The sequence below is a fragment of the Bacillus sp. ISL-46 genome (genome assembly GCF_018613205.1).
In genome coordinates, this window is record NZ_JAGGQR010000016.1 from 1 (window position 1) to 57,671 (window position 57,671).

Below are 57,671 nucleotides of genomic sequence, written 5' to 3' on the forward strand. Positions count from 1 at the left end.
TGAACTTGAAAAAGATGGCCAGCTGGACGTGGAAAGGTCCAGAATTTGCGTAATAATAGTCAAAGGATAGGTCTAAATTTTGCTCTTACGAGCAAAAATCCAATAAAAAGGCATCGAATGGGCTCATTCGAATGCCTTTTGTCTACAATCTGAAAGCTCCCGCGGTTGCGGGAGCTTTTAATTTATGGAACGCTTTGCATATTTTTTTGTATCTATGCCTCTTTGATTTAACCAATGATAGGTTTCGCCAGATATTATTAGGGGTGCATTTTTTAAATCTGAAACAGTCTTTGTACCTAAAGCAGTCATAATCATTTTTAATTCCTCATGAAGGGTTTCGATTTCTTTCTGTAACGTTTCTATCCCATCATTAACAAGAATTTTCAAGAAATAACCTGCCATGCCAACCGCATCTGCTCCAATCGCTATTCCTTTTGCAATATCATGCGCTGACATAAATCCCCCCGAGCCAATGATGGATAGATGATTAGAAACTGACGTTGCTTCAAGAATAGATACACCCGTCGGGATTCCCCATTGATTAAAAAAAGACAGAGATTTTTCCCTGCGCTTATTCTCAATTTCAGCAAAATTTGTTCCCCCAGAGCCGCCCACATCAACCACTTTAACGCCAATTGACGAAAGTGAATGAACAGTTTCCTTTGCCATACCGAAACCAACTTCTTTCACAATAACAGGGACTGTTAGCTCTTTAACAATGGATTCAATTCTTTTAAGTGCACCGGAAAAATTCCGATCTCCCTCTGGCATAGTTAATTCTTGAATTACATTTAAGTGTATTTGCAGGGCATTTGCTTCAACCATCTCGATAGCAGCTTTTGCGTCGTCTGGTGAGGCTTCACTCCCTAAATTTGCAATAATAACACCTTTGGGATTCTCTTTACGGACAATTTCATAGGTGTATTTTTGAGTTTTATCTTTTAATGCAGCCATTTGTGACCCAACGGCCATTGTTAAACCGGTATTTTTAGCTACTATTGCCAGCTCTTTATTGATACAATAAGTTTTTTCACCACCACCACCGGTCATGGCATTGATAAAAATTGGCGAACTTAAATAAAGTCCGCCAATTTCATGGTCTAATCCAACATCGAACACACCGATATTCGGTAATCCTTGGTGAATAAATTTTATATCATCGAAAGCTGAAGCATGATGTCTCCTATTATCAAGGGCATAACGAATGTGGTCCCATTTTCGTTCAGATCTAGACACTTAAATCACCATTATTTTCCTAGATTCTTTAATTTATCTCCAATAACTTCTCCAAGCTGAAAGCCTTTTGACTCTTCAGGAAGTTCATAGTCATGGTTTTCCTCATACTCTTTTTCAAGAAGTTCTTTAATGCTTAAGGATAAACGTTGATCTGACTCATTTGCCTCAAGAACTTTGACATCTACTTCCTGTCCTTCTTTCAATACTTCATGTGGTGTACCGATGTGTTTATGGGCAATTTGAGAGATATGAACCAACCCTTCAACACCTGGAAATACTTCGACAAATGCTCCATAAGAAACCAATCTTTTCACTTTTCCTTTTAAGACGGTTCCTTTTGGTGCTTTTTCGGAAATATTTGACCAAGGTCCAGGAAGTGTTTCTTTAATCGATAAAGAAATCCTTTCATTATCACGATCAACACTCAATACCTTAACCTGTACTTGTTGCCCTTCATGAACTACATCAGAAGGCTTATCGATGTGCTCATAAGATAATTGGGAAATATGAACAAGACCGTCAATGCCGCCAATATCTACGAATGCCCCAAAATCAGTGATTCTTTGAACTGTACCATCAATAATTTGGCCAACTTGAACTGCAGTTAGGCGATTTTGTTTTTGTTTACCTTTTTCTTGTTCTACAACAGCTCGATGAGAAAGAATTAATCGATTCTTTTCCTTATCAAGTTCTACAATTTTAAAGGTTAGGATACGGCCTTTATAATCGCTGAAATCTTCTACAAAATGAGCTTCAACGAGGGATGCTGGTACAAAACCACGAACTCCGAGATCAACAACAAGGCCACCTTTTACGACGTCTTTAACCTCAGCTTCAAAAACTTCTCCACTTTGGAATTGTTTTTCTAAACTCTCCCATGCTTTTTCTGCATCTACTTTCCTTTTGGAAAGGATAATCGCTTCTTCCTCTACTTTTAAAACTTCTAATTCTAATTCATCACCATCTGCGACTGCATCTGATGCTTTTTCAATATGCAGGCTTGAAAGTTCACTGATTGGGATGATTCCATCAATTTTGCTGCCTTGGATATCCACGAGCACCTGCTTTTCTTCTACTTTAGTAACTTGTCCTGTCACTTTATCCCCGATTTCAAAGTTTCTCACATCTACTTGATTTAATTCTTCCGACATATGTATTCCTCCTTAATCCATTTACTCCTAAAAATTCTATATATGAACTGGTGGATGCCACGCAGCATACAACATATATAAAACAAACCTAAAAGCAGTGAATTTTCAAAAAAAATCTCTTTCCATTAACTTCTTACAAATAGTCTTTTTTGTCAAGCAGAACCTATTGATGTTCTTTTTTAAGTTTTTCAATCTCTGACATAATTAATTCAGTAACTTGTTCTGCTGAAGCTTTCTCTTTTCTCATTTCTTCCAGGTCAATGGGTTGTCCATAGACGACCTTTAATTTTCGGAAACTTCTATACGGTCCAATAATAGCACAAGGTACAACCGCTGCTGTTGATCTTAGAGCAAAAAATCCTGCTCCGGAAAGTCCTTTTCCTAATTCCCCAGTCTTACTCCTTGTTCCCTCTGGAAAAAGACCGAAAACATGACCATCCTTTAAAAGCTTTAGACCTGTTCTAAGTGCTTCACGATCGTTAAATCCCCTTTTAACCGGAAATGCATTGCATTTCCTAACAATATTACCTAAAACAGGAACGGAAAAAATCTCTTCTTTTGCCATATAGTGAATAGGTCGTGGTGCCATGATTCCTACAACCATAGGATCGAAATTATGGATATGATTAGAACAAAGAAGAACCCCGCCCTCTTTCGGGAAATGTTCACGTCCGATGGCTTCAATCCTATACCATGGCTTAAAAACTCCATATACAACTGACCTTGCAAACGCATAAAACGTCACACTTATCCAATCCTTTCGTGCACCAACGTCATTATTTTTTCAACAACATCAGGAATTGTCAAAGAGGTTGTATCAATTTCAATTGCATCATCTGCTTTTTTCAGTGGTGCTATTTCTCTCTCTGTGTCGATTTTATCTCTACGAGCAATTTCTTCTTTCAACTTTTCTAAGTCGGATGAAAATCCTTTTTGGACATTTTCAATATGACGCCTCTCAGCTCTTTCCTCGACACTAGCAAGTAAGAATATCTTTACCTCTGCACCTGGCAATACATGTGTCCCGATGTCCCTACCATCCATTACAACTCCGCCTTCAGAGGCAAAAGCTTGTTGTCTTCTGACCATTTCTTCACGGACTTTCTGATGTTTAGCAACATATGAAGTCGAATTAGTTACTTCAGCAAAACGAATCTCATCTGTCACATCCCGATCGTCTAGATATACTAATTGCCCACTCTCAGAAGGCAGCAATTTAATATCCGTAGATAATAATGTCTCTAATAATGAATCTTCATCTTCTAAATTTAGCTGATTAACTATTGCCTTATATGTTAATGCCCGGTACATAGCACCAGTATCGATATAAATATAAGAAAGTTTTTCTGCTACAATTTTTGCAACTGTACTCTTACCGGCTGCAGCAGGGCCGTCTATTGCGATTGATATTTTTTTTTCCATAAATCCTCCTATTTGCCATCATGATTATCTCAGATGTTGTCTACTATTTATTTTACCACAAGATATGTCAATGCCTCTTTTATTTACGACTATAAAAATGAAATTTAATGACAATTATAATTATGTTCAATCAAAAGAAAGCAGGCAGGCCTGCTTTCTCATTTTCCCTGGAAGGTTTCAAGAATATCAGTATATGTATTTTCATTTACCCCTTCGTATTTAGTCAATTGTTTTACTTGAGGAAAGACATCCAACTGATGAAAAAATAATTGTGCAAAAAATAGAAAAATAAACTGTATGATGACAACTTTAATTAAAACTCTTTCTACCTTTTTCATAACATCCACTCCACAAATCAATATATATTTATTATTGGAGTTATTTGAAAAAAATATAAGGAAAAGCAATTGCTCTTCCTTATATCACGTCTTCATATACCGTCTCAGCATTCTTCATTTTTTCAACATCTTCTTCTACACCGCTTTTTGCATTAATAAAAATACGATAGGTATCATCATCGATTGTCCCAAGGAACTCATAACAAAGCACCTCTTCGTTAAGGTCATTTATTATAATTGCCTGTCGGTCTTCCATTACTTTAAAGTTAGGATTCACCTTTGCTCTGGCTTGTTCTAAAGAAATAGCAGGCTTTTCTATTTTCCTTGTCTGAAAAGATTTTAAATACTCTTCAGCGGATACACCAATAATATCACCATTGTCCAAAGCAACTTTAACTTTAATCGATTCAGGGTAAATTCTAATACCATTTATTTTTGAAACAAAATTGAAAACACCGATATTGTCATATTGTGTGCTTTCAAATATCTCTAAATCTTTAAAACCTGTTTCTTTTAGAAAAGTTGCTGCCTTATTATCAGCATCATTTAAACTGAGAACTTGTTTTTTTACATCTCGATGGTTAATAAACCAAATTGGATGTCCCGCTTTTTTGGTAATGTCCATACTGCCTTCATCACCGGTTTTCTTATTTCTTATGGAAACACTATAAAAACCATAATTGGAACCTTTTCCATTTTCAGTAACTTTCACTTCGGAATTCCTATCAATTTTCATATACTTTTTAGCGATTTTAATTGCTTCTTGCTTGGAAATCGTTTTTCCTTTTATTTTTTTAAAATTTTCATCCTTTTTTTGCATATTTACAAAAGTTGGGCCCAAGTCCGTTTCTACATAGCCTGTCACTGTCTTTTCTACAGATTTAAAGCCGTCAATTATTGTATTATCCGTAGATTCCTTGCCAGAAGCCAGGGCAAGTTCAACATCCATCCAGCGAAGGTTATTTTTGAGTACCATATGCTGTACTTTTCGAAGGTCATCCTGAATATCACCAGACTGCTTATAAAGTACCTTTAAAGTGTTGTATTCATCCTTTGACAATGGTTCCTTGTCTAAATCTCTAACAGCGGTTCGATAGCTGAAGTTTCCAATTTTGGCCAAGAATTCCTCCGTCTTGTTAAAAGGTAGTAATGTTAACGGCAGTTGCCCTACATCACTATGTGCTTCTGAAGTAATCCTCCATACCTCAATTAACGATGGAGACAATGATTGCCTTGAATTCATTGCAAGGGTTGTTCCAATCTTATCGTGTAATAAATCCACTTGATAGGAAAGATCATGGAATGCTCGTTGATAAGCATTTTCTGCATTTATTAATATTGCATTTTTTTCCTGATGTTCTTGGTAGCCCCAATAGGCTGTTCCCGCGACACCTACAGCGAGAACACCTATTAATATTCCTCTGATCAATTCTATTCACCTCTCTATTTGCAAAAAATATGTTTTCCGATTTGTTTTATTTGAGGTCGTCCCCATATCCAGCCGCTAGTAGCAGTATCTGGGTTAAAATAGTATAATGCCTCTCCAGTTGGGTCCCAACCATTGATTGCATCTACTACGGCTTTCTTAGCATTTTCATTTGGTGTTAGCCAAATTTGCCCATCAGCAACGGCCGTGAAAGCACCAGGCTCAAAAATTACTCCTGAAACTGTATTAGGAAATGTTGAACTATTTACCCTATTGAGAATAACAGCTGCAACAGCAACTTGACCTGTATAGGGTTCGCCCCTTGATTCTCCATAAACGGCATTAGCCATCAATTGGATATCATTTTGTGAATAACCATTTGGTATGTTAGCAGCTGTTGGCTTTTTGGGTGTCCCTTTTTTTGGTGAAGTGTTTTTTTGAGCTGTATTTTTTGGTGGAGCTGTATTTTTGGGTGTTTGTTTTGCTGGATTAGGGACACTTTGTTTACTTTCATCTCCCCCACCGTAATGTGTAAATTTGTTACCTGAGTTTATTTGCTTTTTTACAAACTGTTCATTGTATTTGCTTGCTTTGGCTAGTTTTAATTTTGTTGGCCACCCCGCCAATCCATCAATTGGCAGCCCAAATTCATATTGAAAATTTCTTAACGCCCAATACGTACTCCATCCGAATACCCCATCAATCTTCCCATGGTAAAATCCAAGATACTGGAGCCTGGATTGCAGTTCAATGACATCATCACCGACCGCACCTTTTTGGATAATCTGATTAGAGAAAGCTCTGACCTCCTTGCTTTCAATAAATGTAGATGTCCCAAACATAAGAAAGATTAATATGGAAAATTTTAGCAAAATTTTTTTCTTTATCATGGAATATTAACCCCCATTGTAAATCTTTTATCAGTAACCCTATTTTTTGTTTAAAAGGTGTTTTTATTCCATCTTAATGAGAATAAATAAAAAAACCCTTTACAAGTGAAGGGTTTTTTGGACAGCATATTGCTTTTTCATATGATTGGCACTTAATATTTTAGCTTTTTTCACTTTCCTTAGTCCAAACCACCAAAGAAAAATCATAAAAGGAAAAATAATAAAGAGCCAATTTTCTTGGGAAATTAAGATAAAATCGTATGCACCGTGCAGAAGAAATGGTAAGAGAAGGGAAAATATAACCCATTTAGCTTTATTCCCTTCCGTAAACTTAGCTTTTCCAATATAAAAGCCCATAATTACACCAAATAGAGCGTGACTTGAAACAGGTAATAATGCACGTGTTACCGCATGTTCGATTCCATTAGCTATTAAATAGAAGACATTTTCTATTGTAGCAAAACCAAGTGAAACAGCTACTCCATAGACAATTCCATCAAAGGGTTCATCAAACTCTACATGCTGATAGACAACATAAAAGAGAATAAACCATTTGAAAAACTCTTCAAATAGACCTGAGCTAAGAAACGCATTGAAAAGATCAGATTTAATTATATGTTCTGTTTCAAGTACATGCTGGATAAACATGATTGGAAACACAAGAAGGGCTCCGTACATAAATGTCCTTAGAACGAAGGATATTGGCTCTGAGTCATATTCATCTTTTAAATAAAAATAACTAAGTAAGGCCAGTCCGGGGGCAATTCCGGCGGATAATATTCCCAGCATGATGAACCTCTTTTCCAATCCATTTTCTTAATCGTATCATGTATTCTCTATAAAGAAAATGAAAGATTCATTCCATTTATTAAGCCGACTTCAACCGTTTGACATTTGGTTAGCTTAAAATTTAATTTCCTTCAAATTGCTAGCAAGGGCTACAGCCAATTTAATTCTTGCTTTTTTAGAGTCGTTGTCACTTCCTAGAATAACTCCCTTATTAAAAAGATCAAAGGCACTTCCTTCATAATCATAGGTTGTGTATACTGAACCCTCTTCTGCGCTTGTAGTGACAACCAGTTTAATTCCCGCTGCAATAGCTTTTTCAATTTCTGCCATCATTTTAGGGGCAACCTGACCACGTCCCACTCCTTCTAGGACAATTCCAGCAATCCCCGCCTCTCGAGCTGCTTTAATAAATTTCCCATCAGCTCCAATATAGCATTTAATAATTTCGACTTGAGGAATAGATGATTCTATTTCAAAATACTCTCTTTTGATTGGTTTTTGAAAAACATGAACCTGATCGTTATCAATAATGCCAAGATAGCCAAATCCAAATGCATTGAAACCCTGGATATTGGATGCATGTTCTTTTTTTACATATCTTGCAGCAAATATTCGTTCATTAAAAACGACAACGGTGCCAGCATCCCTTAAATCATAAGAACAAGCACAATAAATGGCATGACGCAAATTAATATACACATCGCTGCCTAAATCCTCTGGCGAGCGCTGGGAACCTGTAACGACAACAGTTCTTGGGTCTTTAATTGTTAAATCAAGAAAGTAGGATGTTTCTTCCATTGTATCCGTTCCATGTGTGACAACCACGCCTGAAACATCTTCATCCTTAAAATAGTCCTCAATTTTGTTTTTTAATAAAATTAAATCATCAAATGTAATATGAATACTAGCTTTTTGAAAAACAGATTCAATAACGACTTCAATGTCCTTTGGCAAATTACACATACTAGCGAGCTCTTCACCAGTTAACGCACCTGAGGCTAATTTTCCTGAATCTTTATTTGGCTTGCTTGCTATTGTTCCACCTGTTGTTAATAAGACAACTTTTTTCATCATTTTGTCACCCTTTTTGCATCTTTTTCTAGGATTGAGCAAGCAATTTCCCCACCGTGGAACCTGCCATTTTCAATGAATATTTCATTTGCGTTATTTCCTGCCGCAATTACGCCTGCTATATATATCCCCTCAATATTTGTCTCCATTGTATCTGCATTAAAGAAGGGTCGCCCTGATTCCCCATCTATATTTACACCCATGTTCCGTAAAAATTGATGATCTGGATGGTAGCCTGTCATTGCAAAAACAAAATCATTGCTTATCACTTTTTCGTTATGGTCTTTTATATATACAACTTGATTTTCCGTTATTTCTTTTAGGGTAGCGTTAAATTCCATCAAAATGGTTCCCGCCCGGACCAACGCTTCAAATTCAGGAAGAATCCATGGCTTTATACTTGGAGAGTATTTTTCCCCACGATATAAAACTGTTACTCTCGCTCCAGCCTTCACAAGTTCTATTGCAGCGTCAACACTAGAATTTTTCCCACCAATCACACAAACATCTTTATCATAAAATGGATGGGCTTCTTTAAAATAGTGAAATACCTTTGATAAATTTTCACCAGGTACCTCCATATAATTGGGATGATCATAATAACCGGTTGCGATGATTACATAGCGGGCACAATAAGTATTTTTATTGGTATAAACATGAAACAGCCCACCTTGTTTTGATACACTGGTAACTTTTTCAAACGCATTTATTCGTAACTGTTTCCGTTTGGCAACTTCTCGATAATAAACAAGCGCCTGATTTCTTTTAGGTTTATAATGTTCTGTAATAAAGGGTACTTCGCCAATTTCTAATTTTTCTGCTGTACTAAAAAATGTTTGATGTGTAGGATAGTGATAAATTGAATTCACCACATTTCCTTTTTCAATAATAAGTGGTTTTTTCCCTATATCCTGAACTGCGATCGCCGCTGCTAAACCACATGGGCCACCGCCAACAATAATGATATCTTCTATTTGCATAATAAGCACACCCCTTAAAACAATCATACAGGATAACAAAAAAACTCCTATCGTCTATGATAGGAGTTTTTTCACTATGTTTCAATGGTTAAGTTTTAAATCCAGCCTCTAAAACGGCTTGCCTCTGCCATTTTTCTAACTCCAACCATATATGCAGCAAGTCGCATATCGACACGGCGTGTTTGGGCAGTGTCATAAATATTGTTAAAGGATTTTATCATTACCTTTTCCAATTTTTCTTCTACTTCTTCCTCAGACCAATAGTAACCTTGGTTATTTTGAACCCATTCGAAATAAGAAACGGTTACACCACCGGCAGATGCTAATACATCCGGGACAAGGAGAATTCCTCGTTCTGTTAAAATCTCTGTCGCCTCTAGTGTAGTTGGACCATTTGCCGCCTCTACCACAATGCTTGCACGAATATTATGAGCGTTTTCTTCAGTAATTTGATTTTCTATTGCAGCAGGAACAAGAATATCGCATTCAAGTTCTAGCAATTCCTTATTTGTTATCGTGTTATTAAATAATTTTGTAACCGTTCCAAAGCTATCTCGTCTATCTAATAGATAATCAATATCCAAACCATTTGGATCATGCAAAGCTCCGTATGCATCAGAAATTCCAATTACTTTTGCACCTGCATCGTGCATGAATTTAGATAAAAAGCTTCCAGCATTACCAAAACCTTGAATAACAACCCTTGCACCCTCAATTTGAATACCTTTCTTTTTAGCAGCCTCTTGGATACAGATTGTTACTCCTTTTGCCGTTGCAGATTCACGTCCATGTGACCCTCCAAGAACAAGTGGTTTACCCGTAATAAAACCTGGTGAATTAAATTCATCAATTCGGCTATATTCATCCATCATCCAAGCCATGATTTGCGAATTGGTAAACACATCAGGAGCTGGAATGTCTTTAGTTGGTCCAACAATTTGACTGATTGCTCTTACGTATCCCCGGCTTAATCTTTCAAGCTCTCTAAAGGACATATCACGAGGGTCGCAGACAATACCGCCTTTACCACCGCCATACGGAAGATCGACAATTCCACATTTTAAGCTCATCCAAATCGAAAGGGCTTTCACTTCCGTTTCTGTCACACCTGGATGGAAACGAATTCCACCCTTTGTTGGCCCCACAGCATCATTATGCTGGGCACGGTAACCAGTAAATATTTTTATGGAACCGTCATCCATTCTAATTGGAATTTTAACTGTCATTAAACGTAATGGCTCTTTTAAGAGCTCGTATACCTCTTCAGGATAACCTAACTTTTCAAGGGCTTTATGTATAACGGTTTGTGTCGATTTCAACACATCATGCTTTTCCACTTGATTAGTCTTTTCATTATCTTTATCGGCTACCATTTGTAATCCTCCCTAAAAAAATGCTACGAATGTTGTCAGCTTTCAGACACAAGTATACACCTTTAATTGATTTATGCAAGAGGAAAAAACAACTACCTGAACCATTATGTAAACGTTGCCAATTGCATTTTTAAAGGATTTCTAAAAATTGCAATGGCTACAAATTATATCTTAAAAGCTTTTAATGATTGAAAGGGCGGTGGTTGCCCTTTCTAACTTAATTTCTTAAAAAGAAGCTAAATTACTTGAAATATTGAAGAATAGTTTCCACCGCATTATTTTCGATTATTCGTTTCCCATACTCAGCTAAAACGTACGGACTTAGAATAGAAGCATTACCAAATTCAGATAAAACACAAGCTGCCTTAATATTATTTTCAGTTTCTAAATTATTCATTACTAAATAATAGCGATTATGCATTGCATATAGGCTTCCACCAAAAATATTGACAGTGGATAGTCTTTTTGAAAGACCAATTATATCCTCAAAATCATCAAACTCATACAATAGGTCCTCAAAACCTTCCATCCTTACTTGCATTTCAATAAATCCATCATATAGAATTTCCTCATCTTCAATTGCTTCATCAACGGTAATGATCAATATCATCCCTTGAGCCTGGAGGGAGAACACCTCTACCGCCACAGAACCTTGGATATCAACGTCAAATTCCTCACTTGCTTCTTCCACCAAATCATGAAAAAGCTGATTCCATTTTATGGAGTCTTTCCAAATATCTTCTTTGGAGAGTCCCCTGTCAAATAAATCATCAGAGGTTAGAAAAATTTTTATTTTATTGGCCGTTAAGCGTTCTAAGCGCATGATTTTGCCCCCTGCCGTGACATAACTCTTGTTTTCAGTGTATGCCCTGGGGTCCTGTTGGTGAATTGTCTATATTTATCCTTCCATACCAGAATTCCACTTTAGTGTAATCAAGTGACATTCAGCAGGTGCCCCCAACCTTAAAGGGATGGTAGTGGTACCATAACCATTACTAATAAGAAGAATTGTATTATCTAATCTTTTTATTTTCCCTCTTTCATGTGGACTATATCCTAAAATATGAATTTGCCCCCCGTGGGTATGACCACATAACACTAAGCGAATTTCATGTTCAGAAAGAATCTTATTTGTAATATCAGGATAATGGCTTGCTAGAATTTTAAAACTTTTCTCTTCTGCATCTAGTAAGGCTAAATCCAGACGATCTCGGTCTTGCTTTAAATCATCTACACCAAGTAAACAAAATTTTTCACCTTCTGCTGATTCAAAAGTCACAGCGGTGTTATCTAATATTTTAATACCTAACTCCAGGAGGATGGCATCTAATTTATGATAATCTACTTCATAATCATTGTTTCCCCATACAAAGTAGACAGGACCAATTTGCTTTAGTTTCAACAAGTTTGCTTTAACTTTCTCAAAAGGAACCCCTTTTTCTGTTAAATCTCCGCCGATTACAACTATATTTGCCTTCCCCTTAACAGGGTTAATAATTTTATCAGATATCTTTCTCCTATGAATATCCGATATAAAAAAGATCGAAACACTGCCAAGAGATTTAGGAAAGTCAGAAAAAGATAATTCATGTTCTATTACTTTATTTAAAAATGCTTCACGTAACATATATATAAGAAGACATACACCACCGATGAACAGGACAACTAAACTAATAACCATATTTCCTTTTCCCCATTTCTTAACTTAAAGTTCAATGGAAATCATACCATAAAAAAGACTTAAACTAAAAAAGACAAGGGTTTGCTCCCATCCCATTTTAAAAAGAAGGAAAAAAATAAAAAAAAGGAAGAGATACTCCAAGAAAAGATTCATACCTAATTTTTCTCGTTTCTGCCCCATTTTTCTTGTCCTATGTAACAGCTCACGAATAACTTTTCCGGTAACGAGAAATCCAATAAAAAAAACCACTGAAGCTACAAAAAATTTTAATGGATTTATTACAAGCACTATAAAGAACTCAGAAAGGACAAATGGATGAGGAATCGTAATCCATTTAATGAGCAGATATCCACTTAGAAAAATAACCAAATCCGTCAATACTTTTTTATACATAAAAATCCCTCCCATACAATGTATGAGAAGGATTGAAAATATTACCTAATTCAGTTATTGGTCCTCTTCGATACTTAAAATTCTGAACCCATGTTCTTCCAGCCTCTTTGTAAATTTGTCAATATTGTTCTTCCTTTCAACCTTCATAACAATTCTTCGGACAAGTTTATCAGTTTCATCAAAAGTAACAAGTGAAATAATATGCTCATGGTACTGATGGGCAATTTCAGACAGACAAGCAATCCGACCTTCAGTATACTTCAACTTTACTTGGAAAAAACCTTTTATATTTTAAGATTATGACATAGAAAAAGGAGAATTTCATATTATTTAATGATGTTGATAAAGGGAGGGCTAAAATGAATACACACTTTAAAACCTATCATCCTTATGCGAGTCCGTTTGACCCTTGCAAGCCAATTCCTGAAAAAACTTACTCTACCCCGCCACATTTATATATGGGCTTTCAACCACCTAATCTTCCACAATTTTCACCGCAAGAAGCATTGAGAGCTGGCACGCTCTGGAAGGACTTCTATGATCCTTGGTACAATTCCTTGGAGAAAGCAAAAGGGGGCCTGCCAACATGAAACAGGTCCCTGCCGAATATTATCAAATAATGGAGCAGCTTCAAACGGTTGACTTTGTTTTAGTAGAACTCACATTATATTTAGATACCCATCCTGATGACCTAGAGGCAATCAATCAATTCAATCATTACGCAAAAGAACGAAAACGTATCAAAAAGGCATTTGAAAGCCAATTTGGTCCATTGCTTCAATTTGGAAATAGCTACTCCGGATATCCATGGAACTGGAAAGATACCCCATGGCCGTGGCAAGTTTAATTAAAGGGAGGGAAGAGCTTAATGTGGGTTTATGAGAAAAAATTACAATACCCTGTTCGAGTCAGTACTTGTAATCCAACCTTAGCAAAATATTTAATTGAGCAATATGGGGGTGCCGACGGCGAACTTGCTGCTGCACTCCGATACTTAAACCAACGATACACGATTCCAGATAAGGTAATTGGCCTTCTAACAGATATCGGTACAGAAGAGTTCGCCCACCTCGAAATGATTGCTACAATGGTCTACAAATTAACGAAAGACGCCACGCCTGAGCAAATGAAAGCAGCTGGATTGGGAGCACATTATGCTGACCATGATAGTGCATTATACTACCATAATGCCGCAGGAGTTCCATTTACAGCAACTTATATAACCGCTAAGGGTGACCCAATTGCAGATTTATATGAAGATATTGCAGCAGAAGAAAAGGCAAGGGCTACCTACCAGTGGTTGATTAACATAAGTGATGATCCTGATATCAATGATAGTCTGCGCTTCTTACGTGAACGGGAAATCATTCATTCGCAACGTTTCCGGGAAGCAGTGGAAATTTTAAAAGACCAACAGGGTAAAAAGACGATTTTCTAATCAAATAAGAAGCAGTTAGTCTGCTTCTTATTTTTTTTCATGATATAAGTTTATGTCATATTTTGTTTTCATCATTTCAAAAACAATGTGACGTGATTTCCATTCTTCTTCTTTTTTCCAATAATCCTTACTGCGGTCGACGATTTCACATCTTAATTCATGATATTCCTTTTCTGCTTTGTCTTTTTTTTCTTTCAGTAAATTCATTGTACCGTACATTCCGACACAAAAAACCAACAATGTTAAATTATTGGAGTCATTTACAAACGCAGAAAACATTGCAGCAAAGGAATAGGAATAAATACTGGCAACTGTGATATACAAATAGGTTAAGAAACTAGCTGCTAAAATAATTGTGGCCCAAATTGAAAGAATATGCCGCTTTTTAAAACGGTCAAATTTTTCTTTTCGTTTTCTTACATTTTCAAGAGCCTGCTTCGTTGCCTGATCAGTATTTTCAAGTAATTGGATTGGAGAATCCATTTTTATCACCCTCCATTTCTCTGTATATACATATGAACTTGTCCCTTCTATTATGTTTTTCTATAAAAAAAAACCGATCACTTTTGGATCGGTTAATTGTTTATTGGTATTTTCAAAACCTGCCCTGCATTTAGTTGGTTACTCGTTAGATGGTTTGCCTCCACAATAATTTCCATTCCCTTTGGGGACTGATAATACGTCATTGCTATCCTATAAAGGTTTTCATTTGGTTTAACCGTATGAGAAATGATTTTACTATCTTCTGGTTCTGTCGATACTACGCTAGTTTCTGATTCTTTTTCTTTTTCACTATTAATATCTGATACCTGAGAATCCGTTTTGTTTTCATTTGTACTCTCGGGTTGAACAGATGTATCCACAGCCGTTTCAGTTTGTTCTACTCCGGCGTTAGATTCTTGGCTAGTTTCTTCTGAATCATTAGCTTCAGAAATTGCTTCCTTCGATTCATCAGGATTTTCTAGGGTTTCCTCGTCATCTTTAGAATTTTCCAAATTAATCGTTTCATACCCTACTGATTCAACTGATAGTTTTTCAACACCATTTATTTTTTTAGCACCGTCACGGTAAGAGATTACACTAAATATGATTATAGGCAGGAGGATAAAGAACAAAACTAATAGACGAATAAGTGGATATTTTAGCTTCCATTTTGTTTTTTTCCTCTTTGGGCGATGTATCTGCTCCCGTGGCGGCAAAACTTCCATGTCTTCGACTTTTTCATTAATTTTTTCTATTCGCTGTTTTAATCTTTCCGCTTGGTCCCTGAATGGTTCTTCATTATTCATGGAGCTACTCCTCCCTGTTCATCTTCTCTGATTGGTCGTTTAAATTTTATATATACTCCTAATAAAAAATCAATGACAAAATGCATAACAATTGTGACTGCTAAATTGTCTGTCCACTGAAATATTAAACCAATAAAAAAGCTTAATATAACAATATTTACAAACAAAAACCAATTAAAAAGGTATCGATAGTGGATGATTGCAAAAATAATACTTGCTAAAATGAGGCCTACTTTTGTTTGAATGATCCCTCTAAACAATAATTCTTCACTAAAAGCTACTAAAAGGGCAATGATAAAGATGTGAAACAAATTTCTATTTTTAAATATTCTTTCATTCAAACCGCCATCATCATAAAAGGACGAAGGCAGCGATTTCATTAAAAGTATATCGACCATTACCACTGTAATACCGGCAGGGAGTCCGATTGAAATAATATGAAAGTCATTCAAAGAAATATTATTTAAATAGGAGAAATGGTCAAAAAATATAAAACCTAATATCAATGAGATCACACAGAGAATTCCCTGTGTCATGTACAGGTGAAAAAGCAAATCTTTATCCGTTAATTCATTAATTAATTCAAAATACTTTTTTTTCATTCCCTCAACTCACAATTGATTAGAATTTTAGCAAGATAGTCGTTCCAGTTTTTTTCATTTGTTTTTACTGAAGGAAAATGATTAGAATTAATATTTTGATAATCATTTATTTGAAGCCCGCAAATGTCGCAGCATGGATTTAGCTTGTTAGACAATATTTCATCAAAATAATGTAAAATATATTCACGTCTGCAAGAATTGGTTTCAATCCATTTTTTCATGCAATAAATATTATTTTTCTTAATGGATAATCTTTCCTTAACAAAATCATTAATAGTGCATTGTAATTTTTCAAGGCTAGCCATTTCTAGAAATGAATTATTTACAAAGTCCTCAACAATCCTCCATTGAATCTCGGTAAAACCGCCAAGCTCCATTAGTTTCGTATTTAGATTGATCTTTCCATCCTTCAGAAGATGGTCATGTTCTACCTTTTTAAACAACCAGTCTATTTGCTGTTCAGATGGCAATTCATTCTCTGCAAGCTGGATTGGAAGCTGTTCATCCCCTGGCGAATATAAAAGGATGGCAATACTCGGTTCGCCATCACGACCTGCCCTTCCGATTTCCTGTAGAAAAGATTCTATTTGCATTGGCATGTGATAGTGAATAATAAAACGGATATTTTCTTTATTAATACCCATGCCAAAAGCACTCGTAGCACATATTACATCTAATTGCCCATAGATAAACTGTTGTTGAATCAGTATTCTTGTATTTTGATCCAATCCGCCATGATAGGCCATTGACTGACAGATTCCTTTTTCTGTTAGTAATGTCGCCATCTGTTCGGCAGCTTTTTTACTTGAAAAATAAATAATTCCCGGTTTTTTCAATTTGGCAACAAACTCGAGGACACTGGCTTGTTTATCGCGGTAATCAAATAGTTCTTTTACATAAAAGCCGATATTGGGTCGGTCTATGGTCGATTCTATTTTTACTATTTCCTCTAAATCAAGTGAAGCAATAATGTCCTGTCGTACCTTTATTGTAGCTGTCGCTGTCAGTGCAAGCGTTAGTGGATTACCGAATTTCTTTCGAATCTCACCTAGTTTTGAATAATCCGGGCGAAAATCAAAGCCCCATTGGGAAATACAATGGGCTTCATCTACAACAAACAATGCAATCGTAAGCTCTTGAAGTTTACGAAGGATATAGGGAACTCTCAACATTTCAGGTGATATGAAGATAAATTTATATTGACTTAAATGATGAAGGGCCCTATTTCTTTCCTCTCCCGAAAGAAAAGAGTTTAAAGCAATGACTCTTTTTTCACCAAATCTTTTAAATTGTTCCACTTGATCCTGCATTAATGATAGAAGAGGAGAAATAATTAAAATGTGCCCATCTAAAATAATCCCAGGTAGTTGGTAACACAGGGATTTTCCAGTTCCAGTTGGGAGCATTGCCAGTGTATGCTGCCCAGCAAGAATGGAGGTGATTACCTCTTTTTGTCCAGTCTTAAACGTTTGATAACCAAAATGTTTTTTTAAAACCTTTTCTAATTCCATTATCTATCACCATATTTCGCTAAAACTAACCTTATTTGAAAATAAGTAGCAGTACCTACTTTTTCTCTTATCACTTTTAGCTGTTTGGTTACTTTTTGCCGCGAAACTTCCAAAATTTTATTTTGTAACTCACTATCGACGTATGTATCAATGGAAAAATCCTTTACATTTAAGGCTAATTCAACAAGATGATCTTCTATTGTACTTAATTTTAAGTGTCTAAGATTTGCAATCATATCAAGGCTATATCCTTGTAATAATAATGCCTGTGTTTTCCTTGAGGAAAGGGTTAATTCATCATCTTGCATTAGATCATGGATAAGATAAGGTAAGATTTTAAACTGATTACCGTCTTCCATTATTCTTTGAATCAAGTAATGAAGGGCATTAGTAAAACCAATCTGATAATCATGAAAATCTAACTTCAGCTTTTTTGCTACTTGATGAGGGGTTAATCCAATCTGCTGAAAACCAGTTAACCGAAACACTAAAAGTGATGGGTCCATGTCTTTCACTGTATTAAAACATTCATTTAACTCTGAATAGACAGTAGTCCCCATCTCCATCCTAGGTACGGTGATGTCCTTTAGAGTAGCTTTTAACCAGATATGGACGTCTTTGTTTTTTTGAATGGGTATATATCTTGATTCCCTAAAAGCAAGATTGGATACCACCTGAATTAGTAGGGACAATCTTTCCCAAAATAGAGAGGATATTTGATGAAAGGTCCAGCCATTTATATATTTGGGCAATGGTTTGTTTTCTAGAAGTGTCATTCCAGAGGTCGTTACATCGTATCGTTGTTCCCCTATATTTATTAACCAATTTTTTTCTACCATTGATTGATGTATTTCATCAAAGGAGTCCCTTGTTAATTGCTCATAAATCCCAAAAAATTTTTTTAATGAAAATAGGTGGGCGTCTTGGATAGTTTGTGATGATTTTTTTCCATTCAACAGGTGATAGACGGAGTAAATCGTCCGTTCCCTGTTTAATTGTTTGACACTATAAAGAATAATGGATTCAAGTTGCATCATACTAAGTCCCCCGCCGTTTTTCGTACATTATCGACAAAATATCCATTTTTCTTCTTTATTCTATCATGAAATAAAGTAGATTGTTGCCCAAAAATGTGGAAGAATTAGAAATTCAACTATATAATCTACAGGTATATGGGTATTTTTCTATTGAAAAGTTATCGATACAGTTTTACAATAGATATGAGTTATCCGTTTTCAATTTGATAATGGAAAATGTGTAAGAATAATTTTGTTTATATTACTGGGAGGTTTTTTTTCATGGCAAAGTACACAATTGTGGATAAGGAAACTTGCATTGCATGTGGGGCTTGCGGCGCAGCAGCACCAGATATTTATGATTATGATGATGAAGGCATTGCATTTGTAACTCTTGATGATAATGAAGGAATTGTTGAAATTCCAGATGTATTAATCGATGATATGATGGATGCTTTTGAAGGCTGTCCTACTGATTCCATTAAGGTAGCTGACGAAGCTTTTGATGGCAATCCAACTAAATTTGAATAATATTTAGGTAAAACAAATGTTAAGCTACTACCTCTCTCCTTTTTAAGGGAGAGGTTTTAATTTTTTACAAAAAAACAACAGGAGGAATGGGTCCATCCTGTTGTTTTTATTTATTAGACGCTTTTAATTGTTGTGTTCTTATTAATCCATGCCTGCATCCGAATGAACAGAAGCATAAAGATGGATGACATCATAACACCTTTTATTAAGTTAAAAGGTAAGATAGCAGGGACTACCAAATTACGCATATCAGGGAATCCCATAAGAGCAGTATAAGCCGGTAAAATGAAGAAGTAATTTAACAAACTCATCATTACCGCCATTATAGCTGTCCCGGCGATTAACGCTAATGTCATACCTTTTCTAGTTTTGAGTCTATTATATACGAAATATGTTGGCAGGATAAACACAATGCCAGCAGCAAAATTGGCTATATGGCCAACAGGAATTCCTGTAAAACTTCCTGTCTGAATATAATTAAGGACATTTTTAAAAAACTCAACTAATATTCCTGCAATTGGTCCAAAAATCAATGTGGCAATTAATGCTGGGATGTCGCTGAAATCGACAAACAAGAAATTTGGGAATAAAGGCAATGGAAATTGTATTAGCATTAACAGAAATGCAATACTGCTCAACATTCCAATTGACACATAAGCCCTTACATTCATTTTCCTCTGTTTCTTCATCTTCTTCATCTTCCTCTCTCCTTTTTTGATCCATCGCGTTTAGGAAGAGAGGTTCAGCAAACAGTCGAGACCTAAGTAAATAAAAACTCCCTCAAGAAAATCTACTTGAGGGAGTTTACAAAGGCACGCTTAATAAACGTTCATTAAACATTAATTTTTTGAACGTCTGCAGAACCTCCATCTTCTCCCATCCAGACTATACTGTCGGCTTTGGAATCACACCAAATCCTGCCATAAAGGCTCGCGGGCTTATGAGTTTCACTCAAATACCGCCGATCGGGAATTTCACCCTGCCCCGAAGATAGATCGATATATAATTACAAATATAATTATACTGCTTCCTGCATTTTTTGTTAAGTAAAAGGTTTACGTTTTAACGCATTTGTAACTTTTTTAAACAGTTTCCAAAAAAAAAACCGCAGACACTTGAGTCCACGGGTTGTTTATTATCTCAATTTACATTTAATACTTGCTTAGGTTTAATAAGATCCGAGGACAGATGGTTAAGTTGTTTAATACGTGTTACCGTCATATTTCTTTTCCTCGAAATGGAGTACAATGTGTCGCCTTGTTTGACGATATATTGTTTTTTTCCTTTCTCTGTTTTGTCTTCCTTTTGAAGTTTTACATGGGAGCTTGCTTCTAATACATCGTCATTGATTCCAGCTATTCCACCCTGTACATTCTCGCCTGTGTCCGCTTTTCCTAAGAACTTTTCTGGATCCAATGCATATTTCTTATCATATCTCCACTCATGCTGGTGGGTTTCAAAATGAAGATGGGTCCCAGTAGCTTGTCCTGTTCTCCCCATTTTCCCTATTACGGTTCCCTGCTTAATACTTTGACCTTCTAATACAGTTCGCTTGTTTAAATGGGCATAGACAGTAACAAAATGACTTGGATGTTTTATAAATACTACATTTCCGTATGTATTCGAATAATAGGATTTAACTACTTGACCATCATCGACGGCAAGAACAGGGGTGTTCAATTTTCCAGCAATATCAATTCCCTTATGTTTACCCATTCTCGTTCCATATGTATCAGAAATAATACCGTCTGCAGGCCATATCCACCCATCCTTTATCTCTTTCTCATCCTTCATACTTGCTTCGGAATGTATTCCACCTAAAAATAACAAACTGATACATAGCGCCATAATTAGGGCAATAAGAACCCTTTTTATGTAGTCTCGCATTTTCTTCATTCAACCTCCTTAGTTCTTTTCCTCCTCCACACCATATGTTAGTTGTTTCACCTTTAGAACATATACCTTGGTGGAGGAGCGATTAGACATACTTGTTATAATTTGGAGATTATAGTTATTTTATTCATGATAAAAAAAATCAACCACTAGGGGTTGATTGAGAATAATTATTGAAGCGTCTGTAGGTTTGGCGCACGCGGGACTTTGTTTTCCTTTGATAGGTCAAATGTTCCGATTTTTTTTATAGGCGAATTTTTTATAATGACTTTTTCTAAACCAAATTCTTTAGCTGTTAATAACAAGGACTCATAAGCGTTAATCGTAACTTGGTCTTCTCGTAGACTCGAATTTTCATCTATTGTAACTAGTAAAGTTTTTTCTTTAATGGATACATCCTTAATCGGCAGAGCAGGAAAAAGTGAACTTTTTAACCCTAATAAGGGCTGATCATTCTTCATTGCCTCCAAAGCCCTATTAATATCAGTATACGTCTCTATTGATGGAACTAAGTAGGGGATTTCACTATCTTTGGAAAAATAAAAGAAGAAGGCATGATTCTTCTTTTGGACGACTTCAATTTCCTCTTTCCTGCCAAGATTCCCTAGTTCAATTCCAGGCTCACCATTTGTTGAAAATCGGATTTTTTTTATATTACTGTTCGAAGAAATATCTTTTTGTAATACATTCATAAAATTTGTTTCTGTTGTTGATCCTTGGCCGTACTGATGGGTTGACGACACATCAACCAAAACAGCTTTATTTTTATTATCAAGCTTCAGCGTAGCATTAAGTGGATAAAATTCGCTTAAACCCCATTCTTCTTCCTTTAAACTCACCATGTTTTCATTAAATATAGTTAGCCATGATTTATCATTTGAATCATTTACTATAGTGGAAACTGGAACAAGTATTTGCGCTTGCGGATCTGGAATCCAATAAGTTAAGACCCTTCCATTGTCTACTTCATCATCATAGACTGCTGTTTTTAAAAGTTCATTATTCTCAGCTGCTGAAAAGGTCTTTGCTTTTAAATTGTCATCTTCTTTTTTCAAAGCACTGGAGGAATCCTCATCCGCTGTTTGCATTTCCTGCCCAGATGAAGCATTTTTTTGACTTGCTTTATCCTCTGAGTATTGGGTTCCGACCATTAATTTAGGAACTAAGATGAAGAAAATGAGCAATGCACATGCAGTAGCAAGGCCAGGCAGGAGCCATTGTTTTATTTTTGTCTTTTTTATAGAAAGATTCTGATAAATGTCACGAGGATTGCGATCATCTTGTATTTTGGGCATTTGCCTTAATAGTTCTTCGAGCTGCTTATCGCTCCACTCTGACTTTTTCACTTGCCGCTCCCTCCTTCTGATAAGACATTTCCATATGTTTCTTCAATACCTTTAACGAACGGTGCTGTGTCGTTTTCACCTTGCTTTCTGTCCATCCTAATGCTTGGGCTGTTTCAGCAATCGATAAATCTTGAATATATCGCAGAATAATAACTGCTCTTTGATCCATTGTGCAATATTCTAGACAGTTGTAAACCCACCTGATTTCTTCCTTTTGTACCGTGATTTCTTCTGGTATAGGATATCCATCTTTCAGCTGATCGGTGGACCAATCAAATTTTTCGAGTAAACGTTCTTTCCATCCCTTTTGTTTTCGGAAGAAGTCAATGGCTACATTTCTTGCAATCGAAAACAACCAGGTTTTCTCACTGCTTTTCCCTTCAAAACGGCGATAAGATTTAAAGACTCTTATATAGACTTCTTGGACAAGATCCTCGGCATGTTCTTTGTTCCTGACCATATAAAGTAGAAATTGAAAAACGTCATGATGATATTTTTGGTAAAGTTCATCGAAAACGGAGTCCATCAATTCCCCTCCCCGTTCATAATATTAGTCGATTTATATGTATAAAAGGTTTCACCTTATAAATATAGACTTTTTTGTGACAAAAAGGAAGGTATAAATTGGAATTCATTTCCTAAAAATTTGATACAAAAAACTCATCCTGTTAATGGATGAGCTCTTAGCTTTCTATTTTTATTGTTCCTCGTGAATCAAGAACAATCGGCAAAATACTTGTTCATTTTACTATTTTCGAGGCACTAAAAAGGAAAATGTCGTTCCTTGACCTAGTTTACTCTGAACAGAAATATGACCACGATGTGCATCCATAATATTTTTAGCTATGGCTAGTCCAAGTCCTGTTCCTGCTCTTCCTCTCGTTCGAGCTTTATCAGCCTTATAAAACCGTTCAAACACAAAAGGTAAATCTTCGTCAGGAATACCCGACCCAGAATCTTTAACTCTAATCATTACGCCCTTATCTTCTGAAGTCACACTTAATTTAACAGAACCGCCTTTAGGTGTATGTCTTATGGCATTATCAATTAAATTTGTGAGAACCTGTTCGATTCGATCAGGATCAAAGGAAATGGAGGTGATTTCATTATCTATCTCTGCAAATAATTGAATTTCATTTTCTTTAGCTAATCCCTGGAACTTGTGGATAATTCGATTGATAAATGAAGAGATATTAGTTTCCTCCATTGTTAATTGAAGATGTCCGGCTTCCATTCGGGCTAAATCTAGCAATTCATTAACAAGCCGGCCCATACGCAAGGATTCATCATAAATGACCTTTGCCATTTCCTTTTTCTCTTCTTGGGATTCAGCAATATCATCAACGATTGCCTCACTATAGCCCTGCAACATCGATATTGGCGTTCTAAGCTCATGAGAAACGTTTGCAATAAAGTCTTGTCTCATTTTATCTAACTGTCTTTCCTCAGTCATATCCCTCAGAACGGCTACTGCACCGCGAATAAAACGGTTACTATATAATGGACTAACTAGGATGACCCAATGTCTGCCTTGGAATGAAATTTCACCCATTTGTTCTGCTTCAGTATCGACTGCTCGCTGAAATAGATCCATTACCTCTGGTGGTATGGCCTCGGAATCCGTACTAATTCCACCCATTTCATAATACCAATATTGAAGAAAGCGGTCTGCTGGAGGATTGGTGATTAGAATCGCCCCATCCCGATTAAAGGTAATAACACCATCTGCCATACTGCTAAGGATACTCGATAATTGCTCTTTTTCTTGGCTAAGTGCACTCATATTGAATTTTAATTGTCTTCCCATTTGATTAAAAGCAGTTGCTAGTTCACCAATTTCGTCATGTGTAAGGATGGGTACTTTTGTATCAAATTTTCCTCTGGCTACTTCAAAGGCTGCTTCTCTCATCTTTCTTAAGGGAGCTGCAATTCTTGTAGACAAAAAGAAGGCAAAAATAGTTGTTAGGATAATGGCAACACCCGCAACAAGTAAAATAAATTTAGTCGTTTCATGGGTTGTTTCTTGCATTACTTCCAATGATTGATAAATAAAAACTGCACTTTTTTCATCCCCGGGCAAATGCAAAGGTACACCAATAATTGAATACTTAGCTTCCTTTTCATCTTCATTAAACGAAAGGGTGGAAATTTTTTCAACGGACTTATCTTTTTTAAATACTTGTGATAATTTCGGGTCATTTTTAATATCAGTTAAGGATAACCTATTGGAAAGATCCGTGTTTGGAGAGTAATAGATTTCACTGTCCTTTTTAACAATTACTACATTGTTGACATTATCAATAATCTCCCAGGATATCTCTAATCCAAGTGGAAATTTTTCATTAGGATGTTTTTCTAAAACGTTCGCAATTTTCTCAGCTGTATTGGTCAAATCCTTTTTCATCTCAAGAGTATTGTAGTTTTGGAAAAATTCGAGAAGCATGATTGTTAAGATGAATAGCACAAAAGATACTAATAAAAGGATCGTTAACCATAGCTTTCCTACAACACTTCTTAATAATGTCATTCATTAATAACCTCAAATTTATAGCCTACACCCCAAACTGTAACAATCATTCTTGCAGCTTGTTCAGAAACTTTGTTTAATTTTTCACGGAGACGCTTTACATGCGTATCAACTGTACGTAGATCCCCGAAAAATTCATAATGCCAAACTTCTTTAAGTAACTGTTCACGGTCAAAAACTTTATCTGGCGCCTTCGCTAAGAAATAGAGCAATTCATATTCTTTTGGCGTTAAACTTACTTCTTTACCGTCTGCTGCTACCCTGTGTGCATCATTATCAATGGTTAAGTGTGGGAATACAATGACGTCTTTCGTTGTCGTTTCCGTTTGCAGGTAACTTGTTTGTGAAGACCTTCTTAACAAGGCCTTGACACGCAAGACAACCTCTCTCGGACTAAATGGTTTGACTATATAGTCATCAGTGCCCACTTCAAAACCTTGGACGCGATTAATTTCTTCCCCTTTAGCAGTAAGCATGATTACCGGTGTTGCCTTCTTTTCTCTTAATTCACGACAAACTTCAATTCCGTCTTTCCCTGGCATCATCAGGTCAAGAAGAACAACATCATAGTCATTGGCAAACGCTTTTGCTAAAGCCTCGGTCCCATCTTCAGCTTCATCAATTGTATAATCTTCACGCTCTAAATACATTTTTAATAAGCGGCGAATTCTTTCCTCATCATCTACAACTAAAATTTTCACGTCTTTTTCCATTATTAATCCCCCCATGGAGTTAATTTTACAAAACGGTATTGTTTTATGCTATATTTTCATGCTAATTACTCCTATAAAAAGTGTCAATAATTTGACAACAATAGCTATACTTGAAAATTTAATAAAAAGCCTTCACTTTTTGTAAGTGAAGGCTATAAAATTTTACCCATGTCCCAATTGCGAATGATCAACCGGCATAGGAATGTAAGCCAGCAATAACGAGATTGACTGCAACAAGGTTAAACATAATTATTACAAAGCCGATTACTGCTAACCATGCAGATTTTTCGCCGTGCCACCCTTTTGAAAGACGAAGATGTAAAAATGCTGCATAGAATAGAAATGTTATTAATGCCCAAACTTCTTTTGGGTCCCATCCCCAAAATCGTGACCAAGCCATTTGTGCCCATATCATTGCAAAAATGAGTGCACCCAGAGTAAATACTGGGAAACCGATTAATACAGAGCGATAGCTAATTTCGTCAACAAAGTCTAATTTAATGTTTTTAACAAGCGGTTTTAGTGCTGCAGCAATTCGTTTTCGTAATATTAATCTAATTAAGCCATAAATAACGAGTCCCGCCATTAATGACCAAATTACTGTATTTAATTTTTTGGCATTAATAAATGCTGGTACCTCGAACAAAGGCTTAAATCCATCTTTTGTTAGTAAGTCTCCTTCATGCGGACCGGAAATGGCAGGCATCGTATATTCAACCACTGCCTCGTTATCGTGTTTATCAACCCAATTAAATTTCTCATGGTAACCCAACCCTGAAAATATCGAAGATACGGCAACGAAACCAAGTACGGCGACTAATGAAAACATGACCATTTCAAGCCAAAAGGTTCGTTTGTTGGATTTTGTTTGATCAATTGCCTTTACGAGATAAATAAGCCCTGCCGCAAAGCTAATCGATAGAATAGCTTCCCCCATCGCCGCAGTAGTTACGTGAATATGCAGCCAATAACTTTGTAATGCGGGTATTAATGGCGTAATATCCCTTGGAAACATACTTGCATAAGCGATAACCAATAGGGCGACAGGCATTGTAAATAATCCTAGTAAGGTTGTACGATAAATAAAATAAATGACAATAAATGCACCTACAAGCGCCATTCCGAAGAATGTCGTGAACTCAAACATGTTACTAACTGGGGCGTGCCCCGCAGCAATCCATCTAGTGATAAAGTAACCCAGTTGTGAAACAAAACCAACAATTGTTAACAGTACAGCAATCTTCCCCCATTTGTTGGTTGCTTCCTTTTCATTCGATGGCTTCTTTGATTTAATAGACCCTCCGAAAAACAGGGTTGCAATTAAATATAGTATAAAAGAAATAAATAATAAATTACTACTTATTGTTGCCAACTAGACACTCTCCTTATCCTTAGGTTTATCAGTATCTTCCCTTTGAACTTGATCGTCTGGCATTTCAAGTTTCGTATCTGTCAAAACTGTTTCAATTTCTTTTTTTAGTCCATACCAATTTTTGTTTGTATGAGCTGCAACCCAAATTTGTCCATTTTTATTTTGAATCCAAATTCGACGGTGGTTCCAATAGGCTCCTTGTATGACGCCAATCATAAATATGATTCCACCTAATATAATCGCCCATAATGTTGAATCCTTCCGAACAATAAATCCTGAAACATTCTTTGTTTCGATTCCTTTAAATGCCATTTTATATTGATTAGCCCCAAATGGCTCGATGGTTTGCTTGATGGCAACGAAACTTGTTTCCCCTTTTGGCTTTTCAGGGGATACCATCCGGAAGACAAAGGCAGGGTTGTTTGGAACTCGTGATTTTGTTGTTGGCTCCCCATTTTCCGCAAATTCGAAATCTGGAAAGTAGTTTAGAATTTCAACAGAATACCCATTACCAAGATCATACTTCATCTTCGGATCTGTAAGATCAATTTTAAGATCGTTAATGGCTTTTTTTGTATTTTTATTTGTTAATGAAAATGACATCGTATTGAGTTCATTTCGGAATGAAGCTTGGAAGACAGAATAACCTTCAAAGGTGAGAGGGAGATTTACTCTTACCTTATATTCTGTTACTTTCTTGAGCTTTGGTTTCTCGCCAGGTAGATTATTTCCAACACGCTTATAAAGAACAACATTCGATTGATAATTTTTCACAACATCTCCAGCCATATTAATAGCCTTTTCAAATGTTTTGTCTTTATTTTTATCATAGTGTTCTAAAATGAATTTGTTATTTTGGAGATAGAACTGTCCTTCTGTCTCAGGAACAAGAGCTGTTTCTCCCTCCCTGACCCAAAGGTTCTCATTTACATACATTCCAGGAATAAAGCGCAGCATCCCGCCGAGTAAGAAAATTATTAATCCAACATGGTTTACATACGGACCCCAGCGAGAAAAACGCCCTTTTTCAGCTAAGATATCTCCATTTTCTTCGCGGACATGGTAACGTCTTGCCTTTAAATGCTTCTTAATTATCGTAAGATCATTTTCATCTGCACTTTCGTTCACACCAAAAATGCGCTGACGTTTTAAAAAACCTTCGTGTCTTGTAACCCTTTGGGCCTTAAGGGCCTTATATAATGGCACCACCCGATCGAGACTACAAATGACCAAGGATATACCGATCATCGCAATTAATAATAAATACCACCAGGAACCATATAAATTATTAAAACCTAATTGGTAATATAATTTACCAACCCAACCATATTCTTGCTCGTAATAAACATCTGCAGGCAAGTCTATATACATTTCCTGCGGCAAAATCGTACCAAGTGATGAAGCAATTAAGGTAATAATAATCAGCCAAACGCCAACCTTTACTGATGAAAAAAAGTTCCATATTTTATCAATAAATGTTTTATTATATGTTTGTGAACGTCTTGCACTTCCTTCATAGCGCATATCGAGAAGTTCTGCAGGGTTAATTTTCTCATCCAGCACTTTTCCGCATGCCTCACATAAAACAGTTCCATGTGGATTTACATGCCCGCATTCACATTTAACATCTTTCATTGAAAAAACTCCCAACAACCTAAGGTTTTATTTTCTCCATAAATTCCCTAATTTTCTCTTCTGTTAACTCACCCGTATAATATTTAACGACCTTGCCATTCTTATCAATCAAAAATGTAGCTGGCAGCGGATCAATTCCATAAGTATTCATTACTTCCTTATCTGTATCAATCATAATCGGAAAATCCAGCTTAAGACGGTCAGCAAATTGATTAACTGCAAGTTTAGATTCTTGAATATCTACTGTTAAAACTTGTACCCCTTTGTCCTTATACTGATGATACTGATTATTAATATACGGCATTTCCTTTTTACAAGGCGGGCACCATGTTCCCCAGAAATTTAAGAAAACCCCTTGGCCGCGATAATCTGAAAGCCGATGTTTATTTCCTTGCATATCAACTAATGCAAAATCAGGAGCTAAGCTATCAACCGCCACTTTTTGTTTATTATCTTGTGTAAAATTAGCATATAGCGTATAAACAACGGCAGCCCCTAGTAAAAGTAGTATGATAGTTCTTACAACTAATCGCCGCTTTTTCAATTAATTCCCCTCCAGTAAATCACATGACACAGTTTGTCTAATTATAGCATTTTGCAACACAAAAACCGTGTAAATGAAGAATAGCATTTGTGACGGTTTTATGAATTTTTTTTGGTTGAGCCTAACCCCAGTGCCCTTAGCTGCTTTACTTCATGTGGGGTTAGCTCTCTTGCATCGCCCGTTTTTAAACCATTTAGTGTTAAGAAGGCATATCGTTCACGCTTTAATTTCAATACATCATGACCAATTGCTTCAAACATCCTTCTAACTTGACGATTTCTACCTTCATGGATGGTTATTTCAACAATGGCCGATTGTTTTTTATTATCTGCTGAAAGCAATTTCACTCTAGCTGGAGCTGTTTTTCCATCTTCTAGACGGATTCCTTTTTCAAGCTTCCTTAGGTTTTCCTTTGAGGGAATGCCTTTTATTTTTGCAACATAAACTTTGTCTATTTCACTTTTCGGATGCATGAGTAAATTAGCAAATTCTCCATCATTCGTTAACACTAATAATCCTGATGTATCATAATCAAGGCGGCCAACGGGATAAATCCTTTCTTTTAAATGCGGAAAGAAATCCGTCACTACCTTTCTACCCTTCTCGTCGTTCACACTTGAAATAACTCCTCTTGGTTTATATAAAAGGAAATAAACAGGTTCTTCTTTCTCAATCTGTATTTCATTTACCTCTACCTTATCAGATGAAGATACCTTGAGACCAAGCTCTGTAACAACCTTTCCGTTAACCTTTACACGCCCTTCTTTAATTAAATCCTCAGATTTCCTTCTTGAAGCAATGCCCGCTCGAGCAATTACTTTTTGCAATCTTTCCATTCATTCCACCTCGAATTTATCTGTATAAAAAATAAGATGGCTCCATAGAGCCATTGGTTTCCTTTTCAGAAATAGTAATTTCCTTATTACTAGGGTAACGAACACAGAAACCTATCCTAATGAATTATGACATAATTTCTTCACTTTTCAAAGTCACGGGTATTATTACAGAAAAATATTAAAATAGCATGTTCAAATTGAACATGCTCATTCATTTTATATTATTTTGTTCCAAAAAACATCGAAACTACTACAATTGCAGCGATAATTCCGACTACGTCGGCAAGTAGACCTACTTTTAGGGCATCCCCCATTTTTTTTATACCAACTGCGCCGAAATAGACGGTTAAAACATAAAAGGTTGTGTCTGTACTCCCTTGCAAAACAGAAGCCAGGCGGCCAATAAATGAGTCTGGCCCATAAACGCCAATTAAATCACTTGTCATTCCCAGTGCAGCATTTCCAGAAATAGGCCTGATAATCAATAATGGCACTATTTCCGCGGGTACTCCAATTGATTTCATCATCGGTCGAATCCAATTCATTAAAGCGTCTAATGCACCGGACGCTCGAAAAATTGAAATGGCCACAAGCATACCAACAAGGAAGGGGATAATTGAAAAGGCAATCTTAATGCCTTCTTTTCCACCTTCAACAAAACTTTCATAGGTTGGGACGCGTTTGAAGGTACCATATAATAGAATAAACCCAATTAGTAAGGGGATAAATGTTAACGAAATAACCGATATCATCTCCATGTTTTTTCATCCTTTTCTGCTTCTGCGATAATAGAAATAACGGTCAATTAAGATTGCACCTAACGCAGAGATAATGGTTGCTATAATCGTTGGAACGACTATCTCAGTAGGAGATGCAGAATGATAATTCATTCTAATCGCAATGACAGTTGTTGGAATAATGGTAATACTTGCAGTATTAATTGCTAAAAAGGTAACCATGGATCTGCTCGCTGAATCCTTTCCCCCATTTAACTTTTTTAGTTCTTCCATCGCTTTAATACCAAGAGGAGTGGCTGCATTTCCCAAACCGAACATATTAGAAATCATATTTGATAAAATATAGCCCATTGCTGGATGGCTTACAGGTACTTCAGGAAATAATCGTTTGACAAGCGGTCGAAAAAGTTTAGATAGACGTTCTAAAAGCCCGGACTCCTCCGCAATCCGCATCATTCCAAGCCAAAAGACGAGAACGCTGATAAGTCCAATACAAAGGGTCACCGCTTCTTTCGCCCCATCAAATATTGCTTTATTCACTTCAGCCATTGTCCCATTGAATAGCGCGAAAATAAACCCAACAACAGTCATAAACACCCAGATATAATTAACCATTGGACTTTACACCAATAAAGATAAGAAAAATTTCCTTTACAAAATCCAACAACCCTTTTTTCTGCTCGGGCACATTCTGATAGTAAATCGGAGTTTCTTGAACAACTCTTCCATCTAAGTAAACTGCTGCCTTTCCAACAATTTTTTCATTCTTCTTGTCATTATCAAATTTTTTGACAGGCTTATTCAACTTATATTTAATAGAAAATAAGTCCATTTCCTCGCTCGTTACAGGATAAACAATTGCTTTCTTTACGTATAAATGATTCTTATAATACTTATTTTTTACATCCTCAATTTTACCCTCAGGTAATACTTCAGCCATATCAAACCCTTTAAATCCACTCTCATACATGGAAATATGATCATTCCAATCGTCTGGTCCGTTCAAGGTTACTGCAATTAGGCTCATATCTCCTTTTGTTGCAGATGTTACCAATGTCCTTTTGGCTCGTTTGGTATAACCTGTTTTCCCACCGGTTGTATATTTATACTTTGTTAGCAAGCGGTTTTTATTTTTCCAGATACGGTCCCAATCTTCTGTGGGGTTTGGTGCTCTATATACCTTTGTACCAGAGATTTTCTTAAAGGTTTTATCCTGCATGGCATAGCGCATTAACACGGCCATGTCATAGGCTGTTGAGTAATGGTCTTCACGGTCATCAAGTCCATGTGGATTGGCAAAATGGGTATTTAACATCCCGATTTCCTTTGCCTTTAGATTCATTAAATAGGAAAATCCCTCTACACTTCCCCCAACATACTCGGCGATTGCTACAGCCGTGTCATTTCCGGACCTTAGCATCAACCCATATACTAGGTCCTTAAGCTTAATTTTTTCGCCTGGCTTTAAATAGACTGACGATCCTTCTGCACGAGTCGCTTGTTCGCTAACTTTTACATATTGATTCATTTTCCCCGATTCGATTGCTAGTTTCGCAGTCATTATCTTCGTTATACTTGCGATTCTCCTTTTTGTGTAGGCATCTTTCTCATAAAGGATACGACCTGATTTCTGCTCTATCAAAACCGCACTTGCTGCACTTACGGAAACTGAAGCATCCACCTTTTGAGGAATGTTAGCAATGAATATTGAGACTATGAGGGAAAACATAACTAGCTTCCAAATCATTCTCATTAGATTAACCTCGTCCCCTTGTAAAGTTATCTAGCTTCAGTGCCAAGGAAGGCACTGAAGCATTTCATTTTTCTTGTACAAGTTTATGCAGGACGAGGCTTGTTATGACAATTTGCTGAAGAAAAACAAAAGCAGACGACAATTTGCCGTCTGCTTATTGATTTTTTGATACCCTAAAATGCTGGCCATTTGATGTCCGCTGCTTTTTCAAACCGCATTTCTACATCATGCCAATTGACTAAGTTCCACCAATTGTCGACATAATCCGGCCTTTTGTTTTTATACTGAAGATAATAAGCATGCTCCCAAACATCTAATACTAAGAGTGGAATGGTATCCCACTGGGTCAATAGCATATGTCGTTCAGATTGCAGTATCTCTAAATGCCTTGCTCGTGGGGACCAAACTAATATGGCCCAGCCTACTCCTTCTACTTGCTTAGCCGCTTCAGAAAATTGCTTTTTAAACGCCGCAAAACTTCCAAAGTATTTCTCAATTTCACCTTTTAACAGTCCTTTTGGATGATCCCCGCCATTGGGGCTCATGTTTTTCCAAAAAATCGTATGAAGATAATGTCCAGACCCATGAAAGGCAAGCTCTCGTGACCAATGTTTAATTAATGAAAAATCGTTAGTTTCCCTTGCTTTTTTAAGATTAATTTCTGCTTTATTTAATCCATCAACATATGCTCGGTGATGCTTATCGTGATGAAGCTTCATGATTTCCTCTGAAATATATGGTTCCAGTGCATTATAGGGGTAGGGAAGGTCAGGGAGTGTATGGCCCCCAGCGGGTACAACTTTTTCTGCCACCCAAATGACTCCGCCTTCTTGTTTTCTTTTAAAATAATTTTCCATTTGCTCATGGATATGCTCAGCCTTCGCTTGAAGGGTTAGTAGCTCTTCATTTGATAATTGTCTGCCTGTGTTTTCAATTAATTCAGTGAAATTATCAAGATGTTCCCATAAATCAGAATTTCCTCCCTCCTTTTCTGATTGAAGAAACTGTTTCATTTGCTCATTCCACTCAAACAGTTCGTTTACATAACGACTAAAACGATCCATTCTATCCCTTCTTCCTGACAATAGGATGCTTTATAAGTAGCCTACCTAGATGGTATGAGGGTGAGAGCAAAAAAAGAACATGATAAAAGGCCGCCCTAATAATAGGACCGCCCTTTCAATGATAATCTTATTTTGATTGGATCATTTTTGTTCGATAATCTGTTTCATAATACTCAAGTTCTTCCCTAATCCTTTGAAACTCACCTTCTAAACTTTTGACCAACTGTACAATACTGTCAGAAATGTTTCGATAAAACTTGATAGAGTTTCTTCCCGTGTAAGCTGACCTGCTGTCTTCGTACCAGGCATCATTCTTCGGTGAGAAAAACTCTTCTATACATTGATGATAAATTTTATAAAGAGTTTTTTCTGCCGCTGCTTTTTGAAAAGGACTGCCTTGCAAAATTACGGAGCACACATCTAAACCTTCTTCACTATAAACAATTAATTTCCGCAAATTTGCAAAGATCAATTTATTATAATTACGATCTTCTTCATTTTCCAAGTCTAATTGCGAAATCGTTGCTTCATTTAAAAAATCCTCTAATGTTAAAATTGTCTTCCCTAAAAAATTCTTTACATCATTTAATTGTGTTTTTACCAATGTATTGCCCATTGTTAACCCCCTAAATTTTTTACTTCGTAAACATTACTTATTTTGGCTGCATAATGAACTCTAGCGGAGAACGAAGCTCATATTCTTTCTTTTGGTTAAGAGAAAGAAAAATTTCAGGTAATTTATTATAATTGATATCTTGAAAATAAGAAGCAAATTCCTGCTTTGAATTAATATAAAGTCGTTTTCGGCTGCGCAGGCCTGGATTTTTCAAGAGACATACAAGCGCTACGATGTCTTTAAACAAAACCTCATTGTTTTCCTGAACCATAATCGGGTCTTGCTTGTACGGAGTGAATTCATGGAAGAATTCATCGAAATACCTAACATATAAAACGTGCAGCGTTTTTTCCTCACCATCTTCAGAAAAAGTAACGATGCTTCTGTTAAAAAAGTCCTCAGAAGTATTTGATTGTTCCTTTTCTAATTCAAAGCCATTACACTTTTTAATTAACAAATTAATCCCACTCCTTGGCCAATGACAATATCACTTGTAAATCTTTTTAACATGTCGTGAAAGAATTGAATAATTAACCTACATTTATTTTATCATAAATTTAAGTAAGTATTGGAAAATTAAGAATTAATCGTCTCCTGAAATTTTTCAAAAAATAGATCTGCCTCTTCCTGAATAAATTCATCTTCCGCCTTTTCGGGAAGCTGGGGTAGTTCTTCAATACTTTTCAGACCAAAATAGTCCAGAAATTCTTTCGTTGTTCCATATAGGTAGGCTCTTCCTGTACCTTCTGCACGGCCAACTTCTTTTATTAACGCTTTTGCCATTAGTGTATGCAACGGTCTTTCTGTTTTCACACCGCGAATTTCCTCAATTTCAGCTCGAGTGATTGGCTGTTTATAGGCAATGATGGCCAATGTTTCTAGCGCTGCCTGTGACAATGTGGAAGTATGGGGGGAATCAACAAGTTTCTTTATATAAGTTGCATTTTCTTTCTTTGTTGCAAGTTGATAGGTACCAGCAAGCTGGACCATCATAATTCCCCTTTTGTTGTCCCGCTCATATTCTTTTTTCAGATCCTCAATGATTTCACTTGCCTTAAGTTCATTCACTTCTAGAACCTCTGCTAGCTGTTTCAGTGAAAGCCCTTCATCCCCTGCAGCAAACAAAAGGCTTTCTAGGATACTGTTCCAGTTAATGATTTCCAATCATTTCTGCCCCTTCCTTTACGGCTTTAACATAAATATCTCCAAAGTTCTCTTGTTGCTGGGCGTCAATCTCTTTTCGTTTAATAAGTTCCAAGACGGCCAAAAAGGTTACGACGATATGGTCCTTAGCCGGATAGGGAAATAATTCATTAAAGTTTTTTTGTCCTTTAAGCTGCTTAAGTTCCACCATAATTTCTGTCATTCTGGTTTCAATAGATATTTCCTGACGAGTAATCTTCGTTGCCATTGGGCGCTGAAGTTTCTTTCGTCGCATTAATTTTTGTAAAGCAGCCAGCATATCATACAGAGAAACATTTAACTCTTCTTTTTCCGGCTGTTTCTCTTTCGCAAACTCAGAAAGATCACTTGGCGGCTTTGTATACATGAGCCCTCGTTCCACTTCCATGAATTTTAAGTCATGGGCTGCTTCTTTATATTTTCGATACTCTATTAGACGCTCAACAAGTTCGTCTCTTGGATCTTCTTCGAATAACAAGTCAGGATCCTCTACATCGAGAACTTCTTCATGCTTTGGTAAAAGCATTTTACTCTTAATTACGAGCAACGTCGCAGCCATAACTAAAAACTCGCTTGCAACATCGAGCTTGAGCTCATTCATTGTCTTTATATACATTAAGTATTGCTCGGTTATTTCGGCAACCGGAATATCATATATATCAATTTCTAAACCATTAATTAAATGGAGCAGCAAATCTAATGGTCCTTCAAATGCATCAATTTTCACCTGGTATGGCATTATAACTCACCAAAATTCTTTAAAATAAGTTCGTTGATCATTCACTTCGACTATTAATAGTATAGAGGATTAAATAAGGTTATCCAATAGAAAAATCAACTTGGCGAGGGAATATTATCAAAACATGATGATTGCCCATAACAATGGACAAATATCCTACATATGATGACAAGGAAAAGAACAAAACATTTTTTAGGAGGTAATGAATATGTCTGACCACGGATTCGGATCCGGATTTGCGTTAATTGTAGTTCTATTTATCTTGTTAATTATCGTTGGTGCTTCCTGGGTCTATTAATTAAAAATTAGGAAGTGTACAGAATTAAACATATTACTGTGCACTCCGGCTGGCTACCAATATTAGTTAGAACTACTTGCCCGTCAATATTGACGGGCTTTTTTTATTGAAAAGTAAAATTCTAATATTTTAGAGGAACCATTTAACTGTGATAAACTATACTAAACATTTTGTAAGGGGGAGAATTGCTTGTACCCGAGCGAGTATATACATTTTTTAGCCCATTTTCATGGCGATCGTGATTATTTCGAGTGCCATGAACTACTTGAAGATTACTGGAAAAAGACCGATCCGAGAAACAAGGATTCCGTCTGGGTCGGTTTTATTTTATTGTCAGTATCTGCTTATCATCATCGTCGAAGTAATTTTAGCGGTGCTGAACGAACATTAAGAAAAGCAATAATGATACTTAAATTACAATCGGATTCGTTGACAAAACTCGGATTAAATAAAGTGGATTTTTACCACTTGTTAAATAGACAGATTTCTGCATTGCAAAAAGGAGACTCATATAGAAGCATTTCCTTACCCATTTGTGACCCCGACTTATTAGAATATGCGAAAAAAGCATGTGAACAAAGGGGGTTTATTTGGGGAAATGAAAGTGATCTTACAAATAGCTCCCTTGTCCACCGTCATAAATTACGTGACAGATCCAGTATAATAGAAGAAAGAAATCGGTCATTAAAGACGCGGAAAAGCAGCGAATAAATTTATTATTCGCTGCTTTTTTGAATGTAATCTAGCAAAAATCACATTTTTCGATAAAAGCTGCTGTATTTTCATTTGCAGTAATTTCTTTTTCTGCATACATTTCTTTCAGTGCTTTAACCATTTTTTTACCGATTCCCTGAAAACGATGCGAAGGATTCACGGAGATATGAAGGATTTCTATAGAATTGGTATCATCGTGGTTCAAGACACCCAAAAGCCCTATTATATCTTCTTCTTTCCAAAGAAAAAGCTGCAAATGCTCTTCTGTTTCATATTCCTTCATGGTTTGTTGGAGCTTTTTTAAGTCTTTTTCGCTGGGCATAAAGGATAATAAACCCATTGCAATTTTTTCGAATGTTTTTTTATAACGAATTAACATTTAGATCCCTCATTATATTAAATAAACCGATAAAATATTTGGTTTAACAATAGTATATTTTTACCAAGAAAATCAATATTAAACATTATTCATTATATGTAGTCGCAGATATTATGTTTCATTAATCACCATGATACATAATAAATGGTCAATCATCAATAAAATTATTCTTAGTGTCTGGGTCCAATAAAAATCCAATAAATAATTCCCCATAGAACGGACAAGCCAATAAGAATACTAAATAAAACCCAGTTAGTTCTCTTCATGAAAAAGCTTCCTCCAAAATAAGTTTTGAAGATGTTGTGCATGACTTCCATTCTACACTAAATTACAAAAATAATCTATTCTCCTTACATCTGCTTACAAATTTTGCTTTTTTTTATTAAGATTAACTATCTATGAAACTTCCGCGTGGATATTTACGTTATTATTATTGGATTCGGTTATATTAATTAATAAAAGAGTCTCAACAATTCTTTACTACCTTTTAGAGTTACGAGGAGGAAACTATGAAGAAAATTCTTATTTACTTATTGTTAAGTTTGCTACTTATCAATCCAGTTCGCACTTTTGCTGATATAGCTGAAGGGGACATGATTGTTACATTAGGTGAAAATTTAACAAATGAGCAAAAGAATACACTTTTAACGGAAATGGGTGCTCCAAATGATGTACAAATAGTAACTGTATCGAATCAGGAGGAACATCAATATTTAGGGAAATACGTATCAAAATCATTCATCGGCACAAAGGCCATATCATCATCAGCTATAACCATTCAACCTAAGGGGTCTGGGATTACCGTTGAAACAAAAAATATTAACTGGGTTACGGACGAGATGTATGTCAATGCCCTTATCACTGCGGGTGTTAAGGATGCAAAAATTTATATAACATCCCCGGTTACGGTTTCTGGAACAGCCGCGCTTACTGGTATCATAAAAGCCTATGAAATATCAGCTGATAAAACGATTCCTGAAGAAGTAAAACAAGCGGCAAACCAGGAAATGGTCGAAACCGCTAAACTAGGAGAATCCATTGGTGATAAGAACGCTGCTGCATTAATTGCGAAAGTGAAAGAAGAAATTGCTAAGAATAAACCAAAAAATGATGAAGAATTACAAAATATTATTAAACAAGCTGCAAATGAATTAAATGTTAAACTTACCGATGAAGAAATGAAACGATTAATGGACTTTTTTAATAAGCTCAAAGATTTAAACATTGATTGGAACCAAGTTAGCGACCAACTTAATAAAGCTAAAGATCGTATTTCTAAATTTCTTCAATCAGAAGAAGGACAAGGTTTCTTAGAAAAAATTAAACAATTTTTCAACTGGTTCTTTGATGCTATAAAATCCATATTTTCCTAATTAAACCAGAAAAAGCTGCCACTTCAAACGAAGTGACAGCTTTATATTTTTTATTTCAGCGGCAAATCATGGCGTAGTAAGTCTTCGTAGGTCTCTCTTTTTACTACAAGTGTTGCTGTTCCATTTTCTACAAAAACGACAGCCGGACGCGGGATTCGATTATAGTTATTTGACATTGAATAGCCGTAGGCACCCGTGCAAAAAACTGCGAGTATATCCTCTTCTCCAGTTTCTGGAAGCGGCAAATCCCAAATCAACATATCTCCAGATTCACAGCATTTCCCAGCGATTGAAACAGTTTTATTCGCTTTCGTTAATGGCTTATTTGCAAGAACAGCTTCATATTTCGCCTGATAGAGTGCAGGTCGAATATTGTCACTCATTCCGCCATCAACTGCTAAATACTTTCTAACACCAGGTACTTCTTTAGACGAACCCACTTTATAAAGGGTAATTCCAGCATCGCCAACAAGTGAACGACCTGGCTCTATCCAAATTTCCGGCATTTTTAAAGAGTAGCTCTCCGTTAACTTTTTTACTTCCCGTATAATTTCACTCACATATTGGAATGGTTGTAATGGTTCATCTTCTTTTGTATAGCGGATCCCGAAGCCCCCGCCCAAATTTAAAACCTTTGCTTCAAAGGAAAGTTCCTTTTTCCATGCTTCCATTTTTTCGACAATCTTTTTTGCAGCTAATAGAAAGCCGGTTGTTTCAAAAATTTGTGATCCAATATGGCAATGGAGTCCAAGTACCTCAAAGTTTTCAATTTCAAGCGCCATTTTTAATGCGTCTTCCGCTTGTCCATTTTGAAGATCAAATCCAAACTTCGAATCTTCCTGCCCAGTTAAAATGTAATCATGCGTATGGGCTTCGATTCCCGGAGTTACCCTTAGCAGGATATTTACATGGGCATTTTTTTCGATCGAAATTGCTTTCAATAGAGCAAGTTCCGAAAAATTATCCACAACAATACAGCCGATTTCCTGATCCAGTGCCATTTCTAACTCTTCTCTGCTTTTATTATTTCCATGAAAATGAATTCTCTCGACTGGGAATCCTGCAACCAAAGCAGTATACAATTCACCACCAGACACTACATCAAGTGATAAACCTTCTTCCTCGGCGAGCTGAATCATGGCAATGGTTGAAAAAGCTTTACTAGCATAGGCCACTTGCGCCTTAATATTTTGTTCTTCAAATGCCCGCTTAAAGGACCGTGCCCTCTCGCGCATTAATGCGACGTCATATACATAAAGGGGAGTTCCAAATTCTTTAGTCAACTCAACAGAATCAACTCCGCCAATTTCTAAATTTCCATTTTTATTTACCCCTGTTGTCCCGTAAAAATACATTCCCTTCCCTCTCTCTCAATCACTCACTATAGTTTATGCGGACAATCATAAAAGATAATAATAAATAGACAGAATCTGCAAAAGATACTGCCTATTTTCACACTTTATCCCTTTATTTAATTAAAATTACTTTAGCATAACTGCTAGAAAAGTGCAATTATTTCTCGTTCGCTTTAGGCGGCTGCCTGTATCGGTTTCTAGGATGTACAATACTAGGTCTGAGAATGGAGCCTGGTATTGCTCTGCGGACAATTATCTGCAAAAATCCTTTCGGTTCAAAAGGTAGGAATGGCCATAAATAAGGTGTATTAAGGGCACGTATATTAACAAGGCAAAGAAAGAATACCGTCGCCCCAATGATAAATCCAGGCAAATGGAAGAGTGACACAAGAATCAACAGTGTTAATCGACCGATTTTGTTTGCTACGCTCAACTCATAACTAGGTGTTGTAAAAGAGCCAATCCCCGAAACGGCGACGTACAAGATTACCTCTGGAACAAATAGACCTACACTAATAGCAATTTGCCCAATCAATATTGATGCGATTAAGCCCATTGCTGTAGAAAGCGGTGTTGGTGTATGAATAGCCGCTAATCGTAAAAATTCAATCCCAAAATCCGCCAAAAATATTTGAACGATAATTGGAATATTGGTCTGTTCATTCGGTCCTATAAATGAGAGTTTTTCAGGTAATAATGAAGGTTCTAATACGAATAACAACCAAAACGGGAGTAGAAAAATAGATGTCCAAACACCTAAAAAACGCATCCAGCGCATAAAGGTTCCCATTGCCGGTGATTCCCGGAACTCCTCAGCATGCTGTAAATGATGAAAAAATGTAGTAGGGGCGATAATAACACTTGGTGAGGTGTCGACATAAATAACAACATGCCCTTCAAGAATATGTGTAGCTGCAATATCAGCACGCTCCGTATATCTTACCAGTGGAAATGGATTCCAACCCTGTTTCAAGATAAATTCTTCGATTGTTTTATCAGCCATTGGAATTCCGTCTGTTTCAATTGCTTTTATTTCTTTACGAATAATATTTATCATATCTGGATCTGCAACATCTTCTAAGTAACCTAATGCCACATCTGACTTTGACCGTTCGCCTACCTTTAGCATTTCGAAGCGCAGTCGTTCATCTCGAATTCTTCGTCTTGTTAAAGCTGTATTCAAAATAATGTTTTCAACAAATCCATCACGTGATCCTCTAACTACCTTTTCTGTATCGGGCTCTTGAGGTTGCCTGCCTGGATAGCTTCTAACATCAATGGCAAAAGCAGTATTTTCCCCTTCCATTACAACAACAATCAATCCAGATAAAACCTTGTCGACAATGATATCCAGCTGGTTAATCTGTTCAACAGATTGATTAACTAGTCTATTTTCAACAATCTTAAAGAGGTCTGTCGATAATTTTTCATGATAATTGATTTCTACTAATTCTTTAATCAATTGAATAATGTAAATGGTATCACATAACCCATTAACATAGTAAATATGGACGTCTTTTTTGAGGACTTTTAATTTCCTTACTCCAAAATCAAAGCTTACCCCAAGGCCCACCCGCTGTTTCATATAATTTTCTATTTCATTTACCGATTCCGGGATTGGCCATTTTTGTTCGTTACTTCTTGACATGAAAGCCACTCCTTTCAAGTATAAGCTCCACTGCTTTTTTCGTTATCGGGGAACCCTGCTTGTAGGAGTCACGTCTTGCCATTTTTCCAACATCCCCAACGCCTATGATGATAGGTACCTTCAATTCATCGAGGCAGTAAACAGTGTCACCATTTATTCTCCCGATTTCAAGCTCTGGTATACCAAATTTATCTACCCCATATGGTGTTAAATTCCCATCACGATCGATGCTTACGTCCACCCTGGCCCATTCTTCATGTCTTGATTTTGCTGCGACAGCAATGATGCCCAGAACTTCAATTTCTTTATGTTGAGCAACAAATTTCAATGCATTTTCACCTGCGCCTTCTCCAACTATGCCACTATCATCAAACATCACTAATACAGGATCGTGAGGAGTCTTTTTTATTAACTCGACTAATTCAAGTCCAGTTAATGTTGACGGATTTCCTTGGGAACTGGAAATACACCTGCCGCCAATTTCTCTAGCAACATGCTCTACAGCCCTTTTTGCATATTCGTCACCATCAGTTATTAAAATAACACGCCTCCGAATGCTCATTCTGTGATGTCCTTTCATCAGAAAAGCGTAAGCGCCTGATAAGCACTAGTGCTAGACTGTTTTCAAAAGTTTTAATGATGAACAAAATAAACCCATTGGAAGATAGATCCAAAAATCTTCCCTAATACGATGGCCATAATTAATATGGCAATTTCTCCATCTAATCGGATTCTTTTGGCGAGAATGGGGAAGACATTTAATACCTCTGTAAGAGCGGCAGCCAACATTCCATAAAAAGTCCCACCGGTCATTCCTAGAAAAATTAATGGGAAGGAAGGGATGTTTAAAATAGGGTCCCTTAGGCTCGCTCCTACCCCCGTGAGTGCTCCTAAGACTACTGCCCATTCATAGTGTTGAATCATTTTCATTGTTTTACTAAGTTGTGTTAGTCTCGGGATAACTCCGAGCACCGTAAGAAAAGCTACAAAACCAGAACCTACTGCCAGTCCGCTTGCTACACCTAAAAAGATAATCGCTAAAATACTAATCATCATTGATTTTTTTTATACTTTCTTTATTTTCATGGATAATTACGTAATTATCTAAATCCATTTGGTAATTAAACATTTCTACTTCTAGAGGACTGGGTTCTTCATTAATACGTTTCTTAAAAACATGATTAAAAAATAGTATCATTCCTAAGCCTAAACCAATAGAATAGGGGATTTGAAACAGTAATGGTTTTGTTTCTTTTTTTCCAGTAATGATGGTATATATTTTTTCTTGGACACTCTTCATACTTACATCATCATGAAAATTCATGATCGCCATGGCTGAACCAAAAAATAAGAGAAACCATATTAAAAGAAAATAGGGAATGGAAACTCCCTTTTTCTTATACGTGACTTCAATGATGGTTTGCGCAGGACCAATGGTTTGAACTTCCATTTCTCCAAATTCTCTTTTTAATATGTGGATTACTTTCATGACATCTATGATGACTATATTCTGGTCCGCATCTGTTAATTGATGGATCATCATAGTTTGTAAATGTGAAAGAACTTCATCCGGGGCAATGACTTGGGCAATATCCTTTAACAATACTTTTTCTTCAGGCGGTGTTTGGACACGATTCCGCATGCGGATGTATATTGTTTCTTCCAAAACATTCACTTCCCACACAATGATTTCCTCGTATAAATAGTATGGGTAATAAGCATTTTTTTCATGAAATCCAAAAACTTCCAAAGTAATTCGACAAATGAAAAACCGTATGAATCAGAGATCCATACGGCCTTTCATTTGCTGCAATATTTTTTTTTCAAGTCGCGATACTTGTACCTGAGAAATCCCGAGCCGAAGGGCGACTTCAGATTGTGTTTGGTCTTTATAATATCGTAAATAAACAATAAGTCTTTCCCGTTCATCCAGTTCACGGATAGCTTCCTTTAAGGCAATTTTATCAAACCATTTCCCATCATTACCGTCATCAATTTGGTCAAGTAATGTAATCGGGTCCCCGTCATTTTCATAAACGGTTTCATGAATGGAAGAAGGCGTCCTGCTTGCTTCTTGAGCAAGGATTACATCCTCCGGTGTCAACTCAAGATGGGCTGATATCTCGTTAACGGTCGGAATTCTTCCAAGCGTTTTCGATAAATCGTCCTTCGCTTTTCTGATTTTGTTTCCCATTTCTTTCAGTGAGCGGCTAACCTTAACGGTTCCATCGTCACGGATAAATCGCTGGATTTCACCGATAATCATTGGAACTGCATATGTCGAAAACTTTACATCATATGAAAGGTCAAATTTATCAACTGATTTTAATAATCCGATACAACCAATCTGGAATAGGTCATCAGGGTCATAGCCCCGATTAAGAAACCGTTGGACAACAGACCAGACCAGACGCATATTCTTTTCAACGATTAAATCCCTTGATACTTGGTCTCCGTCTTGGCTCTTTTTGATGAGCTCTTTTACTTCATGGTCCTTTAAATATGTTTGACCTTTATTGTTCTTAACCTCCACATCCATTGGCAAGTCTCCTTAATTGCAAAGCATTTTGCGGTTTTGTAAATGCTTTCGTAATCTAACCTCGGTTCCTCGACCTGGCTGTGAATGAACCTCTACCTCATCCATGAAATTCTCCATGATAGTAAAACCCATACCGGAACGTTCTAAGTCCGGCTTTGTTGTAAATAATGGCTGACGAGCTTCTTCCACATCTACAATTCCCATTCCAACATCTTTTATTGTCAGATCAATTAAACTATCTTCAATGATTACTTGAATATAGACAATTCCATTTGGATCATTTTCATAACCATGTATAATTGCATTGGTCACGGCTTCTGACACGACTGTTTTGATTTCTGTCAACTCATCCATATTAGGATCTAGTTGTGCTATAAAAGCTGCAACAGTTACACGGGCAAAGGACTCATTTTGACTTAATGCACTGAATTGAAGATTCATTTCATTCTTCACTCAGGCCACCCCCAATCTTTGCAATGCAAATTCCTCTGTCGGTTCCATTTTTATGATTTTGAATAAACCAGACATATCGAATAATCTTTGTATTGCAGGGGAAATTGCACAAACCACCATTTCACCGTGCACCTGTTTAATTTGTTTGTATCTGCCTAATATAACGCCTAAGCCTGAACTGTCCATAAATGCAAGATGTTCCAGATTTAAGACAATATGACGAATATCATTTTTTTCAATAACTGCTATAGCTTTTTCGCGAAGTTCATCCGCGGTGTGGTGATCTAATTCACCGCTTAAACGAATACATAGAACGTCATGTTTTGTTTCCATATTAATATTAAGACTCACTATCCACGTCCTCCTTAATCTGGTATAGTGAGTCAATTCTCTTTACGGGTGTAAATATCCTTCTCCAAATACAAAACAAGTTGTTTTTCGCTAAAAGAAGTGACATATCTAGTTATTTCGACACCGAAAACCGGAAGTGTCTTTATTTACCCGCCTTTGTAAACATACCGAAGGAACGTTTATATAAGGTCCACCATCCAGCTTCCTTTACATTTTTATTTGCTAATAAAGGACTTTCTAGAAACACTTCTCCGTCCTTAATCAACTTTATGGTCCCTACTTTATCACCTTTATGAATTGGGGCATTAAGATTTTTATTGATAATCACCTTACGTTTTACATCCGCTGTTTTTTCGCCCTTTTTAGTCAGCAAGGAAATTGGCTCACTTGTTACAGCCTCCACAGACTTTTCCTGTCCTTTGCTTATTCTCACTTGGGCAATGGTCTGGTTACGTTTAAACATTGGATGTGTTTGATATTGGTTGAAGGCATAGTTAAGCATTTTAGTTACTTGGGCATTTCTTTCCTTGGATGTGGGTGCACCAAACACCACTGCAATTACGCGCATGCCGTTCTTTTGAGCTGTTGCTGTTAAGCAGTACTTCGCTTCTGCAGTAAAGCCGGTTTTGAGTCCGTCCACACCAGGATAAAAGCGCACCAATTTATTGGTATTAACAAGCCAGAATTTTTTGTCTGTATTTTCACGAAGATATGCTTCATACATACCGGTGAATTTCGTAATGTCTTCATATTTTAATAGTTCCTTCGCCATAATAGCCATATCACTTGCAGTGCTGAAATGACCACTGACCGGGAGTCCCGTCGTATTTTTAAAGTAAGTATGTTTTAAGCCAAGTTCTTTGGCCTTATCATTCATCATGTCAACAAATGCTTCTTCTGACCCTGCAATTCTCTCAGCCATAGCAACAGAAGCATCATTTCCAGAACCAATTGCAATTCCTCTTAACATTTCCTTGGTGGTCATTTCTTCGCCAGCTTCAAGAAAAATTTGTGAACCACCCATCGAGGCAGCATACTCACTTGCTCTGACTTTTTCATTCCAAGTAAGTTTTCCTTGATCGATTGACTCCATAATTAAAAGCATCGTCATAATTTTGGTCATACTTGCAGGTGGAAGCTCTTCATTACTGTTTTTCTCATAAAGCACTTTTCCGGTATCACGTTCAATTAAAATAGCGGATTTTACATTGTTGACGATATCAGCATTCTTCTTTTCTTCAGCATTCTTTTTTTCTTCAGCTGCAAAAGCAGATGTACTCATTAAACTTGTAAGTAAAAAAAATGTCACTATCGCAGAGACAAATCGTTTCATTCGCATAACCCTCCATTCTTTATAGCATCCATTTTTTCCAAAATTAATAACTTTATACAATTATTCCCTGTCAAAAAAATAAAAATAGGGTGTCAGGCACCATGTGAATTTTTCACATGGTACCTGACACCCTTTAACCTGTTTTATTCTGTTATTTCTTCATGGACAAGGATTGGTGCGTTTATTTTTGTTGCTGAAATTTTAATATTATGATAAAGCTTTGTTTTTACTTCTTCTACATTTTCGATGTTGCTGTAAATCGTTACTAATGATTCGCCTTTTTTGACTTGGTCACCGATTTTCTTTCTTAAGACAAGGCCCACTGCTAAATCAATAACAGATTCCTTCGTTGCTCGACCAGCTCCAAGAATCATCGCCGCTGTACCAACTTCATCTGCAACAATTTCGGATACATAGCCATCTTCTTTGGCTTCAAGTTCAAAGGTATACTTTGCTTGAGGCATTTTTGAAGGGTCATCAACAATTGATGCATCCCCACCTTGTGAGCTTAAAAATACTTTTAATTTTTCAAGTGCTGATCCGTCCTTTATGACACCTTCAAGCAGGGTGCGTGCTTCTGCTAATGAGCCAGCCTTTTCTGCTAAGTAAACCATGTGGCTGCCTAGGGTTAAACAAAGCTCTGTTAAGTCTTCAGGACCTTCACCCTTTAAAGTATCAATTGCTTCTTTTACTTCAAGGGCGTTACCAATCGCAAAACCAAGTGGTTGACTCATGTCAGAAATAACAGCCATTGTTCTTCTGCCAACATTGTTCCCGATTCGCACCATTGCTTTTGCCAATTCCCGAGAATCATCAAGTGTCTTCATAAATGCACCCGCGCCGGTTTTGACATCAAGAACTATGGCATCTGCACCCGCTGCTATCTTTTTACTCATGATAGAACTTGCGATTAGTGGAATACTATCAACAGTTGCTGTAACATCACGTAAAGAATAAAGTTTCTTATCGGCAGGAGTTAAATTTCCACTTTGACCAATGACAGCAATCTTATTTTTATTAACAAGGTCGATAAATTCTTCATTTTCAATTTCAACATGGAAGCCTTTTACTGCTTCTAATTTATCAATTGTTCCTCCGGTATGGCCTAAGCCGCGCCCCGACATTTTTGCCACAGGTACCCCAAGTGCAGCAACCAGAGGTCCAAGAACTAGGGTAGTTGTGTCGCCTACACCGCCAGTAGAATGTTTATCAACTTTAATTCCCTCAATTTGTGATAAATCAATTTGATCTCCTGATTCAACCATGGCCATGGTCAAATCGGCTCTTTCCTGTTCCGTCATCCCTTTGAAAAAGATAGCCATCGTTAAGGCGCTAATTTGGTAATCTGGAATCGAACCATCGGTATATCCTTTAATAATAAAATTTATTTCTTCTGTTGATAGTTCCTGTCCATCTCTTTTCTTCTCTATTAAGTCAACCATTCTCATTATAATCACCACTTTACGAAATTTTCCTATAACAGAATTTATATCACACCGCTAACCGGGCGCTTCCGCTTTGTTATTAAGCGATCGTTTTTACAATTTCTTTTATATATTGAAGAAAGTCAGCTTTCACTCTTTCTGTTGTTTCAATAACTTCATCATGGGTAAGTGGTTGATCAAGAATTCCTGCTGCCATGTTCGAAATACAAGAAATTCCAAGAACCTTCATACCACTGTGACGGGCAACGATTACTTCTGGTACAGTCGACATTCCGACTGCATCTCCGCCCAAAGTGCGCACCATTCGTATTTCAGCAGGCGTTTCATAAACAGGACCAGGGTTTCCGAAATAGACGCCCTCTTTCACCTTGATATTTAAGCGGTCGGCAATTTCCCTTGCTACAGCACGTAATTCTTTCGTATATGCCTCAGACATATCAGGGAAGCGGACACCAAACTTGGAATCATTCGGTCCAATTAATGGATTTGTTCCCATATTATTAATGTGATCGGATATTATCATTAAATCCCCTGCAGAGAAGGTTTCATTCACTCCGCCCGCTGCATTGGTTACGATTAACATTTCAACTCCAAGTTCTTTCATGACGCGAACGGGAAAGGTTACTTTTTCCATAAGATATCCTTCATAGAAATGGAATCTTCCTTGCATGGCAACAACCTCTACTCCACTTAATAAACCAAACACTAATTGTCCAGCGTGACCTTCAACTGTAGAAATTGGGAAGTCAGGTATCTGATTATATGGAATTTTTACAGGGTTCTCTATTTCATCCGCTAGGACACCGAGGCCAGATCCTAAAATAAGACCAATTCTGGGCGTCCTCTCATATTTTTGTTTTAAAAATCCTGCAGCATTTTGAATTTTTTCAGCATTCATTTCTATACCCCTTTTGAATTTAATTCGTTTAAAAAACTTTTTCCGAAGTTAGGTAGTTTCACATTGAAGTTTTCAGCAACAGTTGCGCCGAGGTCCGCAAAGGTCTCTCTGATTGGGAGCTCTTTCCCTTCGTTCATACGCTTTGAATAAACAAGTAAAGGTACGTATTCACGAGTATGGTCAGTTCCTGGTGCAACAGGGTCATTTCCATGGTCTGCAGTAATCATTAATAGGTCGTCTTCTTTCATTTTTGCAAACACTTCTGGCAGGCGTGCATCATACTCTTCCAGTGCTTTTCCATAGCCTTCTGGGTCACGACGGTGTCCGTATAATGCATCAAAGTCAACTAAATTTAAGAAACTAATACCTGTAAAATCCATATCCAATGTTTCTACTAGCTTATCCATTCCATCCATATTAGAAACTGTTCTAAGTGATTGAGTTACGCCTTCTCCATCATATATATCGGAAATTTTTCCGATCGCAATAACATCAAGACCAGCATCTTTTAATTCACTCATTACTGTACGGTCAAAAGGTTTTAATGCATAGTCATGACGGTTAGAAGTACGTTTAAAATTTCCAGGTTCCCCCAAGAAAGGTCTAGCAATGACACGGCCAACCATATACTTCTCATCAAGAGTCAATTCACGAGCGATTTTGCAGATCTTATATTGCTCTTCAATTGGGATAATTTCTTCATGTGCAGCAATCTGAAGGACAGAATCTGCAGAAGTATAGACGATCAATGCTCCTGTTTTCATATGCTCTTCGCCCAACTCCACGAGGATTTCAGTTCCGCTAGCGGGCTTATTGCCAATAATTTTTCTGCCTGTGCGTTTTTCTAACTCTAAAAGAAGCTCATCCGGAAAACCCTCTGGGAATACACGAAAAGGGGTTTGAATATTAAGGCCCATAATTTCCCAGTGACCTGTCATGGTATCTTTTCCGTTAGAGGCCTCCATCATTTTTGTATAATATGCTAATGGTTTTTCTGCTTTTTCAATTCCTTTAATTTCACGGATATTGCTTAAACCCAACTTGCCCATATTTGGCATGTTAAGACCATTCATTCTTTCCGCTATATGACCAAAAGTATCTGCACCCTTGTCACCAAACTTTTCCGCATCTGGGGCTTCGCCAATACCAACCGAGTCCATTACGATAATAAAAATACGTTTATATGTATTTGCAGCCATTCAATTCTTCCTCCTTTTTCCGTAGAAAACGTTTGCAAATATTAACATTACACAAGAATAGGTTTCCCTCTTTAGTTTAGTATTATAAAACTAATCTAAATCTATTCGTCAGAAGTCTGACATCTATATTGTACTAAATGTTTTAAAAATTACAAGGAAAAAGCCACCGAATTTCAGGCAGCTTTTTGACAATTATATGATTTTTATAGAACTCTCATTCTATTAAGCTCGAGGATGAAATTTACTATAGACGTCTTTTAACTTTGTTTTTGAAACATGTGTATATATTTGTGTGGTTGAGATATCTGCATGACCTAACATTTCTTGGACTGCTCGTAAATCAGCACCATTTTCTAACAAATGAGTTGCAAAAGAATGGCGAAGGGTATGTGGTGTTAGTTCTTTATCTATTCCGGCTTCTCTAGCAAGCTTTTTCAATATTTTCCAAAACCCTTGGCGTGTTAGCTGCTTCCCTTGATGGTTTAAAAACAAAGCATGATTTTGTTGCTTTGCGGATGTAAACCGAGGTCTCCCATATTCCAGGTAATGTTTTATGGCATCAGCTGCAGCACGTCCAATGGGAATAATTCGTTCTTTATTCCCGTTACAACGAACAAACCCCATCGTTAACTGAATATTATCAATCTCAAGACCTATTAGTTCACTAACACGGATACCTGTAGCATATAGCAGTTCAAGCATAGCCTTGTCCCTTATTCCAAAATGATCTTGTGTATTAGGTGCGTCCAGCAGGATTTCTACTTCTTGTAAACTCAATACATTGGGCAGTGATCTTTCAAGTCTGGGTGTTTCTATTTGAACAGATGGGTCTTGATCTGTTGCCTTGGCCCTTAATAAAAATTGATGAAATGCACGGACAGAGGCGATGTGCCGTGCCAATGTTTTCGAGGATTTCCCCTGTTCTTTTAGAAATCTTAAAAAGTGGACAATATGTACACGTTGTACATCATTTAAAGAATGGACGGATTCGACATTTATCAAATAATGAAGATAGTTTTTTAAATCTCGCTCATACGCCATAATTGTGTTTTTGGCTGAACCTTTTTCAACGGTTAAATAATCCATAAAATCCTTTAATTGCTCGTCCATCGCATTTACTCCCCATTTAAATAAAACAACATCAGCCGATCTAACAAGGAAGAATCCTCCTCATACACTGCGTTCGAAACTTTTAGCGCAGCTCCTTCCGGTTCATCATAGCGATGATAATTTTGATATTCTTCATTCACCAACATAATACCATAATAGAAAAGAATCGTGCATCCTGTGAATATGATAAAGACCTTTAAGGTTTTTAATGCTGCTTTTAAAAATAAGATCATCCCGCTTCCCCCAATTTCCAATCATCTAGTAAAATGTATGCCAAAATAGATAAATTTTATACCTAGTCATTGGTAATATAGGGGAAGTTCTTTTTACTAAAAAGAAAAAAGCCCTTTTCAAGGAGCTTTCATTGGTTAATCCGCTTTTTCTTCCTCTTTATCTTTATCTTTATCTTTATCCTGGCATCGGTAACAGATCCCATGAAAAGTGAGGCGATGATCTTTTATTTTAAAATTCCATTTGCGTTCCACAACTGCTTCTACATCTTCAAGTAAATCCTCTTGAATTTCATCAACGGCACCACATTCAATACAAACAAGATGATGATGAAAATGGGCTGCACCTTCCTGGCGAAGGTCATAGCGAGAAACCCCATCCCCAAAATTTATTTTATCAACAATTTTTAATTCCGTTAATAATTCCAACGTCCGATAAACAGTTGCTAAACCAATTTCAGGCGATTTTTCTTTCACGAGGAGGTATACATCTTCCGCACTTAAATGATCCTCTTCATTTTCCAATAAAACTCGAACGGTTGCCTCACGCTGAGGTGTTAGTTTATAGCTTGCTGAATGCAACTGTTTCTTAATTCTTTCAATTCTAGTTTCCATCCTGTAGTCCCTCCCTCGCCACTGTTAATTCTCATTATAACAGATGACAATTGAGAATCAAAATAAAATTATTATAAACTACAATAAACAATTTTCTATATTAAGTATTATATAATAATTACTTTAAAATGGTTGAACTAATGATGGTTTTCATTAACCAAGGCGATAGATAGGCCTCTATCCCAGATGCTGCAGCTATAAATATTACCGCTACAATCAAGGTTAAAATATAACTTTTAAAAAAAGGAAGGATTGGCTGGGCATATTTTTTCATAAACTGCTTTTTGATCATTCGAAGTGAGAAAATCACTGATAATGCTGCCATCATTATGAATACGGGAATAATAATCAGATTCTGAGGCAAAATCGAAACAAAGGCGAGCATAAAGCCCTGCCAGCCCATTTGACTGACTAGAAAACCCACGGTAAACCCAACTACCATTCCTTTAATAAATAATAGAATAAGTATCACTGGAAGACCGATGATTGAAATTCCTAGTATCCACATGAGCCCAATAAACTTACTATTATGGAAAAGGCTTTGCAGGAATAAATCATTGTCTTCTGCTTCTTTTCCGCTCGAGACTTGGCCAAAAAATTGTGATAAATAGTAGAATAAATCTTCCTTCTGAGTAATGCTCATACTGTTTACAACAATTGCCCCAAAGATTACTCCCATTAAAAATAAGACAACAATAAACAAAAAAATTGAGGAATGCTCACGGAAATAACTAGCGGCATCGGACTGGTACAATCGTTTTTTCATTTGCGTATCCTCCTACTATTCTCAGTTCAGTTAATACATTGTATGCCAGTCTAGTATATCTATTCCCACATTTTAATAGATTACATAATAAAACCCGATAGCTTTATGCTACCGGGGTTCATCTTTTTTTAGTCTGAAATTTTTCCGTATTTTCCACCGCCGCCGGCTGCTAGATTTACTTTACCCGCTCTTGCTTTTAGGATAAGGTCGGCGATCCTTTCCGGGACAACCTCTTTCAATCCTTCATAGGGTACATCATGCAAAATCGCCATTTCACTCCCAAAATGATCAACCAGCTTTTCAAGTAAGCGAGGTCCTAAGCCGGGGATAAATTCCAGCGGGACTTGATGGATATAGGGCGGACGGTCTTCTGGACCTTGTTCAGCCGTTTTCAGTTCAAGGATTCTGTCAGCTACACCTTTAATAATTTTCTTATTTCCACATTGCGTACATATTTGATCCTCATCAGCAGCAGGATGATGGCATTCTGCACAAACTGTTTTATGGTATTTACCGAGCAATGGATCAAGACCATAATTTGCGATAATTTTACGTCCATCTTCCTTCTTTAATGCTTTCTGCAACTCTAAAAATGTTGGTTCCTTCATGGCAATGACTTGGTATTCACGGGCTATTTTTGCAAGCGAATGGGCATCAGAATTCGTAACAAATGTATAGTCATGTAATTCCTTTATTTGATCCGCCATAGTCGTATCAGAACTTAATCCAAGCTCAATTGCGTCAATCAATTCCGGGTCCAATACCTCATTAAGTGACTGATTGACTCCTTTTCCATACAAACTTTTAAAAGGCGTGAAAACATGAGCAGGAATGAAGATTCCACCTAACTCTTTTACCTTCTTTTGTAAAACAAGACCCGTGGCATAGATCCGTTGTGAGCTCAGTTGAATATTTTTCAAGTGACCTGACAGCCACGAGGAGAACTCTCTCATGATGGCAAGACTTGGAAAATAACAAAGCAGGTGGATTGGGCCGTTAGATTGTTCGTCATAAATCTCCAATTCAGAACCGGGAATAACCGTTAAATCACCAAACACTAACCCACCGTCCGGATGTTCCACTACATCTCCACTTTGGATAAGACTTTCCATTTCAAGGATGACTTCAGGCGAATGGCTATCGATGATCGCAACCATATTAAGTCCCTTTTCGTGTCGTGCATGCTCAATGATATTCGTAAACGTTAGAGACTTGGCACCGGTGATTTTTACCGGCTTCCCTGTCCAAGTACGTCCAATGTGTATATGTAAATCTACATAGTAGCGATTCATTTATTTTTCAACGCCTCTTGCAATTGTAAGTATTGAACAGCAAAAATCGTTTTAGCATCATATATTTTTTGTTCTTTTACATATTGAGCTGCTTCTTCCAGAGTTAATTCCTCTAGATTAACAAACTCGTCCTCATCAAGTGCTGCTGCATTTTCTTTTTTGCTTAGTCCTGTCGCAACATAGACATGAACGATTTCATCGGCAAATCCTGGCGAGGTGTAAAAAGAAGTAAGCCATTCAAGGCTCTCGCACTCATAGCCTGTCTCTTCCTCCAGTTCACGGCGAGCACAAAGCTCAGGCTCTTCCCCTTTTTCCAGCTTTCCGGCGGGAATTTCAACAATGGTTCGTTCCAGTGCTTTCCGATATTGTTCAACCATTACTACTTTCTTGTTGTCGGTAATGGCTAAAATAGCGACAGCCCCGGGATGTTTAATGATCTCCCGTTTCGATTGTTTCCCGTTCGGAAGCTCTACATCCTGTAAATGAAGACTGATTACTTTTCCTGAGAAAATTTCTTTACTATGAAGTGTTTTTTCTTCGAGATTGCTCATATGGGTCACTCCTGTTCTATTCCTTTAATCTGCTCATACATTTTACCATACTTTATTTGGAGGGGGATGGAATGAAGGTGTACGTTCATGATAAAGGAATCATTCTTGTTGGAAAGGGATGGGAAATACTTCAGAAACTAAAAGAATACAACAAAGATTATTTCACCGTTTCCGAATGGATTGAAAAGGTGAATCAAAAATAAAGTCTTTCGATTGTAGTCTGTCCTTTTCTTTTATAAAATTGTAGAAAAAGGACGGGGTGAGTTTTTGAAAAAGAGAAGACTAGGAAATTCGGATTTGTATGTATCGGAACTAGGACTTGGTTGTATGTCGATTGGAACCGAGGAGAAAACCGCTAGAAAGATTATTGAAGCCTCACTTGAGGAAGGGATCAATTATTTTGATACGGCTGATTTATATGATTTTGGTGAAAATGAAAAAATAGTTGGGACAGCATTGAAGGAAGTCCGTGAAAATGTCATTATTGCAACAAAGGTTGGGAATCGCTGGAGTCAAGATCAGAAGGGATGGTCATGGGATCCCTCGAAGTCCTATATAAAGGAAGAAGTCAAACAAAGTCTTAACCGACTGGGTACCGACTATATCGATCTTTATCAGCTGCACGGCGGGACAATCAATGATCCAATTGAGGAAACAATAGAAGCGTTCGAAGAATTAAAAGCAGAAGGCTATATTCGCTACTATGGCATTTCCTCTATTCGCCCAAATGTAATACGGGAATATGTTAACAAGTCTAGTATCGTATCTGTGATGATGCAATACAGTATCTTAGACCGCCGCCCTGAAGAAGAAGCACTGCCACTTCTTCAGGAACATGGGCTTAGCGTTGTGACCCGCGGACCGCTCGCAAAAGGTCTTTTAAGTGATAAAATGCTTGAGAAGGTAACTGAGAAGGGGTATCAAGACTACAGCTTAACCGAGTTGAATGACGTCTTGCCGTTGTTAAAGGAAAAGGTAGCAGCCACACGCTCTTTTACAGAGATAGCCCTTCAGTATAATCTCGCCCATCCTGTTGTAGCCTCTGTTGTTGCCGGGGCCAGTAGTCCCGAACAAATTAGGAGTAATGCGAAAGCAGTCAGAAGTCAGCCGCTTTCTGAGGAAGAAGTTTCAGTAATTAGAGAGTTAACGAAGGCTGGCATTTATAAAGAACATCGTTAAAAGGAGAGCGTACGTACGCCCTCCTTTTTATATTGTTTTTATTTAAACTCCTTCCAGTTCATGCCGCTCTCATTTAATAGTTCTGCAAATGATTTGTTTTTTTCTTTTAATCGTCTTTCTTCTCTCTTTCTTAGCTCTTCGTCTTCTTTTCTTTTTTCTTCTGCTGCTTTAAGCTGTTCTTGTTGTTCTTTTAGTTGCTTGAATAAATTTGGGTTGATCATATCACCAAGCGTTACCGCTGAATCATCTTTTTTGGGTTTCGATTGATTTTTTTGTTTAGATTGCTTTTTCATTCAAAACGCCTCCATCATCAAAATTTCATTTATATTATACCATGTCACCAAGCATCGCCCATATAAAAAAGCAGGCTATGCTTAATCATAGTCAGCCTGCTCTTACTTGTTATTTTTAATAAGCTTCAAGTACCACGTTTTCGTCCACATACAATGTGGCTTCAGTAGAATTGACAACATCCTCAATCGTATACCCTTTAGCAACTTCTACGAGCCTTAGCCCTGAATCCGTTACATCCATGACTGCACGCTCGGTAATAATTCGATTAACTACCCCTTTACCTGTTAAAGGAAGCGTGCACTGTTTCAATATTTTGGATTCACCCTTTTTATTCACATGCTCCATAATGACAATTATTTTTTGGGCACCGTGGACAAGATCCATCGCACCACCCATTCCTTTTATCATCTTTCCAGGGATCATCCAGTTAGCTAAGTCACCGGTTTCAGATACTTCCATTCCACCGAGTATCGCTAAGTTGACATGCCCGCCGCGAATCATCGCAAACGATTCGGCGCTATCAAAATAGGCTGCACCACTAATTGCCGTAACGGTCTCTTTACCGGCATTGATTAAATCGGGGTCCACCTCATCCGCACCTGGATAGGGTCCGATGCCAAGAAGACCATTTTCAGACTGCAAGACAACCTGTTTATTTGCTGACATAAAATTAGCAACAAGGGTTGGCATACCTATGCCTAGATTTACATAAAATCCGTTTTCTATTTCCTTCTCAGCCCTTATCGCAATTCTCTCTCGAACGGAGACAATTTCATTCACCATTACGCTCTCTCCCTTCTCCCAACACTATTTTCTCACTGTCAATCTCTCAATTCGTTTTTCCTGTGTTCCTTCGATAATTGTTTGTACGTAGATACTAGGGGTATGAATAAAATTAGCATCTAATTCGCCAATTTCACAAAGTGTTTCCACTTCAGCAATCGTTACTTTTCCAGCAGCTGCAATCATCGGATTGAAGTTTCGCGCTGTTTTGTGGTAAACGAGATTTCCCATTTTGTCGCCCTTCCATGCCCTAACAAGACTAAAGTCGGCAGTTAGTGCCTCCTCCAAAAGGTATTCTCTCCCGTTAAAAATCTTTGTTTCTTTCCCCTCTGCAATCGGTGTTCCTACCCCAGCAGGTGTATAAAATGCTGGGATCCCAGCCCCGCCTGCCCTGATTTTTTCAGCCAATGTGCCTTGTGGCGTTAATTCTACTTCGAGTTCTCCAGTTAAAACCTGTCTTTCAAACTCTTTATTTTCACCAACATAGGATCCAATCATTTTTTTGATTTGTTTATTATTTAATAGAAGTCCTAAACCCCACTCATCAATCCCGCAGTTATTTGAAATAACTGTTAAATCCTTTACGCCTTTTTCTGCCAATGCAAGTATCAGGTTTTCCGGTATGCCGCACAAACCAAACCCACCAACCATTAATGTAGCCCCATCATGAATTCCGGCAACTGCATCCTGGAAGGATGTACATATTTTTTTCATCCTGATTTCTCCCCCTAATCCCCATTTTCCCTTTACTATTTCTAGTAAAACCACAGAA

68 protein-coding genes, 1 pseudogene and 1 riboswitch are annotated in these 57,671 nt (G+C 37.0%); of the genes and pseudogenes, 9 read left to right on the plus strand and 60 right to left on the minus strand.

The window, feature by feature from the left end:
* Positions 1-177: 177 nt before the first annotated feature.
* From fni to J7E67_RS11290, 15 genes and pseudogenes are all read right to left on the minus strand, one after another.
* Positions 178-1,236 (minus strand): type 2 isopentenyl-diphosphate Delta-isomerase, encoded by a 1,059-nt coding sequence (fni, locus tag J7E67_RS11220; protein ID WP_214718992.1) that lies wholly within the window; start codon positions 1,234-1,236, stop codon positions 178-180.
* An 11-nt stretch (positions 1,237-1,247) separates the two neighbouring features.
* Positions 1,248-2,387: a 30S ribosomal protein S1 gene (rpsA, locus tag J7E67_RS11225; RefSeq protein ID WP_214718991.1), complete on the minus strand. Its 1,140-nt coding sequence runs from the start codon at positions 2,385-2,387 to the stop codon at positions 1,248-1,250.
* Between the two features lie 163 nt (positions 2,388-2,550).
* Complete coding sequence (locus J7E67_RS11230; protein WP_214718989.1) at positions 2,551-3,132, minus strand: lysophospholipid acyltransferase family protein; 582 nt, start codon at positions 3,130-3,132, stop codon at positions 2,551-2,553.
* Positions 3,133-3,134: 2 nt separating this feature from the next.
* Complete coding sequence (cmk, locus tag J7E67_RS11235; RefSeq protein WP_214718988.1) at positions 3,135-3,809, minus strand: (d)CMP kinase; 675 nt, start codon at positions 3,807-3,809, stop codon at positions 3,135-3,137.
* Between the two features lie 158 nt (positions 3,810-3,967).
* A complete protein-coding gene (locus tag J7E67_RS11240) occupies positions 3,968-4,147 on the minus strand; it encodes a YpfB family protein (protein ID WP_088088814.1) in 180 nt (59 codons plus the stop codon).
* Between the two features lie 79 nt (positions 4,148-4,226).
* Positions 4,227-5,576 (minus strand): germination protein YpeB, encoded by a 1,350-nt coding sequence (ypeB, locus tag J7E67_RS11245; RefSeq protein ID WP_214718987.1) that lies wholly within the window; start codon positions 5,574-5,576, stop codon positions 4,227-4,229.
* Between the two features lie 14 nt (positions 5,577-5,590).
* The gene (sleB, locus tag J7E67_RS11250; protein WP_374223924.1) at positions 5,591-6,415 is read right to left on the minus strand and encodes a spore cortex-lytic enzyme; all 825 of its coding nucleotides are present in this window, start codon (positions 6,413-6,415) and stop codon (positions 5,591-5,593) included.
* Between the two features lie 147 nt (positions 6,416-6,562).
* A complete protein-coding gene (gene prsW, locus J7E67_RS11255; protein ID WP_098931580.1) occupies positions 6,563-7,252 on the minus strand; it encodes a glutamic-type intramembrane protease PrsW in 690 nt (229 codons plus the stop codon).
* A 114-nt stretch (positions 7,253-7,366) separates the two neighbouring features.
* Positions 7,367-8,323, minus strand: coding sequence for an asparaginase (locus J7E67_RS11260; RefSeq protein ID WP_214718996.1), 957 nt, complete (start codon positions 8,321-8,323; stop codon positions 7,367-7,369).
* Positions 8,323-9,303: a YpdA family putative bacillithiol disulfide reductase gene (locus J7E67_RS11265; protein ID WP_214718981.1), complete on the minus strand. Its 981-nt coding sequence runs from the start codon at positions 9,301-9,303 to the stop codon at positions 8,323-8,325. Before J7E67_RS11265 ends, J7E67_RS11260 begins: the two co-directional genes overlap by 1 nt.
* Positions 9,304-9,398: 95 nt before the next feature.
* A complete protein-coding gene (locus J7E67_RS11270) occupies positions 9,399-10,676 on the minus strand; it encodes a Glu/Leu/Phe/Val family dehydrogenase (RefSeq protein WP_214718980.1) in 1,278 nt (425 codons plus the stop codon).
* Between the two features lie 241 nt (positions 10,677-10,917).
* Positions 10,918-11,499 (minus strand): genetic competence negative regulator, encoded by a 582-nt coding sequence (locus J7E67_RS11275; RefSeq protein ID WP_214718979.1) that lies wholly within the window; start codon positions 11,497-11,499, stop codon positions 10,918-10,920.
* A gap of 75 nt (positions 11,500-11,574) precedes the next feature.
* Positions 11,575-12,357, minus strand: coding sequence for a metallophosphoesterase (locus tag J7E67_RS11280; RefSeq protein ID WP_214718977.1), 783 nt, complete (start codon positions 12,355-12,357; stop codon positions 11,575-11,577).
* A gap of 24 nt (positions 12,358-12,381) precedes the next feature.
* Entirely contained in the window at positions 12,382-12,750 is a 369-nt protein-coding gene (locus J7E67_RS11285; RefSeq protein ID WP_214718975.1) for a hypothetical protein, read from the minus strand.
* Between the two features lie 54 nt (positions 12,751-12,804).
* A pseudogene (locus J7E67_RS11290) lies at positions 12,805-13,005 on the minus strand (CBS domain-containing protein); the annotation flags it as partial.
* A gap of 104 nt (positions 13,006-13,109) precedes the next feature.
* Between J7E67_RS11290 and J7E67_RS11295 the strand changes: the two are divergent.
* From J7E67_RS11295 to J7E67_RS11305, 3 genes are read left to right on the plus strand one after another with little or no spacing between them, the layout of a single operon-like run.
* Positions 13,110-13,340, plus strand: a complete 231-nt coding sequence (locus J7E67_RS11295; protein ID WP_214718973.1) for a spore coat associated protein CotJA — start codon at positions 13,110-13,112, stop codon at positions 13,338-13,340.
* Positions 13,337-13,597, plus strand: a complete 261-nt coding sequence (locus tag J7E67_RS11300; RefSeq protein WP_214718971.1) for a spore coat protein CotJB — start codon at positions 13,337-13,339, stop codon at positions 13,595-13,597. Before J7E67_RS11295 ends, J7E67_RS11300 begins: the two co-directional genes overlap by 4 nt.
* Positions 13,598-13,618: 21 nt before the next feature.
* Positions 13,619-14,188, plus strand: a complete 570-nt coding sequence (locus J7E67_RS11305) for a manganese catalase family protein (RefSeq protein WP_214718968.1) — start codon at positions 13,619-13,621, stop codon at positions 14,186-14,188.
* A gap of 27 nt (positions 14,189-14,215) precedes the next feature.
* Here the strand turns inward: J7E67_RS11305 and J7E67_RS11310 are convergent, their stop codons facing one another.
* From J7E67_RS11310 to J7E67_RS11330, 5 genes are all read right to left on the minus strand, one after another.
* Positions 14,216-14,671, minus strand: a complete 456-nt coding sequence (locus J7E67_RS11310; RefSeq protein ID WP_214718966.1) for a YpbF family protein — start codon at positions 14,669-14,671, stop codon at positions 14,216-14,218.
* Positions 14,672-14,763: 92 nt separating this feature from the next.
* Positions 14,764-15,477, minus strand: coding sequence for a LysM peptidoglycan-binding domain-containing protein (locus J7E67_RS11315; protein WP_214718964.1), 714 nt, complete (start codon positions 15,475-15,477; stop codon positions 14,764-14,766).
* Positions 15,474-16,079: a CPBP family intramembrane glutamic endopeptidase gene (locus tag J7E67_RS11320; RefSeq protein ID WP_214718963.1), complete on the minus strand. Its 606-nt coding sequence runs from the start codon at positions 16,077-16,079 to the stop codon at positions 15,474-15,476. The genes J7E67_RS11315 and J7E67_RS11320 overlap by 4 nt, the downstream gene beginning before the upstream one ends.
* Positions 16,076-17,590 (minus strand): RecQ family ATP-dependent DNA helicase, encoded by a 1,515-nt coding sequence (locus J7E67_RS11325; protein WP_214718962.1) that lies wholly within the window; start codon positions 17,588-17,590, stop codon positions 16,076-16,078. Before J7E67_RS11325 ends, J7E67_RS11320 begins: the two co-directional genes overlap by 4 nt.
* Positions 17,590-18,627: a YpbB family protein gene (locus tag J7E67_RS11330; RefSeq protein WP_214718960.1), complete on the minus strand. Its 1,038-nt coding sequence runs from the start codon at positions 18,625-18,627 to the stop codon at positions 17,590-17,592. The genes J7E67_RS11325 and J7E67_RS11330 overlap by 1 nt, the downstream gene beginning before the upstream one ends.
* Before the next feature lie 261 nt (positions 18,628-18,888).
* Between J7E67_RS11330 and J7E67_RS11335 the strand changes: the two genes are divergently transcribed.
* Complete coding sequence (locus J7E67_RS11335; protein WP_024030326.1) at positions 18,889-19,137, plus strand: ferredoxin; 249 nt, start codon at positions 18,889-18,891, stop codon at positions 19,135-19,137.
* A 113-nt stretch (positions 19,138-19,250) separates the two neighbouring features.
* Here the strand turns inward: J7E67_RS11335 and J7E67_RS11340 are convergent, their stop codons facing one another.
* The 18 genes from J7E67_RS11340 to J7E67_RS11425 form a co-directional block, all read right to left on the minus strand.
* Positions 19,251-19,835 (minus strand): ECF transporter S component, encoded by a 585-nt coding sequence (locus J7E67_RS11340; protein WP_214718958.1) that lies wholly within the window; start codon positions 19,833-19,835, stop codon positions 19,251-19,253.
* A 166-nt stretch (positions 19,836-20,001) separates the two neighbouring features.
* A riboswitch (FMN riboswitch) is annotated at positions 20,002-20,133 on the minus strand.
* Positions 20,134-20,277: 144 nt separating this feature from the next.
* Positions 20,278-21,033, minus strand: a complete 756-nt coding sequence (locus J7E67_RS11345; RefSeq protein ID WP_251026710.1) for a peptidoglycan DD-metalloendopeptidase family protein — start codon at positions 21,031-21,033, stop codon at positions 20,278-20,280.
* Positions 21,034-21,200: 167 nt separating this feature from the next.
* On the minus strand, positions 21,201-22,376 hold the full coding sequence (locus tag J7E67_RS11350) for a hypothetical protein (protein ID WP_214718956.1): 1,176 nt from the start codon (positions 22,374-22,376) through the stop codon (positions 21,201-21,203).
* Positions 22,351-22,902: an RNA polymerase sigma factor SigX gene (sigX, locus tag J7E67_RS11355; RefSeq protein WP_214718954.1), complete on the minus strand. Its 552-nt coding sequence runs from the start codon at positions 22,900-22,902 to the stop codon at positions 22,351-22,353. The genes J7E67_RS11350 and sigX overlap by 26 nt, the downstream gene beginning before the upstream one ends.
* A gap of 222 nt (positions 22,903-23,124) precedes the next feature.
* Entirely contained in the window at positions 23,125-24,903 is a 1,779-nt protein-coding gene (locus tag J7E67_RS11360; RefSeq protein ID WP_214718952.1) for an ATP-binding protein, read from the minus strand.
* Complete coding sequence (locus J7E67_RS11365; RefSeq protein ID WP_214718951.1) at positions 24,900-25,616, minus strand: response regulator transcription factor; 717 nt, start codon at positions 25,614-25,616, stop codon at positions 24,900-24,902. The genes J7E67_RS11360 and J7E67_RS11365 overlap by 4 nt, the downstream gene beginning before the upstream one ends.
* Before the next feature lie 187 nt (positions 25,617-25,803).
* Positions 25,804-26,988, minus strand: coding sequence for a c-type cytochrome biogenesis protein CcsB (ccsB, locus tag J7E67_RS11370; RefSeq protein WP_214718949.1), 1,185 nt, complete (start codon positions 26,986-26,988; stop codon positions 25,804-25,806).
* Positions 26,989-28,623, minus strand: coding sequence for a cytochrome c biogenesis protein ResB (resB, locus tag J7E67_RS11375; protein ID WP_214718948.1), 1,635 nt, complete (start codon positions 28,621-28,623; stop codon positions 26,989-26,991).
* 19 nt (positions 28,624-28,642) lie between these two features.
* On the minus strand, positions 28,643-29,167 hold the full coding sequence (gene resA / locus J7E67_RS11380) for a thiol-disulfide oxidoreductase ResA (protein ID WP_214718946.1): 525 nt from the start codon (positions 29,165-29,167) through the stop codon (positions 28,643-28,645).
* Between the two features lie 98 nt (positions 29,168-29,265).
* The gene (gene rluB, locus J7E67_RS11385; RefSeq protein ID WP_088088839.1) at positions 29,266-30,003 is read right to left on the minus strand and encodes a 23S rRNA pseudouridine(2605) synthase RluB; all 738 of its coding nucleotides are present in this window, start codon (positions 30,001-30,003) and stop codon (positions 29,266-29,268) included.
* 221 nt (positions 30,004-30,224) lie between these two features.
* Complete coding sequence (locus J7E67_RS11390) at positions 30,225-30,761, minus strand: spore maturation protein (protein ID WP_088088841.1); 537 nt, start codon at positions 30,759-30,761, stop codon at positions 30,225-30,227.
* A gap of 6 nt (positions 30,762-30,767) precedes the next feature.
* Entirely contained in the window at positions 30,768-31,355 is a 588-nt protein-coding gene (locus J7E67_RS11395) for a nucleoside recognition domain-containing protein (protein WP_214718944.1), read from the minus strand.
* Positions 31,348-32,493 (minus strand): D-alanyl-D-alanine carboxypeptidase family protein, encoded by a 1,146-nt coding sequence (locus J7E67_RS11400; RefSeq protein WP_214718942.1) that lies wholly within the window; start codon positions 32,491-32,493, stop codon positions 31,348-31,350. Before J7E67_RS11400 ends, J7E67_RS11395 begins: the two co-directional genes overlap by 8 nt.
* A 173-nt stretch (positions 32,494-32,666) precedes the next feature.
* Complete coding sequence (locus tag J7E67_RS11405) at positions 32,667-33,557, minus strand: superoxide dismutase (RefSeq protein WP_214718941.1); 891 nt, start codon at positions 33,555-33,557, stop codon at positions 32,667-32,669.
* Between the two features lie 127 nt (positions 33,558-33,684).
* Positions 33,685-34,173, minus strand: coding sequence for a YpuI family protein (locus J7E67_RS11410; protein ID WP_214718940.1), 489 nt, complete (start codon positions 34,171-34,173; stop codon positions 33,685-33,687).
* A 37-nt stretch (positions 34,174-34,210) separates the two neighbouring features.
* Complete coding sequence (locus J7E67_RS11415) at positions 34,211-34,630, minus strand: hypothetical protein (protein WP_214718938.1); 420 nt, start codon at positions 34,628-34,630, stop codon at positions 34,211-34,213.
* A gap of 119 nt (positions 34,631-34,749) precedes the next feature.
* Entirely contained in the window at positions 34,750-35,337 is a 588-nt protein-coding gene (gene scpB / locus J7E67_RS11420; RefSeq protein WP_214718937.1) for an SMC-Scp complex subunit ScpB, read from the minus strand.
* Positions 35,324-36,094, minus strand: a complete 771-nt coding sequence (locus J7E67_RS11425; protein ID WP_214718936.1) for a segregation/condensation protein A — start codon at positions 36,092-36,094, stop codon at positions 35,324-35,326. The genes scpB and J7E67_RS11425 overlap by 14 nt, the downstream gene beginning before the upstream one ends.
* Positions 36,095-36,296: 202 nt before the next feature.
* Between J7E67_RS11425 and J7E67_RS11430 the strand changes: the two genes are divergently transcribed.
* Positions 36,297-36,392 (plus strand): YjcZ family sporulation protein, encoded by a 96-nt coding sequence (locus J7E67_RS11430; protein WP_251026711.1) that lies wholly within the window; start codon positions 36,297-36,299, stop codon positions 36,390-36,392.
* A gap of 189 nt (positions 36,393-36,581) precedes the next feature.
* The gene (locus tag J7E67_RS11435; protein WP_214718932.1) at positions 36,582-37,103 is read left to right on the plus strand and encodes a DUF309 domain-containing protein; all 522 of its coding nucleotides are present in this window, start codon (positions 36,582-36,584) and stop codon (positions 37,101-37,103) included.
* A gap of 31 nt (positions 37,104-37,134) precedes the next feature.
* Here J7E67_RS11435 and J7E67_RS11440 read toward each other — a convergent pair whose 3' ends face one another.
* On the minus strand, positions 37,135-37,485 hold the full coding sequence (locus J7E67_RS11440) for a GNAT family N-acetyltransferase (protein ID WP_214718931.1): 351 nt from the start codon (positions 37,483-37,485) through the stop codon (positions 37,135-37,137).
* 509 nt (positions 37,486-37,994) lie between these two features.
* On the opposite strand from J7E67_RS11440, the gene J7E67_RS11445 reads away from it, so the two are divergent.
* Complete coding sequence (locus tag J7E67_RS11445) at positions 37,995-38,858, plus strand: DUF1002 domain-containing protein (RefSeq protein WP_214718930.1); 864 nt, start codon at positions 37,995-37,997, stop codon at positions 38,856-38,858.
* A 50-nt stretch (positions 38,859-38,908) separates the two neighbouring features.
* On the opposite strand, the gene lysA is transcribed toward J7E67_RS11445, so the two are convergent.
* The 18 genes from lysA to J7E67_RS11535 form a co-directional block, all read right to left on the minus strand.
* Positions 38,909-40,213 carry a diaminopimelate decarboxylase gene (lysA, locus tag J7E67_RS11450; RefSeq protein ID WP_214731980.1) on the minus strand — a complete coding sequence of 435 codons (1,305 nt, stop codon included), beginning with the start codon at positions 40,211-40,213 and terminating at the stop codon, positions 38,909-38,911.
* 157 nt (positions 40,214-40,370) lie between these two features.
* Positions 40,371-41,861 (minus strand): spore germination protein, encoded by a 1,491-nt coding sequence (locus J7E67_RS11455; protein WP_214718921.1) that lies wholly within the window; start codon positions 41,859-41,861, stop codon positions 40,371-40,373.
* Positions 41,848-42,417 (minus strand): stage V sporulation protein SpoVABEA, encoded by a 570-nt coding sequence (spoVAEA, locus tag J7E67_RS11460; RefSeq protein ID WP_308160837.1) that lies wholly within the window; start codon positions 42,415-42,417, stop codon positions 41,848-41,850. The genes J7E67_RS11455 and spoVAEA overlap by 14 nt, the downstream gene beginning before the upstream one ends.
* A 77-nt stretch (positions 42,418-42,494) precedes the next feature.
* Positions 42,495-42,917 carry a stage V sporulation protein AB gene (locus tag J7E67_RS11465; RefSeq protein WP_214718918.1) on the minus strand — a complete coding sequence of 141 codons (423 nt, stop codon included), beginning with the start codon at positions 42,915-42,917 and terminating at the stop codon, positions 42,495-42,497.
* Positions 42,907-43,527, minus strand: coding sequence for a stage V sporulation protein AA (locus tag J7E67_RS11470; protein WP_214718916.1), 621 nt, complete (start codon positions 43,525-43,527; stop codon positions 42,907-42,909). Before J7E67_RS11470 ends, J7E67_RS11465 begins: the two co-directional genes overlap by 11 nt.
* A gap of 114 nt (positions 43,528-43,641) precedes the next feature.
* Positions 43,642-44,400: an RNA polymerase sporulation sigma factor SigF gene (sigF, locus tag J7E67_RS11475; RefSeq protein WP_088088857.1), complete on the minus strand. Its 759-nt coding sequence runs from the start codon at positions 44,398-44,400 to the stop codon at positions 43,642-43,644.
* 12 nt (positions 44,401-44,412) lie between these two features.
* Complete coding sequence (gene spoIIAB, locus J7E67_RS11480; RefSeq protein WP_088088858.1) at positions 44,413-44,853, minus strand: anti-sigma F factor; 441 nt, start codon at positions 44,851-44,853, stop codon at positions 44,413-44,415.
* The gene (spoIIAA, locus tag J7E67_RS11485) at positions 44,854-45,204 is read right to left on the minus strand and encodes an anti-sigma F factor antagonist (RefSeq protein WP_168244969.1); all 351 of its coding nucleotides are present in this window, start codon (positions 45,202-45,204) and stop codon (positions 44,854-44,856) included.
* Between the two features lie 142 nt (positions 45,205-45,346).
* The gene (locus tag J7E67_RS11490) at positions 45,347-46,537 is read right to left on the minus strand and encodes a D-alanyl-D-alanine carboxypeptidase family protein (protein ID WP_214718914.1); all 1,191 of its coding nucleotides are present in this window, start codon (positions 46,535-46,537) and stop codon (positions 45,347-45,349) included.
* Positions 46,538-46,680: 143 nt separating this feature from the next.
* On the minus strand, positions 46,681-47,985 hold the full coding sequence (locus J7E67_RS11495) for a pyrimidine-nucleoside phosphorylase (RefSeq protein ID WP_214731982.1): 1,305 nt from the start codon (positions 47,983-47,985) through the stop codon (positions 46,681-46,683).
* A gap of 76 nt (positions 47,986-48,061) precedes the next feature.
* Complete coding sequence (locus tag J7E67_RS11500; protein WP_214718905.1) at positions 48,062-48,880, minus strand: purine-nucleoside phosphorylase; 819 nt, start codon at positions 48,878-48,880, stop codon at positions 48,062-48,064.
* A gap of 2 nt (positions 48,881-48,882) precedes the next feature.
* Entirely contained in the window at positions 48,883-50,079 is a 1,197-nt protein-coding gene (gene deoB, locus J7E67_RS11505; protein WP_214718903.1) for a phosphopentomutase, read from the minus strand.
* Between the two features lie 222 nt (positions 50,080-50,301).
* A complete protein-coding gene (gene xerD, locus J7E67_RS11510) occupies positions 50,302-51,189 on the minus strand; it encodes a site-specific tyrosine recombinase XerD (protein ID WP_214718901.1) in 888 nt (295 codons plus the stop codon).
* Between the two features lie 5 nt (positions 51,190-51,194).
* A complete protein-coding gene (locus tag J7E67_RS11515; RefSeq protein WP_088088865.1) occupies positions 51,195-51,422 on the minus strand; it encodes a YqzK family protein in 228 nt (75 codons plus the stop codon).
* Between the two features lie 135 nt (positions 51,423-51,557).
* Positions 51,558-52,034 carry a ferric iron uptake transcriptional regulator gene (gene fur, locus J7E67_RS11520; protein WP_214718899.1) on the minus strand — a complete coding sequence of 159 codons (477 nt, stop codon included), beginning with the start codon at positions 52,032-52,034 and terminating at the stop codon, positions 51,558-51,560.
* A gap of 118 nt (positions 52,035-52,152) precedes the next feature.
* Complete coding sequence (gene spoIIM, locus J7E67_RS11525; RefSeq protein ID WP_214718897.1) at positions 52,153-52,800, minus strand: stage II sporulation protein M; 648 nt, start codon at positions 52,798-52,800, stop codon at positions 52,153-52,155.
* A gap of 128 nt (positions 52,801-52,928) precedes the next feature.
* A complete protein-coding gene (locus tag J7E67_RS11530) occupies positions 52,929-54,092 on the minus strand; it encodes an endonuclease Q family protein (RefSeq protein WP_214718895.1) in 1,164 nt (387 codons plus the stop codon).
* Complete coding sequence (locus J7E67_RS11535; protein ID WP_214718893.1) at positions 54,089-54,643, minus strand: NUDIX hydrolase; 555 nt, start codon at positions 54,641-54,643, stop codon at positions 54,089-54,091. The genes J7E67_RS11530 and J7E67_RS11535 overlap by 4 nt, the downstream gene beginning before the upstream one ends.
* Positions 54,644-54,714: 71 nt before the next feature.
* Between J7E67_RS11535 and mciZ the strand changes: the two genes are divergently transcribed.
* Together mciZ and J7E67_RS11545 are read left to right on the plus strand one after the other, a co-directional pair.
* Complete coding sequence (mciZ, locus tag J7E67_RS11540; protein ID WP_088088870.1) at positions 54,715-54,846, plus strand: Z-ring formation inhibitor MciZ; 132 nt, start codon at positions 54,715-54,717, stop codon at positions 54,844-54,846.
* A gap of 64 nt (positions 54,847-54,910) precedes the next feature.
* Complete coding sequence (locus J7E67_RS11545) at positions 54,911-55,822, plus strand: aldo/keto reductase (RefSeq protein WP_214731984.1); 912 nt, start codon at positions 54,911-54,913, stop codon at positions 55,820-55,822.
* A 38-nt stretch (positions 55,823-55,860) separates the two neighbouring features.
* Here J7E67_RS11545 and J7E67_RS11550 read toward each other — a convergent pair whose 3' ends face one another.
* From J7E67_RS11550 to J7E67_RS11560, 3 genes are all read right to left on the minus strand, one after another.
* Positions 55,861-56,115 carry a YqkE family protein gene (locus J7E67_RS11550; RefSeq protein WP_168244981.1) on the minus strand — a complete coding sequence of 85 codons (255 nt, stop codon included), beginning with the start codon at positions 56,113-56,115 and terminating at the stop codon, positions 55,861-55,863.
* A 115-nt stretch (positions 56,116-56,230) separates the two neighbouring features.
* Positions 56,231-56,899: a 3-oxoacid CoA-transferase subunit B gene (locus tag J7E67_RS11555; protein ID WP_214718890.1), complete on the minus strand. Its 669-nt coding sequence runs from the start codon at positions 56,897-56,899 to the stop codon at positions 56,231-56,233.
* Positions 56,900-56,923: 24 nt separating this feature from the next.
* Complete coding sequence (locus tag J7E67_RS11560) at positions 56,924-57,613, minus strand: CoA transferase subunit A (RefSeq protein WP_214718889.1); 690 nt, start codon at positions 57,611-57,613, stop codon at positions 56,924-56,926.
* Positions 57,614-57,671 lie beyond the last annotated feature (58 nt).

Coding starts and splice junctions, on each gene's coding strand:
- rpsA (WP_214718991.1), bottom strand. CDS start 2,387: ATGTCGGAAGAATTAAATCAAGTAGATGTGAGAAACTTTGAAATCGGG.
- cmk (WP_214718988.1), bottom strand. CDS start 3,809: ATGGAAAAAAAAATATCAATCGCAATAGACGGCCCTGCTGCAGCCGGT.
- J7E67_RS11240 (WP_088088814.1), bottom strand. CDS start 4,147: ATGAAAAAGGTAGAAAGAGTTTTAATTAAAGTTGTCATCATACAGTTT.
- sleB (WP_374223924.1), bottom strand. CDS start 6,415: ATGTTTGGGACATCTACATTTATTGAAAGCAAGGAGGTCAGAGCTTTC.
- prsW (WP_098931580.1), bottom strand. CDS start 7,252: ATGCTGGGAATATTATCCGCCGGAATTGCCCCCGGACTGGCCTTACTT.
- J7E67_RS11260 (WP_214718996.1), bottom strand. CDS start 8,323: ATGAAAAAAGTTGTCTTATTAACAACAGGTGGAACAATAGCAAGCAAG.
- J7E67_RS11265 (WP_214718981.1), bottom strand. CDS start 9,303: ATGCAAATAGAAGATATCATTATTGTTGGCGGTGGCCCATGTGGTTTA.
- J7E67_RS11270 (WP_214718980.1), bottom strand. CDS start 10,676: ATGGTAGCCGATAAAGATAATGAAAAGACTAATCAAGTGGAAAAGCAT.
- J7E67_RS11275 (WP_214718979.1), bottom strand. CDS start 11,499: ATGCGCTTAGAACGCTTAACGGCCAATAAAATAAAAATTTTTCTAACC.
- J7E67_RS11280 (WP_214718977.1), bottom strand. CDS start 12,357: ATGGTTATTAGTTTAGTTGTCCTGTTCATCGGTGGTGTATGTCTTCTT.
- J7E67_RS11285 (WP_214718975.1), bottom strand. CDS start 12,750: ATGTATAAAAAAGTATTGACGGATTTGGTTATTTTTCTAAGTGGATAT.
- J7E67_RS11295 (WP_214718973.1), top strand. CDS start 13,110: ATGAATACACACTTTAAAACCTATCATCCTTATGCGAGTCCGTTTGAC.
- J7E67_RS11300 (WP_214718971.1), top strand. CDS start 13,337: ATGAAACAGGTCCCTGCCGAATATTATCAAATAATGGAGCAGCTTCAA.
- J7E67_RS11305 (WP_214718968.1), top strand. CDS start 13,619: ATGTGGGTTTATGAGAAAAAATTACAATACCCTGTTCGAGTCAGTACT.
- J7E67_RS11310 (WP_214718966.1), bottom strand. CDS start 14,671: ATGGATTCTCCAATCCAATTACTTGAAAATACTGATCAGGCAACGAAG.
- J7E67_RS11315 (WP_214718964.1), bottom strand. CDS start 15,477: ATGAATAATGAAGAACCATTCAGGGACCAAGCGGAAAGATTAAAACAG.
- J7E67_RS11320 (WP_214718963.1), bottom strand. CDS start 16,079: ATGAAAAAAAAGTATTTTGAATTAATTAATGAATTAACGGATAAAGAT.
- J7E67_RS11325 (WP_214718962.1), bottom strand. CDS start 17,590: ATGGAATTAGAAAAGGTTTTAAAAAAACATTTTGGTTATCAAACGTTT.
- J7E67_RS11330 (WP_214718960.1), bottom strand. CDS start 18,627: ATGATGCAACTTGAATCCATTATTCTTTATAGTGTCAAACAATTAAAC.
- J7E67_RS11335 (WP_024030326.1), top strand. CDS start 18,889: ATGGCAAAGTACACAATTGTGGATAAGGAAACTTGCATTGCATGTGGG.
- J7E67_RS11340 (WP_214718958.1), bottom strand. CDS start 19,835: ATGAAGAAGATGAAGAAACAGAGGAAAATGAATGTAAGGGCTTATGTG.
- J7E67_RS11345 (WP_251026710.1), bottom strand. CDS start 21,033: ATGAAGAAAATGCGAGACTACATAAAAAGGGTTCTTATTGCCCTAATT.
- sigX (WP_214718954.1), bottom strand. CDS start 22,902: ATGGACTCCGTTTTCGATGAACTTTACCAAAAATATCATCATGACGTT.
- J7E67_RS11360 (WP_214718952.1), bottom strand. CDS start 24,903: ATGACATTATTAAGAAGTGTTGTAGGAAAGCTATGGTTAACGATCCTT.
- J7E67_RS11365 (WP_214718951.1), bottom strand. CDS start 25,616: ATGGAAAAAGACGTGAAAATTTTAGTTGTAGATGATGAGGAAAGAATT.
- resB (WP_214718948.1), bottom strand. CDS start 28,623: ATGAAAGATGTTAAATGTGAATGCGGGCATGTAAATCCACATGGAACT.
- rluB (WP_088088839.1), bottom strand. CDS start 30,003: ATGGAAAGATTGCAAAAAGTAATTGCTCGAGCGGGCATTGCTTCAAGA.
- J7E67_RS11390 (WP_088088841.1), bottom strand. CDS start 30,761: ATGGAGATGATATCGGTTATTTCGTTAACATTTATCCCCTTACTAATT.
- J7E67_RS11395 (WP_214718944.1), bottom strand. CDS start 31,355: ATGGTTAATTATATCTGGGTGTTTATGACTGTTGTTGGGTTTATTTTC.
- J7E67_RS11400 (WP_214718942.1), bottom strand. CDS start 32,493: ATGAGAATGATTTGGAAGCTAGTTATGTTTTCCCTCATAGTCTCAATA.
- J7E67_RS11405 (WP_214718941.1), bottom strand. CDS start 33,557: ATGGATCGTTTTAGTCGTTATGTAAACGAACTGTTTGAGTGGAATGAG.
- J7E67_RS11410 (WP_214718940.1), bottom strand. CDS start 34,173: ATGGGCAATACATTGGTAAAAACACAATTAAATGATGTAAAGAATTTT.
- J7E67_RS11425 (WP_214718936.1), bottom strand. CDS start 36,094: ATGCCATACCAGGTGAAAATTGATGCATTTGAAGGACCATTAGATTTG.
- J7E67_RS11430 (WP_251026711.1), top strand. CDS start 36,297: ATGAATATGTCTGACCACGGATTCGGATCCGGATTTGCGTTAATTGTA.
- J7E67_RS11440 (WP_214718931.1), bottom strand. CDS start 37,485: ATGTTAATTCGTTATAAAAAAACATTCGAAAAAATTGCAATGGGTTTA.
- J7E67_RS11445 (WP_214718930.1), top strand. CDS start 37,995: ATGAAGAAAATTCTTATTTACTTATTGTTAAGTTTGCTACTTATCAAT.
- lysA (WP_214731980.1), bottom strand. CDS start 40,213: ATGTATTTTTACGGGACAACAGGGGTAAATAAAAATGGAAATTTAGAA.
- J7E67_RS11455 (WP_214718921.1), bottom strand. CDS start 41,861: ATGTCAAGAAGTAACGAACAAAAATGGCCAATCCCGGAATCGGTAAAT.
- J7E67_RS11465 (WP_214718918.1), bottom strand. CDS start 42,917: ATGATGATTAGTATTTTAGCGATTATCTTTTTAGGTGTAGCAAGCGGA.
- sigF (WP_088088857.1), bottom strand. CDS start 44,400: ATGGATGTGGAGGTTAAGAACAATAAAGGTCAAACATATTTAAAGGAC.
- J7E67_RS11490 (WP_214718914.1), bottom strand. CDS start 46,537: ATGAAACGATTTGTCTCTGCGATAGTGACATTTTTTTTACTTACAAGT.
- J7E67_RS11495 (WP_214731982.1), bottom strand. CDS start 47,985: ATGAGAATGGTTGACTTAATAGAGAAGAAAAGAGATGGACAGGAACTA.
- J7E67_RS11500 (WP_214718905.1), bottom strand. CDS start 48,880: ATGAATGCTGAAAAAATTCAAAATGCTGCAGGATTTTTAAAACAAAAA.
- deoB (WP_214718903.1), bottom strand. CDS start 50,079: ATGGCTGCAAATACATATAAACGTATTTTTATTATCGTAATGGACTCG.
- xerD (WP_214718901.1), bottom strand. CDS start 51,189: ATGGACGAGCAATTAAAGGATTTTATGGATTATTTAACCGTTGAAAAA.
- J7E67_RS11515 (WP_088088865.1), bottom strand. CDS start 51,422: ATGATCTTATTTTTAAAAGCAGCATTAAAAACCTTAAAGGTCTTTATC.
- fur (WP_214718899.1), bottom strand. CDS start 52,034: ATGGAAACTAGAATTGAAAGAATTAAGAAACAGTTGCATTCAGCAAGC.
- spoIIM (WP_214718897.1), bottom strand. CDS start 52,800: ATGAAAAAACGATTGTACCAGTCCGATGCCGCTAGTTATTTCCGTGAG.
- J7E67_RS11530 (WP_214718895.1), bottom strand. CDS start 54,092: ATGAATCGCTACTATGTAGATTTACATATACACATTGGACGTACTTGG.
- J7E67_RS11535 (WP_214718893.1), bottom strand. CDS start 54,643: ATGAGCAATCTCGAAGAAAAAACACTTCATAGTAAAGAAATTTTCTCA.
- mciZ (WP_088088870.1), top strand. CDS start 54,715: ATGAAGGTGTACGTTCATGATAAAGGAATCATTCTTGTTGGAAAGGGA.
- J7E67_RS11550 (WP_168244981.1), bottom strand. CDS start 56,115: ATGAAAAAGCAATCTAAACAAAAAAATCAATCGAAACCCAAAAAAGAT.
- J7E67_RS11555 (WP_214718890.1), bottom strand. CDS start 56,899: ATGGTGAATGAAATTGTCTCCGTTCGAGAGAGAATTGCGATAAGGGCT.
- J7E67_RS11560 (WP_214718889.1), bottom strand. CDS start 57,613: ATGAAAAAAATATGTACATCCTTCCAGGATGCAGTTGCCGGAATTCAT.